The following is a 57,671-nucleotide window of genomic DNA, read 5'->3' on the forward strand; positions in this document are numbered from 1 at the left end:
CAGTTCCGGGTCCAGGTTCAAGCCCTTGCCCGGTTCTACGGTCGCTTCTTCCTTACGTTTGCGTGGCATAACGTGGCTCCTTGGCCATCAGTTTATGCCTCACACACAAAGGTTCGGATAGGCTCGGCAGCGGTCACTTTTCTTTGTCTTGCCAAAGAAAAGTAACCAAAAGAAAGGCGCCCGAAAACGCATGACCTCCCGGTGCCATGGCACTCAGAGTGGATCGCACAAAAGTGTCCGCGCCAGTCACGAACCCGGAGTGGTTCGAGCAATGGTTCTGACACCACTGGCTACCCCACGGACTGGTATACCGTCCGCTAGCTCCGTCCTCGCTTCGCTCGGCCGACAGGTCCATCCCAACCAATTCCGACATCGACCCCCAACGTGCTTTCGATAAACGGGAATTCGCCGTTCTGCTCGCGAGAAAAATGGGGGCGCAAATACATCGTCTCGCGAAGACACCGATGGTCAAACGATTCGGATACGCAAATGCGAAGAGCAGAAAAAGTGCCTGGCCGTCGACGCCCGATGGAGGAAGCACGAACGCAACCGCCCGCCCTGAAGTACCTTGCAGCCGAGCGCAGCGAGGATGGAGCTAGCGGACGGTATACCACTCTGTGGGGTAGCGAGTGGTGTCAGAACCATTGCTCGAACCACTCTGGGGTCCTGACTGGCGCGGACACTTTTGTGCGGACCACTCTGGGGCGCCATGGCACCGGTAAGTCATGCGTTTTCGGGCGCCTTTCTTTTGGTTACTTTTCTTTGGCAAGACAAAGAAAAGTGACCGCTGCCCCGCGGAGGGGCGACGCTAATAGACCGACACGATCACAGGAATTTCACGACCCCGGAAGCGCCCCCGAGACAGCGAGAAAAAGCCGCAAAATACCGACCCACAGCTACCAACCGACCTGCCCGGAAGGGCAAAACCCAAACCTTCCGATAGAACCCGTCGCAATTCCGCAAGACGCTTGCGTCACCCTTACCTAAACTTGATCCTGTTGAACCCTCTTACGAAACCGAAAGGAACGACCATGACGACCTCGACCGTGACCCGCCAGACATTCGACGAAGTGATGGTGCCGGTATTCTCTCCCGCGCCGTTCGTGCCGGACCGTGCAGAGGGCTCGCGTGTGTGGGACACGGCCGGCCGCGAATACATCGACTTCGCGTGCGGCATCGCGGTCACGTCACTCGGCCACGGCCACCCGGAACTGTTGAAGGTGCTGGACGAACAAGGCCGCAAGCTCTGGCACATCGGCAACGGCTACACGAACGAACCGGTCCTGCGCCTCGCGAAGCGCCTCGAATCGCTGACCTTCGCCGACCGCGCATTCTTCGCGAACTCGGGCGCGGAAGCGAACGAAGCCGCACTGAAGCTCGCGCGCCGCGTCGCCTTCGACCGCCACGGCGCCGATAAAGTCGAAATCGTGTCGTTCGTGCAGTCGTTCCACGGCCGCACGTTCTTCACCGTCAGCGTCGGCGGCCAGCCGAAATACTCGGAAGGCTTCGGCCCCGTGCCGGAAGGCATCAAGCACCTGCCGTTCAACGACATCGAAGCCGCGAAGGCCGCGATCGGCCCGAAAACCTGCGCGGTGATCGTCGAGCCGGTGCAGGGCGAAGGCGGCGTGATTCCCGCCGATCCGGCGTTCCTCAAGGCACTGCGCGAAGCGTGCGACGCGAACGACGCCCTGCTGATCTTCGACGAAGTGCAAACGGGCGTCGGCCGCACGGGCCAGTTCTACGCCTACATGGACACGGGCGTCACGCCCGACATCCTGACGACCGCGAAAGCGCTCGGCAACGGCTTCCCGATCGGCGCGATGCTGACGACGAACGAACTGGCCGCGCACTTCAAGGTTGGCGTGCACGGCACGACGTACGGCGGCAACCCGCTCGCATCGGCGATCGCCGACAAGGTCGTCGAACTGATCGGCGACCCGGCCCTGCTCGAAGGCGTGCGCGAACGCAGCGTGCGCCTGAAGGGCGCGCTCGAACGCATCAACGCGCGCTTCGGCATCTTCAAGGACATCCGCGGCAAGGGCCTCCTGGTCGGCGCCGAACTCACCGCCGCATTCGACGGCCGCGCGAAGGACTTCGTCACCGCCGCCGCCGAGCAAGGCCTGATCATGCTCATCGCCGGCCCGAACGTGCTGCGCTTCGTACCGTCGCTCGTGATCCCGTTCGACCTGCTCGACGAAGGCGTGAAGCGCTTCGAGAAGGCAGTCGAGCAGGTGGTCGCGGCCCAGGAAGCCACCGCGCGCTGATCGGCGCCCCCATCGCAGACAGGAACGACGATGCTATTTGTTCGCCCCGGCAAACTCACGGATCTCGATGCGCTCGCGCACATGGCGCGCACCGCGCAGCCGGTCCTGCACTCGCTGCCGCACGACCGCGCGGCGCTCGAAGCGCGTGTGGCGCTCTCGGAAGATTCGTTTCGCGCGGACGTCGACTTCGCCGGCGAGGAGTTCTACCTCTTCGTACTCGAGGATTCGTCGACCGGCAAGCTGCTCGGCACGGCGAGCATCGTGGCCGCGGCCGGCTACTCGGAACCGTTCTACGCGTTCCGCAACGACGCGCTGATCCACGCGTCGCGCGAGCTGCACGTGAACCGCAAGATCCATGCGCTCACGATGTCGCACGAGCTGACCGGCAAGAGCCGGCTCGCGGGCTTCTACGTCGATCCGTCGCTGCGCGGCGACGCGGCCGCGCACCTGATCTCGCGCGCCCGGATGATGTACATCGCCGCGAACCGCCGCCGCTTCACGCCCGAAGTATTCACGCTGCTGCTCGGCGTGAGCGACGGCAACGGCGCATCGCCGTTCTGGGAAGCGGTGGGCCGCAAGTTCTTCGGCCGCGATTTCACCGACGTCGACATCGCATCGGGCGGCCGCAGCCGCACGTTCATCGCCGAAGTGATGCCGGCCTATCCGCTCTACGTACCGCTGCTGCCGGAAGCCGCGCAGCGCGTGCTCGGCGAGCCGAACGAAACGGCGCTGCTCGCATACGACATCCATCTGGAGGAAGGCTTCGAGCCCGACCGCTTCGTCGACATCTTCGACGCGGGCCCGGTATTGACCGCGCAGGTCGATCGCACCGCGTGCGTGAAGCACGGCGCGGAGCGCGTCGTGCGCGAGGCCGCGCATCAGCAGGGCGACGTCGCGTACCTGGTGTCGACGGGCAGTGGCGAATCGTTCCGCTGCGTGCTGGCCGACCTGCCGGGCGAGACCGCCGACGCGCGGGGCGCCGAGGCGCCGCTGGCCGGCGACGTGCGCGCGGCGCTCGACGTGAAGGAAGGCGATGTCGTGCGCTGCGTGCCGCTGCATCGCCGCGACGATGAAGAATCGAAGGGAGACGCAGCATGATCGTCGTTCGTGTCGTACAAACGGGCGACGTCGACGCGCTCGTGTCGCTCGCGCAGGAAACCGGGCCGGGCCTGACCACGTTCAAGCCCGACCGCGACGCGCTCGCCGCGCGCATCGAACGCTCGCGCCGCACGCTGGAGGGCAAGGCGGCGCCGGGCGAAGCCGGCTACTTCTTCGTGATGGAAGATTCGAAGACGGGCGACATCGCGGGCGTGTGCGGGATCGAGACGCAGGTCGGCCTCGAGCAGCCGTTCTACAACTACCGCGTGAGCACGGTCGTGCACGCGAGCCAGGAGCTCGGCGTGTGGACGCGGATGTCCGCGCTGAACATCTCGCACGATCTGACGGGCTACGCGGAAGTGTGCTCGCTGTTCCTGAGCCCGCGCTACCGCACGGGCGGCGTCGGCGGCCTGCTGTCGCGCTCGCGCTTCATGTTCATCGCGCAGTTCCGCGACCGCTTTCCGGAGCGCATCTGCGCGGAACTGCGCGGCCACTTCGACGAGGACGGCACGTCGCCGTTCTGGCGTGCGGTCGGTTCGCACTTCTACCAGATCGATTTCAACGCGGCCGATTACCTCAGCTCGCACGGCCGCAAGTCGTTCCTCGCGGAACTGATGCCGCGCTACCCGGTGTACGTCGACCTGCTGCCGCAAGACGCGCAGGACGCGGTCGGCCTCACGCACCGCGACACGCTGCCGGCCCGCAAGATGCTCGAGGCCGAAGGGCTGCGTTACCAGAATCACGTCGATATCTTCGACGCGGGCCCGGTGCTCGAATGCCATGTGAACGACCTGCGCACGGTGCGCGAGAGCGTCGTCGTGCCGGTCGCGATCGGCGCGCCGGACGCAACCGACAACGTACCGAAGTCGCTCGTGTCGAACACGTCGCTCGACGATTTCCGCGTGGGCGTCGCGCCGGGCGTGGTCGCGAACGGCGCGTTCGTGCTATCGGCCGACGATGCCGCCGCGCTCGACGTGAAGGCCGGCGATCCGGTTCGCGTGCTGCCGCTCAAAGTCAAACAGGGATAAACGAATCATGACGGAACTCTTCATCGACGGCGCCTGGGTCGCAGGCTCGGGCCCCGTCTTCGCTTCGCGCAACCCGGGCACCGACGCGATCGCATGGCAGGGCGAAAGCGCGTCGGCGGCCGACGTCGACCGTGCGGTCGCGAGCGCGCGCCGCGCGTTCGCCGGCTGGTCGGCGCTCGACTTCGACGCGCGCTGCGACATCGTCAAGCGTTTCGCCGCGCTGCTCACCGAGCGCAAGGAAGCGATCGCGACCGCGATCGGCCGCGAAACCGGCAAGCCGCTGTGGGAAGCGCGCACCGAAGTCGCGTCGATGGCCGCGAAGGTCGCCATCTCGATCCAGGCCTACCAGGAACGCACCGGCGAGAAGCGCCAGGACATGGCCGACGGCGTCGCGGTGCTGCGTCATCGCCCGCACGGCGTCGTGGCCGTGTTCGGCCCGTACAACTTCCCCGGCCACTTGCCGAACGGTCATATCGTGCCGGCGCTGATCGCCGGCAACACGGTCGTGTTCAAGCCGTCCGAACTCGCACCGGGCGTCGCGCGCGCGACGGTCGAGGTGTGGCGCGAAGCCGGGCTGCCGGCCGGCGTGCTGAACCTCGTGCAGGGCGAGAAGGACACCGGCATCGCGCTCGCGAACCATCGGCAGATCGACGGGCTGTTCTTCACCGGCAGCTCGGATACCGGCACGCTGCTGCACAGGCAGTTCGGCGGCCGTCCGGAAATCGTGCTCGCGCTCGAGATGGGCGGCAACAACCCGCTCGTGATCGGCGAAGTCGAGGACATCGACGCGGCCGTGCATCACACGATCCAGTCGGCGTTCCTGTCGGCCGGCCAGCGCTGCACGTGCGCGCGCCGCATCTTCGTGCCGCAGGGCGCGTTCGGCGACCGCTTCCTCGCGCGCTTCGCCGACGTCACGTCGAAGATCACCGCCGACGTGTTCGATGCCGATCCGCAGCCGTTCATGGGCGCGGTGATCTCGGCACGCGCGGCCGCGAAGCTGGTCGACGCGCAGGCGCACCTGGTCGAGCGGGGCGCGAAGCCGATCATCGCGATGGCGCAGCGCGATCCGCGCCTCGGCTTCGTGAATGCGGCGATCGTCGACGTGACGGGCGTCGCGAACCTGCCCGACGAAGAGCACTTCGGCCCGCTCGCGCAGATCATCCGCTACGCGACGTTCGACGAAGCGATCGAGCGCGCGAACGACACGGCGTTCGGCCTGTCCGCCGGGCTGCTCGCCGACGACGCGAAGGCATGGGAGCACTTCCGCCGCACGATCCGCGCCGGCATCGTCAACTGGAACCGCCCGACCAACGGCGCATCGTCGGCCGCACCGTTCGGCGGCACGGGCCGCTCGGGCAACCATCGCCCGAGCGCGTACTACGCGGCCGACTATTGCGCGTACCCGATGGCGTCGGTGGAAAGCACGCAACTGACCTTGCCCGCGAGCCTGTCGCCGGGCCTGCATTTCTGATCGAGGGAGCGACGATGAACGCACAAGAAGCCAATTTCGACGGACTCGTCGGCCCAACCCACAACTACGCCGGGCTGTCGTTCGGCAACGTGGCGTCGCTGAACAACGAGAAGTCGGCCGCGAACCCGAAGGCGGCCGCGAAGCAGGGGCTGCGCAAGATGAAGCAGCTCTCGGATCTCGGCTTCGCGCAAGGCGTGCTGCCGCCGCAGGAGCGGCCGTCGCTGCGCCTGTTGCGCGAGCTCGGCTTCTCCGGCAAGGACGCGGACGTGATCGCGAAGGCCGCGAAGCAGGCGCCCGAGCTGCTCGCCGCGGCGAGCTCGGCGTCGGCGATGTGGACCGCGAACGCGGCCACCGTCAGCCCGTCGGCCGACACGAACGACGGCCGCGTGCACTTCACGCCGGCGAACCTGTGCAGCAAGCTGCATCGCGCGATCGAGCATGAGGCGACGCGCCGCACGCTGTCGACGCTGTTCGCGGACCCCGCGCACTTCGCGGTGCATGAAGCGCTGACGGGCACGCCGGCGCTCGGCGACGAAGGCGCGGCGAACCATACGCGCTTCTGCGCCGAGTACGGCAAGCCGGGCGTCGAATTCTTCGTGTACGGCCGCGCGGAATACCGTCGCGGGCCGGAGCCGAAGCGTTTCCCGGCGCGCCAGACGTTCGAGGCGAGCCGCGCGGTCGCGCATCGCCACGGGCTCGCGGAGGAAGCGACGGTCTATGCGCAGCAGGATCCGGACGTGATCGACGCGGGCGTGTTCCACAACGACGTGATCTCGGTCGGCAACCGCGACACGCTGTTCACGCACGAACGCGCGTTCGTCAACAAGCAGGCGATCTACGACACGCTGACCGCCGCGCTCGACGCGCGCGGCGCGCGCCTGAACGTGATCGAGGTGCCGGATGCGGCCGTGAGCGTGAACGATGCCGTCACGTCCTACCTGTTCAACAGCCAGTTGCTGTCGCGCGCGGACGGCTCGCAGGTGCTCGTCGTGCCGCAGGAATGCCGTGAGAACGCGCGGGTCGCCGCCTACCTCGACCATCTCGCGGCCGGCAACGGCCCGATCCGCGACGTGCTCGTGTTCGACCTGCGCGAAAGCATGAAGAACGGCGGCGGCCCCGCTTGCCTGCGCCTGCGCGTCGTGCTGAACGAAGCGGAGCGCGCGGCCGTCACGTCGAACGTGTGGATCAACGACACGCTGTTCGCGTCGCTCGACGCGTGGATCGACAAGCACTATCGCGATCGCCTCGCACCGGAAGACCTCGCCGATCCGGCGCTGCTCGACGAATCGCGCACGGCGCTCGACGAGCTCACGCAGATCCTGCGCGTCGGTTCGCTGTATGACTTCCAGCGCTGAGGCACGGATGCCGGCCGCCGCGCTGCTCGACGATTTTCTCGCGTTCACGCTGGCGGGCGGTGCGCCGGCTGAAACGCACGGCGCCTGCGCGGGCGCCGCGGTGCGCTGGCAATGGCTCGGCGACGGGCTGATCGCGTTCGAGCCTGCCGCCGCTGACGCCGCGGCGCGCGCGAGCGTGCTCGTGTCGGCCGGCGTGCACGGCGACGAGACCGCGCCGATCGAACTGCTGTCGATGCTCGTGCGCGATCTCGCGTCGGGCGCGCTGCCGCTCGCGTGCCGGCTGCTCGTCGTGCTCGGCAACGTGCCGGCGATGCGCGCGGGCGAACGCTATCTCGACGACGACCTGAACCGCCTGTTCGGCGGCCGTCACGCGCAGGTGCCCGCGAGCCGCGAAGCGCCGCGCGCCGCGCGGCTCGAAGCGGCGGCATCCGCCTTCTTCGCGGCGGCGCCGGCGGGCAGCGCGCGCTGGCACATCGACATGCATACGGCGATCCGTGCGTCGGCATTCGAGCAGTTCGCGCTGCTGCCGCACACGGGCACGCCGCCCACGCGCGCGATGGTCGAATGGCTCGGCGATGCGCGCATCGCGGCCGTGCTGCTGCACACCGCGAAGGGCAACACGTATTCGCATTTCACGGCCGAGCAGTGCGGTGCGCTCGCGTGCACGCTGGAGCTCGGCAAGGTGCGGCCGTTCGGCCAGAACGACCTCGCGCGTTTCGCGCCGGCCGATCGTGCGGTGCGCAAGCTCGTGTCGGGCGAGCGGCGTGAAGACGCGGCCGAGGGCGGCCGTCCGCCGCTGCCGCGCGTGTTCACCGTGATCGACCAGATCACGAAGCAGAGCGACGCGCTCGAGCTGTTCGTCGCGGCCGACGTCGCGAACTTCACCGCATTCGCACGCGGCACCGTGCTCGCACGGGACGGCGACTACCGCTACACGGTGACGCACGACGAGGAACGGATCGTGTTTCCGAACCCGACCGTGAAGCCCGGGCTGCGCGCGGGCCTGCTCGTGATCGACACGACGCGCGAGACGCTGGCCGCACTCGTCTGATCGATCGCGACCGTGCGGGCCGCGGCGGCGCTCGGCGTGCGCATCGTCCCGGGGCTCCTTCAATTTTTGCGATGACGCCCGCCCGCCGCGCAGACGGCGCGTGCGTCGCGCTTGCTTGTTTGCGACACCGTCTTGCAAGTTCGGCGGGTCGCGTGGCGGCCGCCGGGCACGCGGCGCAGCATCGCGCGCCGACGCCCGCTCCGCCATGCCGGGCCGCGCGGATTGGTACAATCGCGGCCTTGCGGCTGTTGCGCCGCATCACGGCGCGGCGTCGGCATTGCCGGTCTCATCCGACCCTGCAATGATGGATGCGCCCGTCGTTTCGGAACATTCGAGTATCGAGGAGAACACCTGATGAAGTTGGATTGGCGTAAAGTGGCCGCGCATGCGGTGGTGGCGGCATCGGCGGTGGCGGCAGGCACCGCGTTTGCCGCGGATCTGAAGGAGATCCGGTTCGGCGTCGAGGCCTCGTACGCCCCGTTCGAATACAAGACGCCCGACGGCAAGCTGACCGGCTTCGACATCGACATCGGCAACGCGGTGTGCGCGAAGCTGAAGACGAAGTGCGTGTGGGTCGAGAACGACTTCGACGGCCTGATCCCGGCGCTGCAGGCGCGCAAGTTCGACGCGATCAACTCGGACATGACGATCACCGACCAGCGCAAGCACGCGATCGCGTTCACCGATCCGATCTACACGATTCCGAACCAGCTGATCGCGAAGCAGGGCAGCGGCCTGCTGCCGACCCCGCAAGCGCTGAAGGGCAAGCGCGTCGGCGTGCTGCAGGGCACGATCCAGGAAGCGTACGCGAAGAAGAAGTGGGCGCCCGCCGGCGTTGAAGTCGTGCCGTACCAGACGCAGGATCTGGCCTATGCCGACCTGAAGTCGGGCCGTCTCGACGCGACCTTCCAGGATTCGGAAGCCGGCTCGAAGGGCTTCCTGACGAAGCCGCAAGGCCAGGGCTTCGGGTTCGCGGGCGGCACGGTCAGCGACGCCGAGATCCTCGGCTCGGGCGTCGGCTTCGGCCTGCGCAAGAACGACGCGGCGCTGAAGACCGCGCTCGATCAGGCGCTGAAGGAACTGAAGGCCGACGGTACGATCGACAACCTCGCGAAGAAGTACTTCAGCGTGCCCGTCACGCTCAAGTAAGCGTTTCGTACGCGCACGATGTAAAAAACCGGCCGCCGATGCGGCCGGTTTGCTTTTCGGCAGCGAAAACGGCAGCGGCGGGCCGGCCGTCAGCCCGGCTGCGCGGCGAAGAACCGCCCCAGCTCGCGTGCGAGCTCGTTGAGTACGGCCATCTCCTGCTGCGAGATCTTGCGCGCGGGCTGCGCGCCGGCCCAGTCGCCGTACAGCAGCGCGACGCTCGTCGCGCCGACGCGTACGGGCAGCAGCACGAATGCGCGCGTGTCGTCGAACGCGTCGAGATACCACGCGGGCAGGCGCTTCACCATCTTCGGCTCCCGCGCCTGCTCGATGAAGATGCCGACCGAGTTCGTGATCGCGAGATGGAACACGTCCGGCTCGAAGCGCTCGTCGAAGCGCAGCCGGTCGAGCGCCGTATCGACGCCGGGGCCGAAGCCCAGGCGCGCGGCGAACGTGCCGTCGTCGTGACGCACGAACATCACGGTGCGCGTGAACGCGAGGCCGGCCAGCAGGCTTTCCGACGCGAGCGCGAGCACCGGCGTCAGCACGTGCTCGGACGGCAGCGCACGCAGGTCGGCAAGACCGGCTTCGAGGCATGCTTCGGGTTCGGCCTGCGCGCGCGCGATCGCATCGGCGTTCGCGCGTAGCTCGACGATCTCGCGCATCACCGTGTCGCTCGCTTCCTCGCGCGCGAGCCGCTCGGCGATTTCGACGATCGCCTCGGATTCCATGTCGAGCTCGGCGCCGTAGTGCTGCGCGAGCGCCGCGATGCGCGCGTCGCGCTGCGCGCTGGCAGGCATGACGAGCGCGCCGGCGACGTCGGTCGAACAGCGGCTCACCGCGCGCAGCCAGCGGATGCGCGCTGCCGGGCCGTCGTCGGCGGCCGGGCCCGCGTGGCGGGCGTCGCCGTCTTCGTCGTCGAATGCGTCGGCGTGCGCCGCGTGGTCGCCGTCGGCCATCCCCGCGCGGATCACGTCGGGCAGCCGCCAGCGCGCGGCTGCCTCGAGACCGATCTCGTCGAAGCCGACGCCGAGCACGTCGGTGCAGGCGGCCGATTCGTCGCCGTTCAGTTCCGCCGCGCGGCGGCGGATGCGGTCCCACTCGCTGTCGAGATAGCAGACCACCAGAAGCTTGCCGACCTGGCGCATCAGCGTGCAGACGACGGCTTCCTCGCCCGCGCGCAGTTCGGCGCGCTCGGTGAGCTTGCGCGCGACGCAGCCGGACAGCAGCGCGCGGTTCAGCTCCAGCTTCGCGTCGATGCGCCGCGGCGTGCTCTGATGGAAATGGTCGACGAGCTTGAGCCCGACCACGAGATGGCCGACGGCATCCATGCCGAGCACCATCAGCGCGCGGGTCACGGTGGTGATGTTGCCGCCGAACGCCATGTACATCGCGGAGTTCGCGAGCCGCAGCACTTTCTGCGTGAGCGCGAAATCCGACAGCACGACGCGCACGAGCGCGGTGAAGTCGAGATCGTCGTTCTTCATCGCGGCCATCGTCGCGCGCAGCGATTCCGACAGCAGCGGGAAATCGCCCCGTTCGTTCATCCGCGCCCACAGCTTGTCGAGCAGCGCGGTGCGGGGCAGGTGTTCGGTGATTGACATACGGATCCGTCCGGTTCGCCGCGCGCGTCAGGCGGCGGCGTGCAGGTGCAGCTGCTGCGCCGCGAAGCGCCGCGCGAGCTCCTCGGACGGCAGCGCCTGGCAGACGAGCCAGCCCTGGATGTGATTGCAGCCCATCTCCGTCAGCAGCTCGCGCTGCGCCTCGGTCTCGACGCCCTCGGCGACGAGCTCGAGATCCAGTGTCTGCGCGAGGCCGACCACCGCCGACACGATCGCGCGGTCGTTGCGCGACGTCAGCAGGTTCTCGACGAAACTGCGGTCGATCTTCAGCTTCGCGAGCGGGAAGCGCTGCAGATAGGCAAGGCTCGAATAGCCGGTGCCGAAATCGTCGATCGCGAAGCGGATGCCGAGATCGGTCAGTTCCTCGAGCAGCATTTTCGCGTGCGCGGGATCGTGCATCAGCAGGCTTTCGGTGATTTCGAGCACGATACGGCGCGGGTCGATGCCGGTCAGCGCGATCGCCTCGCGCACGCTCTGCGTGAAGCGCGGGTCGCGGAACTGCTGCGGCGACACGTTGACCGCCACGTATTGCAGCGCGAGCCCCTGGCCGTCCCAGGCGACGAGCTGCATGCACGCGGCCTTGAGCACCCAGTTGCCGAGGTAGTTGATCAGGCCGATCGATTCGGCGAGCGGGATGAAGGTGGCCGGCGGCACGAGGCCGTGCACCGGATGGCGCCAGCGGATCAGCGCCTCGACGCCGACCACCGCGCCCGACTGGCTGTGGGTGATCGGCTGGAAATGGAGCGAAAACTCGCCGTTGCGCACGCCGTCGTACAGGTCGGCTTCGAGCTTGAGCCGTTCGGCGTCGGCCGGATCGTCGACGGGCGCGTGGAACGCGAGCGCGTTGCCGCCCGAGGCCTTCGCCTGCGCGAGCGCGTGGTCGGCGCGGCGCAGCAGCGGGCTGTGATGCTGCGCCCGATGCGGCGCGGCACGTTCGTCGGGGTAGAGCGCGATGCCGATGCTCGCGGACAGGTGCACGGTCTGCCCCTGGAATACGTACGGCTCGCGCACGGCGGCCTGCAGCCGGCGCGCGAGCGCGTCGGCGGCATGGCTCGCCTGCGTGCGGTCCGGTGCGCCCAGCACGACCGCGAACTTGTCGCTCGCGACGCGCGCGAGCTGCTCGTTCGGCGTGACGAGCGCCTTCAGCCGCTGCGCGGTTTCGCGCAGCAGCGTGTCGCCCGCGTCGTAGCCGAGCGCGCGGTTGATCCGCTGGTAGTCGTCGAGGTCGAGCAGCAGCAGCGCGGCGCAGGTGCCGTCCTCGTCGGCGGTCTGCTGCGCGCGCATCAGCGCCGGCACGAGCGCGGACAGGTTGTCGAGCCCCGTCATCGGGTCGTGGTGCATTTCGTACGTCAGGCGGGCCTCGAGCGCGCGCCACGACGACACGTCGAACGCCGCGATCGCGAAGCCGTCGACCCCGTGGTGGCGGCTCTTGAACGCGCGGACCTCGACGTCCAGCGGGTAGGTGAGCGACTTGACGATGCACATCGTCGCCTTCTCGACCTGGCCGGAGCGCGCGGCGCGAGCGAGCAGCCCTTCGAGCGCCGCGGTATCCTGTTCGGCGATCAGGTCGCGTAACGTGAGCGTATGCAGGTAGTCGCGGTGGTAGCCGATGAAGCGCAGGCTCGCGTCGGACACGTACAGAAAGCGCAGCTCGCGGTCGACGTGGGCGAGGAAATCCACCGTGCCGACCGTCTGTTCCAGCCAGTTGCGCACGGAGTCGTCGCGTCGCGGCGCGACGGCGCGCGCGGGCATCAGCGCGCCGCCCGACCGAGCGAAGCGGCGCAGCGTATGCAAGGCGCTGCGCCAGGAGCCCTTGCGTGACGTCTGTTTCCTGTTGGCTTCCATGTTTCTCGCTGACGTGAAGGGCTGGAACCGGTTGTCCGGAAGGAATAACGGCAGACTGTCAGAAATCTTTAACGGGCCGGCCCCAGGCGGCGCTGCCGCGGGGCCGGATCTTCTACGCGGATGTTCGACAGGCGAACGCCCGCGTGGCCTGTATTGAGGCCGACTTTATAAGAAATGAGGACGCAGATGAAGCGAAAACTGTTGCTGGGCGCCATGGCGGCGCTGGTGGCCGGCCATGCGCTGCTGGCGCAGGCGGAACTGAAGCCGGGCGCCGCGGCGCCCGATTTCACGACGCAGGCGTCGCTGGGCGGCAAGACGTACACGTACTCGCTGGCGGACGCGCGGAAGCAGGGCCCCGTCGTGCTGTATTTCTATCCGGCGGCGTTCACGAAGGGCTGCACGATCGAGGCGCATGCGTTCGCGGACGCGGTCGACCGTTACAAGGCTTACGGCGCGACGGTGATCGGCGTGTCGGCCGACAACATCGACACGCTGACGAAGTTCTCGGTGAGCGAGTGCCGCAGCAAGTTCCCGGTGGCGGCCGACCCGGACGCGAAGATCATCCGCGAATACGACGCGAAGCTGCCCGCGCTCGACCGCGCGAACCGCGTGTCGTACGTGATTTCGCCGGAAGGGAAGATTCTGTACGAATACACGAGCCTGTCGCCGGACAAGCACGTCGAGAACACGCTCGCGGCCGTGAAGGCGTGGGCCGATGCGCATCCGAAGCAGTAGGCGGCTGCCCGCGCGCGTGAAAACGGCCCGTCGTGCGGGCCGCGGGCACGGGAACGCCCGGCCTGCGCGCGGCCGCCCGTTGCCGTTACGCGCGCAGCGCCTGCTCGATCGGCACGCCGCCGCCGACGAAGCCGACGATCTTGCGCGAGATGCCGAGCTTGATCGCCTCGATCGCGGCCCATGCAACGTCCTGGCGCGACACGGGCGGCGCGGGATCGAGCCACGTGTCGGTCAGCGCGATCTTGCCGACGCCCGGATCGTCCGTGAGCGGGCCCGGGCGCAGGATCACGTAATCGACGCCGGACGCGATCACGCGGTCGTCGCCTTCGCGCTTCATCTGCGAATAGTGGCGCAGCGCGTCGGGCCCGTGCTCCGGCCGGTATGCGGACAACGAACTGACGACCACGAGCTTCTGCACGTTGAACGCGAGCGCGTAGTCGGCCGCGCGGGCGACCGCGTCGCGGTCGATCTGCTCCTCTTCGGCCGCGCCCTCCGATTCGGCGGAGCCGGCCGCGTAGATCACGTGCGTGATGCCCTGGAAGGCGTGCGAGAAATCGTTCGTCAGATCGGCCTCGACGACCCGTGCGCCCGCCAGCGCATAGCCGTGCCGGCGCACGAGCGCCGTGACCTCGAACTCCGGCTGCTTGAGCAGCAGATCCGCGCAGGCCTGGCCCGTTCGTCCGGTCGCGCCAATCAGCAGTACCTTCGTCGTCATGAAACCGCTCCTTGCTCGATGCGTCATCCGTGTAGATAGGGACGGACGACCGATAACTCAAGTGTAATGTCGAATCGGCCCGGCGGTGGGGGCGTAATAAGGGGCGTACCGGCGCGGGCGTACCGGCGCGGGCGACCGGCTGCGGGCGTACCGGCACGACGGATGCCGGCGTGCATTCATTCGCCCGGATGCGGGAATGACGCGCCGACCGGCTATCATGTGCGCGATGCATTTTTCGCCGCTACGTGTGAATAACGCGTCGGCCCACCGGTTGGAGTACACATGGCATTACCCTTGGACAACGTCAGCATGGCCGTGTTCTGCGACTTCGAGAACGTCGCGCTCGGCGTGCGCGACGCGAAGTACGAGAAATTCGACATCAAGCCCGTGCTGGAGCGCCTGCTGCTGAAAGGCAGCATCGTCGTGAAGAAGGCCTATTGCGACTGGGATCGCTACAAGGGCTTCAAGGCGTCGATGCACGAGGCGAGCTTCGAGCTGATCGAGATTCCGCACGTGCGCCAGTCGGGCAAGAATTCGGCCGACATCCGGCTCGTCGTGGACGCGCTCGACCTCTGCTACACGAAGTCGCACGTCGATACGTTCGTGATCATCAGCGGCGATTCGGATTTTTCCCCGCTCGTGTCGAAGCTGCGCGAAAACGCGAAGAAGGTGATCGGCGTCGGCGTGAAGAAATCGACGTCGGACCTGCTGGTCGCGAACTGCGACGAATTCATCTTCTACGACGATCTGGTGCGCGAGCAGCAGCGTGCGCTCGCGAAGCGCGAACAGCAGCAGCGTGCGGGCAACGGCGGCGCGAAGCGGCCCGACGAGCCGTCGCGCAAGCACGACATGGAGGCGCGCAAGGCCGAGGCGATCGCGCTGGCGGTCGAGACGTTCGACGCGCTCGCGTCGGAGCGCGACGACGTCGGCAAGATCTGGGCGTCGGTGCTCAAGAGCGCGATCAAGCGCCGCAAGCCGGATTTCAACGAGTCGTACTACGGGTTCCGTGCGTTCGGCAACCTGCTCGACGAGGCGCAGGCGCGCGGCCTGCTCGAAGTGGGGCGCGACGACAAGTCGGGCGCGTTCGTGTCGCGGGCCCGCCAGTCGGCCGCGGAGCACGCCGTGGCGGCCGAACACGCACCGGCCCAGCACGGCCGGCGCCCGGCGGAGCCGGTGCAGGCCGAGCGCGAGCCGCGCCATCACCGCGGACGCGGGCGGCACGGCGAGCCGGTTGGCGAGCCATTCGGCACGCCGTTCGGCACGCCGTTCGTGCAGGAGAACGAGCCGGTCGAGACGGCGGTCGAATTCACCGAAGCTGACGAAGCCGATGTGACCGTCGGCGAAGCCGCAGCCGCGCACGGCGAACCGGCGGGCGGGCACGATGAAGCGAAGACCGCACGCAAGCGTGCTCGCAAGACCCCCGCGAAGAAGGCCGGTACGAAGAAGGGCGGCGACGGCAAGAGCGCCGGCCGGCAGGCGGCGGTGCAGGAAGGCGACGCCCCGCGGGGCGACGCGAAGCACGGCGGCGGCAAGCATGCCGAAGCGATGCATCGCGACGCGGAACATGACGACGGGCGAGCCGCCGGCGCGGCGCCGGCACGCGGTGAAACCGGCGGCGATGCTGTCGGGGAGCCCGCGCACGATGCTCCCGTACACGCCGAACCGATCGCAGCGGTCGCTGACGCGCCGGCCCCGGCCAAGCCGAAGAAGCCGGCCCGCAAGGCGGCGCCGCGCGCGCGGCGGCCGCGCAAGACGGCCGAGGCTGCCGAGTAAGGGCCTGCCTGCTGAAGCGCCATCCGTCGCGCCGCCGCGAAGTGCGGGCCGGATGGGGCGCAGGCACAGGCCGCGCGTTCGCATGAAGCAGCGCGGTTGCGAGGCCCGCCGCCCCGTGGCCGGCGCGATGCCGGCCTTCTTCCACTAACCGTTCAGCGCATACGGTCGCGTCATCACTTCGAGAAAGTGGCCGTCCGGATCGTCGAAGTACACGCCGCGTCCGCCGTTGTGGCGGTAGATGTCGTCGGCTTGCCGCTTCGCCGGATCGGCCCAGTAAGGCAACCCGCGTTCGCGGATGCGCCCGAGCACACGATCGAAGCCGGCTTCGTCGATCAGGAACGCGTAATGCTGCGACCGAATCTCCCCCGCCTGTTCGTAAAAATCGAGCGACACGCCGTTGTCGAGCGCGACGACCAGCATCGCGCCGAACGGCGTCGGCGGCGGCAATTCCAGCAACTCGGTGAGGAAGCGGCTCGACGCATGCTTGTCGCGGCACCAGACGATCGTATGGTTGAGCTGGACGTTCATGGCGAGATTCCGGGACGGGAATGGGGTGGGCATGGATACACGATAGCCGATCGCGGCCGGCAAACAAGTCCGTCCACCAAGTCCTGCAATCAAACCCGGCAATCAAACCCGGCAATCAAACCCGGCAATCAAACCCGGCAATCAAACCCCGCAATCAAACCCCGCAATCAAACCCGGCAATCAAACACTGCAATCAAACACTGCAATCAAGCGCAAAAGACGGCCGCCCGAGGGCGGCCGCTTTCGTCACTCGCCGGCGACGGCCGGCCCACCGCTGTTGCCGCGGCGATTGCGCCGCTTCTCGGCCCACACGCGCAGCCGGTCCATGTACAGGTAGACGACCGGCGTCGTATAGAGCGTCAGCACCTGCGACATGATCAGGCCGCCGGCGATCGCGATCCCGAGCGGCGCGCGCAGCTCGGCGCCGTCGCCGCTGCCGAACGCGAGCGGCAGCGCGCCGAGCAGCGCCGCCATCGTCGTCATCATGATCGGGCGGAAGCGCAGCAGGCACGCCTCGTGGATCGCGTCGAACGACGACTTCCCGTTGTTGCGCGTCTGGTCGATCGCGAAGTCGACCATCATGATCGCGTTCTTCTTCACGATGCCGATCAGCAGGATCACGCCGATCAGCGCGATGATGCTGAACTCGGTCTTGAACAGCAGCAGCGCGAGCAGCGCGCCGACGCCGGCCGACGGCAGCGTCGACAGGATCGTGATCGGGTGGATGTAGCTCTCGTACAGGATCCCGAGCACGATGTAGACGGCCAGCAGCGCGGCGAGGATCAGGATCGGCTGATCGTTCATCGACTGCTGGAACGCCTGCGCGGTGCCCTGGAAGCTGCCGACGATCGTCGGCGGCACGCCGACCTCCGCCATCGTCTGATAGATGATCTGCGTCGCCTGCGACAGCGACACGCCCGGCGGCAGGTTGAACGAGATCGTCGTCGCGACGAACAGCCCCTGGTGGTTGACCGATAGCGGCGTCGTGCTCGGCCCGAACGTCGCGATCGCCGACAGCGGGATCATCGTCGATTTCGACGTCGACACCGACGCGCCCGACGACGCGCTCGATTTGCCGCTCGCCGCGATCGCGTTGAGCGCCTGGTTGCGCGCGGAGTCGGATGCGATCGCCGCGGCGCTCTGCGCGGCCGTGCCGGCGCTCGACGTGCCGGCCGAGGTCGCGACGAAGGTGCCCGCGGCCGCGTTGGTGGTCTGCGAGCCGTTCGCGCTGCCGCCCGACGTGCTGATCCACACCTGGTTCAGCATCTCCGGGCTCTGCCAGTATTTCGGCGCGACTTCCATCACGACGTGGTACTGGTTCAGCGGGTTGTAGATCGTCGAGACCTGCCGCTGGCCGAACGCGTCGTACAGCGTGTTGTCGATCTGCGCGGGCTTGATGCCGAACCGCGCGGCCGTCGCGCGATCGATCGTCACCATCGCCTCGAGGCCGCCTTGTTGCTGATCGGAGTTCACGTCGGTCAGCTCGGGGCGCTTCTGCAGCGCCTCGGTCAGGATCGGCCCCCACTTGTACAGGTCGGCGCTCGAATCGCCGAGCAGCGTGAACTGGTACTGCGCGTTGCTCTGCCGGCCGCCGACGCGGATGTCCTGCGCCGCCTGCAGGAACGTGCGCGCGCCCGCGACGTCCGCCAGCCGCGGGCGCAACTGCTGGATCACCTGGTCGGCCGACAGCTTGCGCTCGGTGCGGTCCTTGAGCGTGACGAACATGAAGCCCGAGTTGGTCTGCGTGCCGCCGGTGAAGCCCGCGACGCTCTTCACGTTCGGGTTGCCCTGCACGATCCGCATCATCTCGGAGAACTTCAGCTTCATCGCCTGGAACGACGTCGACTGGTCGGCCTGGATGCCGCCGATCATCAGCCCGGTGTCCTGCTGCGGGAAGAAGCCCTTCGGCACGACGACGTACAGGTAGACGTTCAGCCCGATCGTCGCGAACAGCGTCAGCAGGATCAACAGCGGCCGGCGCAGCGCCCACGACAGCGAGCGCTCGTAGCCGCGCTGCATGCGCGTGAAACCGCGTTCGAGGAAGCGCCCGAAGCGACCCTCGCGTTGCGGGTTGTGCCGGTCGGGCAGCAGGCGCGCGCACATCATCGGCGTGAGCGTGAGCGACACCGCGAGCGACACGGCGATCGCGAGCGACAGCGTCAGCGCGAACTCGCGGAACAGGCGCCCGACGATCCCGCCCATCAGCAGGATCGGCAGGAACACCGCGACGAGCGAGATGCTCATCGACAGCACCGTGAAGCCGACTTCGCGCGCGCCGTCGAACGCGGCCTGCATCCGCGACTTGCCGTTCTCGATGTGCCGCGAGATGTTCTCGAGCACGACGATCGCATCGTCGACGACGAAGCCGGTCGCGACGATCAGCGCCATCAGCGACAGGTTGTCGATCGAGAAGCCGAGCAGGTACATCGCGCCGAACGTGCCGACGATCGAGATCGGCACGGCGACGCTCGGGATCAGCGTCGCGCGCCAGTTGCGCAGGAACAGGAACACGACCATCACGACGAGGCTGATCGCGATCAGCAGCGTGTGCTCGGTGTCCCTCAGCGACGCGCGGATGGTGGTCGAGCGGTCGAGCACCGGCGTGACCGTGATGTCGGCGGGCAGCGACGCGGTGAGCTGCGGCAGCGCCGCGCGCACGCGGTCGATCGTCTCGATGATGTTCGCGCCGGGCGAGCGGTAGAGGATCACGAGCACCGCGCGCTTGCCGTTCGACAAACCGAGGTTGCGCAGGTCCTCGACCGAATCGACGACGTCGGACAGGTCGGACAGCCGCACGGCCGAGCCGTTGCGGTAGGCGACCACGAGATCGCGGTACTGCGACGCCTGGGACGCCTGGTCGTTCGTGTAGAGCTGGAAGCGCTGCGGGCCGAACTCGATCGCGCCCTTCGGCGCGTTGGCGTTCGCGGAGGCCAGCGCCGCGCGCACGTCCTCGAGGCCGATCCCGTAGTGGAACAGCGATTGCGGTTCGAGCTCGACGCGCACGGCCGGGTTCGCGGAGCCGCTCACGGACACCTGGCCGATCCCGTCGATCTGCGACAGCGACTGCTGCAGCACCGTCGACGCGGCGTCGTACACCTTCGCCGGCGACGCCGTCTCCGACGTCAGCGACACGACCATGATCGGCGAATCGGCCGGGTTGACCTTGCGGTAGGTCGGATTGCTCTTCAGCGCGGCCGGCAGGTCGGCGCGCGCCGCGTTGATCGCGGCCTGCACGTCGCGCGCGGCGCCGTCGATGTCGCGGTTCAGGCCGAACTGCAGGATGATCCGCGCATTGCCGACCGTGCTCGTCGACGTCATTTCGGAGACGTCCGCGATCGAGCCGAGGTGCCGCTCCAGCGGGCTCGTCACGCTGGTCGCGACCGTCTCCGGGCTCGCGCCCGGCAGCGACGCCTGCACCGAGATCGTCGGGAAGTCGACCTGCGGCAGCGGCGACACCGGCAGCTTGATGAACGCGAACAGGCCCGCGAGCGCGACGCCGAGCGCGAGCAGCGTCGTCGCGACGGGGCGGGTGATGAAGGGACGCGACAGGTTCATCGCTTACACGTCCGTGCGCGTGCCGGCGTCGGGGCCGTGCCGCTCGAACCAGCCGCGCATGCGGCGCGCGAGCGAGTCGAAGCCGAGGTAGATCACGGGCGTCGTGAACAGCGTCAGCACCTGCGACACGATCAGGCCGCCGGCGATCGCGATCCCGAGCGGCTGGCGCAGCTCGGAGCCCGCGCCGGAGCCGACGATCAGCGGCACCGCGCCGAGCAGCGCGGCGAGCGTCGTCATCAGGATCGGCCGGAAGCGCAGCAGGCACGCCTGGTAGATCGCCTCGCGCGGCGGCTTGCCTTCGACGCGTTCGGCCTCGAGCGCGAAGTCGATCATCATGATCGCGTTCTTCTTGACGATGCCGATCAGCAGCACGATGCCGATGATCCCGATGATGTCGAGGTCGTGCCCGGTGATCATCAGCGCGAGCAGCGCGCCGACGCCGGCCGACGGCAGCGTCGACAGGATCGTGATCGGGTGGATGTAGCTCTCGTACAGCACGCCGAGCACGATGTACATCGTGACGACCGCCGCGAGGATCAGGAACAGCTGGTTCGACAGCGACGCCTGGAACGCGAGCGCCGCGCCCTGGAAGCGCGTCTGGAACGAGCCGGGCAGGCCGATGTCCTTCTCGGCGGCCTCGATCGCCTTGACCGCTTCGCCGAGCGATGCGCCCGGCGCGAGGTTGAACGAGATCGTCGTCGACGGGAACTGCGACAGGTGCGCGACCAGCAGCGGCGATGGCCGCTCGTGAAACGACGCGATCGACGACAGCGGCACCTGGCCGCCGCCGGCCGACGGCAGGTAGATGTCGTTCAGCGATTGCGCGTAGTGCTGCTCTTTCGGCTCCGACTCGAGAATCACGCGGTACTGGTTCGACTGCGTGAAGATCGTCGACACGATGCGCTGGCCGAACGCGTCGTACAGCGCGTTGTCGACGGTCGCCGGCGTGATGCCGAAGCGCGCGGCGCTCGCGCGGTCGATCTCGATGTACACCGACTGGCCGTTGCTCTGCAGGTCGGTCGCGACGTCGGCGAGCGACGGCTCCTGCTGCAGCCGCGCGACGAGTTTCGGCACCCAGGTCGCGAATTCTTCCGAATTCGGGCTCGTCAGCATGAACTGGTATTGCGTCGGGCTGACCGTCGAGTCGATCGTCAGGTCCTGCACCGGCTGCATGAACAGCGAAATGCCGGTGACGTTCGCGACGCGCTGCTGCAGGCCGCGGATGATCTGCGCGGCCGTTTCGCCGCGTTCGTCGCGCGCCTTCAGGTTGATCAGCATCCGGCCGCTGTTCAGCGTGATGTTGCTGCCGTCGACGCCGATGAACGACGTGAGGCTGGCGACGTTCGGGTCCTTCAGGATCTCGGCCGCGAGCGCCTGCTGGCGTTCGGCCATCGCGCCGTACGAGATCGACTGCGGCGCCTGCGTGATCGCCTGGATCACGCCGGTGTCCTGCGCGGGGAAGAAGCCCTTCGGCACGAACACATAGAGCAGCGCGGTCAGCCCGAGCGTCAGCAGCGCGACGACGAGCGTCGAGCGCTGGCGGTTCAGCACCCATTCGAGCGCGACCGCGTAGCGCGCGATCACCCAGTCGATCGCGCGGTGCACGCGTGCCTCGAAGCGATGGCTCTCGGGCGGCGGCGAATGGCGCAGCAGCTTCGCGCACATCATCGGCACGAGCGTGAGCGACACGATCGCCGAGATCACGATCGTCACCGCGAGCGTGATCGCGAATTCGTGGAAGAGGCGCCCGACCACGTCGCCCATGAACAGCAGCGGGATCAGCACCGCGATCAGCGAGACCGTCAGCGAGATGATCGTGAAGCCGATCTGCCGCGAGCCCTTCAGCGCGGCCTCGAGCCCCGATTCGCCTTCCTCGACGTAGCGCGCGATGTTCTCGATCATCACGATCGCGTCGTCGACGACGAAGCCGGTCGCGATCGTGAGCGCCATCAGCGACAGGTTGTTCAGCGAGAAGCCGGCCATGTACATCACCGCGAGCGTGCCGATCAGCGACAGCGGCACCGACAGGCTCGGGATGATCGTCGCGTAGACGTTCGCGAGGAACAGGTACATCACCAGCACGACGAGCGCGACCGCGAGCAGCAGCTCGAACTGCACGTCGCGCACGGCCGCGCGGATCATCGTCGTGCGGTCGGTGACGATCTCGACGTCGAGCGCGGCCGGCAGCGTCTCCTGCAGCTTCGGCAACTGCGCCTTGATCGCGTCGACGGTCGCGATCACGTTCGCGCCCGGCTGGCGCTGCACGTTCAGGATGATCGCCGGGTCCGCATTCACCCATGCGCCGAGCTTGGTGTTTTCCGAGCCGGCGACGACCGTCGCGACGTCGGTCAGCATCACCGGGCGGCCGTTCTTGTACGCGACGACCGCGCTGTTGTACTGGTCGGCGCTCGTCAGCTGGTCGTTCGCGTTGATCGTGTACGCGCGCGTCGGGCCGTCGAAGTTGCCCTTCGGCGTGTTGACGTTCAGGTTCGAGATCGTCGTGCGCAGGTCGTCGAGATTCATCCCGTACTGCGCGAGCGCGGTCGGGTTCGCCTGGATCCGCACGGCCGGCCGGTTGCCGCCCGACAGGCTCACGAGGCCGACGCCGGCGATCTGCGAGATCTTCATCGCGAGGCGCGTGTCGGCGAGGTCCTGCACCTGCGTGAGCGGCAGCGTCTTCGACTTGACGGCGAGCGTGAGCACCGGCGCATCGGCCGGGTTCACCTTCGCGTAGATCGGCGGGGCGGGGAGGTCGGACGGCAGCAGGTTGCCGGCCGCGTTGATCGCGGCCTGCACTTCCTGTTCGGCGATGTCGAGCGGCAGGTCGAGCGAGAACTGCAGCGTGATCACCGACGCGCCGGCCGAGCTTTGCGACGACATCTGGTTCAGCGACGGCATCTGCCCGAACTGGCGTTCGAGCGGCGCGGTGACCGACGACGTCATCACTTCGGGGCTCGCGCCCGGGTAGAAGGTCTGGACCTGGATCGTCGGGTAGTCGACCTCGGGCAGCGCGGCGAGCGGCAGGAAGCGCAGCGCCACGAGGCCGGCCAGCATGATCGCCGCCATCAGGAGGGCGGTGCCGACCGGCCGGAGAATGAAGAGGCGGGATGGATTCATCGAGCGGCCCGCGCGTTACTGGGCCGCGGGGGCCGCTGCCTGCGACGCGCCGTGCTTGTGTCCGCCGCGATGGCCGGCTGCACCGGACGCAGCCGATGCGCCCGACGCCGCGCCGGCGCCGCGCGCGCTCGACGCGCCTTTCGGCTTGTCGGCCGGAATCGAGATCTTCGAGCCTTCGCGCAGGCGGTCCGAGCCGTCGGTCACCACGCGTTCGCCGAGCGCCACGCCGCTGACGATGCTCGTGCGTTCGCCGTCGACCGGGCCGACCGTGACCTTGCGCACCGTCACTGTGTTGTCGGGTTTCACGACGTAGACGAACTGGCCGATCGAGCCCGTGAGCACGGCGGAGGTCGGCACGATGATCGCGTTGCGCAGCACGTCGACGAGCAGCCGCGTGTTCACGAACTGATTCGGGAACAGCATGCCTTCCTTGTTGTCGAAATTCGCGCGCAGCTTGACCGTACCGGTGCTCGTGTCGATCTGGTTGTCGAGCGTCGCGAGCGAGCCCGTCTCGAGCGGCACCGTGTTGTTGCGGTTGTAGGCGGTGACCGACAGCTTCCGGCCCGCGTTCATCTGCTTGAGGATCTGCGGCAGGTTGTCTTCCGACGTCGTGAAGATCACGCTCATCGGCTGCAACTGCGTGATCACGACGATGCCGTTGGTGTCCCCCGGCGTCACGTAGTTGCCGGGGTCGACCTGGCGCAGGCCGACGCGGCCCGAGACCGGCGCCGTGATGCGCGCATACGTCAGGTTGAGTTTCGCGGAATCGATCGCGGCCTGGTCGGTCTTCACCGCGCCTTCGTACTGCTTGACGAGCGACGCCTGCGTATCGACGGTTTGCGACGCGATCGAATCCTGCGACAGCAGCGTCTGGTAGCGCTTCAGGTCGAGGCGGGCCGTCGCGAGCAGCGCCGCGTCGCGCGCATGCGTGCCTTCGGCGTTCTCGAGCGCGACCTGATACGGGCGCGGGTCGATCTGCGCGAGCACGTCGCCTTTCTTGACGATCTGGCCTTCCTGGAACGACACCGATTGCAGGTAGCCCGACAGTTGCGTCTTGACCGTCACGTTCGCGAGCGGCGTGACGGTGCCGAGCGCGGACAGCACGATCGGCATCTCGCCCTGCGTCGCGGTGGCGACCTGCACCGGCTGCGGAACGTTCGCCATCGCGGCGGGGCCGCCGCGGCCGCGATGGCCGCCCACGGCGCTGGCGCCCATGCCTTTCGCCGTGCTGCCTGCCGCCGGCGTGCGGTTCCACGGGTGCCACCACAGCAGGCCGCCGATGACGACGGCCGCGACGGTACCGATCAGCAACGTGCGGCGCGGGCGCCGGGCGGCGGCGGGCGCGGGGTCTTTCGAAGGGGGCGTGGGCTTTTGTTCGTTATCCATCGTGTTCTGTCAGGAAGACGGCGCGGCGGGCCGGAAATCGGACTGCTCGGCTGCGCGTGGGCATGCGGAAGACGCGACGGGGCGGCCCGGCTCGGTCCGGGGCCCCGCCGATCCGCACGGGAAAGAGCGGTGCGCACCGCGAGTGCGGCGCGACGATGGGCATGATCCTACGTGCCGTCCCCGTTACAGTCCAGCGGTCTATCTTTCAACGGGTTACGGTCGTTACAGAACGCGACACGGCGATGACGAAACGATTACACGCCGACGCGCCGGGCCGGCGCGCCGCCGATCTCGCGCGTGATTTTCGCGATGCATTCCTGCAGCGCGGGCACGACGTGTTCCCGCAGCCATTCGGGCGGACACTGGTGCGACGCGCCGCCGCAATTCACCGAATAGCGCTGACCCGACGGGCCGACGAAACCGGCCGCGACCGCGTTCAGCCCCTCGCGCCATTCGCCGATCGCGATCGCGTGGCCGTCGCGCATCGCTTCGTCGAGCGCGGGCGTCAGGCGGGCGGACACGTGTGGCCAGTCGTCGCCGGCGGTGGTGCGCAGCGACTCGAGCAGCAGGCGGCGCTCGTCGTCCTCGAGCGCGGCCAGATACGCGCGGCCCACGGCCGTGCGCGCGATGTCCATCCGCGAGCCGATCTCGAGGCGCGTGACGAGCACGGCCGAGCGCGGGCGGATCACGTCGATCGCGACCATGTCGAGCCGGTCGCGCACCGCGAGGTGCACGGACAGCGACGTGCGTTCGGCCAGCTCGATCATGAACGGCCGCGAACGCGCGCGGATGTCGAAGTTGCGCAGGAAGCCGTGGCTCAGTTCGAGCACCGACGCGGTGAGCACGAAGCGCTCGCTGTCGGGCAACTGAAACAGGAAGCCGGCGCTGACGAGCGTCGCGGTGATGCGCGAGACGGTCGGCTTCGGGATGCCGGTCAATTCGGTCAGCTCGCGGTTGCTGACGGGCGCGTCGGCAGCCGCGATGCGGCGCAGCACGGCGAGGCCGCGGGCGAGGGCGGTGATCTCGTCGGGCGACGATTCACGGTCCCGCGACGCGGGAGAGGTTACAGGTGTCGACACGAGGGATTCTCTCTAATTCCGAAACTCGATTTCAATTTTGTTGGTATTGTAGGACTATTGTCAAAGGATGCATGTTCCGCGGGAGAACCGGTCATTGGATGAGACTTTACGGGTTCACCCTTGGTTTATTAGGAAAACGCTCAAATGAGCGTTGCCGGAAAGTGCATGAGCCGGTGCAAATACCGCTTGACTTGTCGGGCGGAAACGGAAAGAATGTCTCACGTTTTCGAAACATCGTTTCAAGAGTTTAACCGGCAACGATGTTTCGCGCAGTCTCTCAGGTTCTAGCACGGCCCTCGGAATGGCTAGAACTTTTTTAGCGCCACGGTCTCCGTGGCGCTTTTTTTTGCCTGTCTTTCCGACCGTCCGCCCGGACGCGTCAGGCCCGTATTATCCTCCGATCACCGCAAACGCCTGTCCACGGTCGCATCGCGCCCGCCTGCACGCGCGATGCGCGCCGCGCTCGCTTCACGCAAAAAAAAGCGCGATGCCCGCAGTGGGCATCGCGCATGAAACGGCGTGGAGCGCCGACGAATGAACGGTGATCGAAGAAAGAACGCCCGGTCCGGGAGGCCGGGTCACGGACGCCCGGTTAGGGACGCCCGATTAGGGACGCCCGGTCAGGGCGCCCTGCAACGCGCAACGTCCCCGCGCGCGACGGTCAGCCCTTCGCGAGCTTGATGCTGGTCTGCTCGGCCGTCAGGTAACCGACGCTGGCGCCGAAGCGGTCCTTGTAGTTCGCGCGCACGAGCGGGTCGAGCGTCGGCTTGACCTTGTCGTGCAGCGGCGATTCCCAGTCGCCCGCGTGCTGGAAGTTGCTCATGATGTAGGTCCAGCCGTTGATCTCGTCGACCGCGTGCAGGCCCGTCGATTCGGCGCCGGCCGGGCACGACAGCACGCGCGCGAGCGATTTCGTGTCGACGTTGTAGGCCCACAGGAAGTTGTTCACGTGCATGCCCGAGTCTTCACCGATGAACAGCGTGCGCAGCTTTTCGGAGAACTTCAGGTTGTCCGGATTCGCGATCTTGTCCGGGTTCGCGAGGTTGCCGAGCGCGTCGGCCGCGGCGAGATCCTCGCCGACGAGCGCGGCCGGCGCGCCCATGTCGACCGGCACCCATTCGCTGTCGATCGCGCCGCCCGTCGTGTCGCGCTGGCCCGCCTTCAGGTTCAGCGCGTAGACGGCGCCCGCGGCGATCTTCTTGTCGAGCGCGACGTCGCGCGACACCGCGTTGCCCTTGACCATCGACGTCTCGATCCGCGACATCGCCGTGTAGACGATCTTGTCCTTAGCGTTCACGGTCGTGCCTTCGAGCTTCGTGAACGCCATGCTGCCGCCGAGCAGCGCCGCGTAGCGGTGCGTCTCGAGGAACGCGGCCGCCTTTTCCATCCCCGGCTTCACGCGCATCCAGTTGAACTTGCCGCCGAAGTGGATCTTCGTGTAGCTCGCATCGTTCGGGTCGACGGTCACCAGGTCCATGATGTCCGACGCCTTCAGCGTGTTCGCGAGCGCTTCGATCTCGCTGCTGGTCGCGTGGCCGATCCTGATCCACGTGAGCGTCGCGGTGCCGGCGCCGGCCGACGACGTCTGCGTCCACTTCGCGACGTACAGCGTGCCGGCCGACAGGTCGGCCGCCTTGTCGGCGACGAACATGAACAGGCCGCCGTTGGTCGCGTCGTCGCCCATCATCACGGTGCGCTGGTCCGGCATTACCTGGATCAGCTCGTGCGAGATGCGGCCGAGGCAGTAGTGCTTCTTCACGGTGCCCGTGCCGTCCGGATTCACGGTGATCTCGGGCAGGTGACCGTAGTGATAGGGGTTCGCCTTCGTCTCGTCGCCGAACGTGTTCTTGCTGAACGCCTTGAACTGCGCGTCGGTCGCGGCCTTCGTCGCGTCCGGCTCGTATTCCTCGCTCGACAGGTGCGTGCCCCACGGCGACAGGCTCGCGCCGCACGTGATCCACAGGCCGTGTGCGCTCGACGTGTCGACGTTGTGATACTTCACGAGCTTCAGCGCGCCGGTGGCCGGGTCCTGGTCGAGCGTGAGCACGGCGATCGGCGACGGCAGCTGGCCGTACTGCGACGCGCTCGCCTGGTCGCGCGTCGTGTATTCGAACTGCACGACCGCGAACACCGTGTTGCCCTTCACGCCGGGCACGTTCGCGTTCTTCAGCGTCAGCAGCGAGCTGCCGTCCGGGCAGTCGGAATAGAACTGGCGCTCCTTGCCGGCCACCGAGCGATCGATGATCGGCTGGTTGTTGATGTCGTAGTAGCCGCCCGCGAGCGTCGTGCCGCCCTTGCCGTCCGGCACCATGTCGCCCGTCACGAAGAACGGCTTGTACGCGAGCTTGAAGTTGCGCGACGAGCCGTCCGAGAACGACACCGACAGCGTCGAGCCGACCGTCGTCGTCGCCATCGCGGCCGCGTTGTCGAGCGTCGGCGCGGCCATCGCCGAGAAGGCCGCCGACGTATAGGCGGCGGCGACCGGCGTCGACGCGGGATCGTCGTCGCCGCCGCAACCCGTCAGCAGGGCCGGCAGCGCGAGGCCGGAAAGGGGAAGCATCGGCGCGCCGGCGAGGATCTTCAGGGCCTGACGACGGGAAGCATTGGGCAACGCGGGCATGTGGAGTCCAGTTTCGGTTGTTGGAAACATGGCCTTCGCGATGCAGGCGTACGGCAAGCAACGCGAAGGCAAATTGAAAACTGGACGGAAGTGTAGGGACGCTAGATGAAAGTTTTTTGAATCGAGAACGTAATGATGTGTCGGGCGTCCGTCAGGTGAACGGACGGACGCCGGTCGCAAGCGTTTGCGCTCAGTCGCGCTCGGGCGTGGCCGAGATGCGGTGGATCGACAGGTCGGCGCCGTCGAATTCCGCTTCGCGATCGAGACGCAGGCCGACGGTCGCCTTCAGCGCGCCGTAGACGAGCGTGCCGCCCGCGGTCGCGATCGCGATGCCGCCGAGCGTGCCGACGAGCTGCGACAGGAACGACACGCCGCCGAGCCCGCCGAGCGCGGGCAGCCCGAACACGCCGGCCGCGAGGCCGCCGAGCGCGCCGCACATCCCGTGCAGCGGCCAGACGCCGAGCACGTCGTCGATGCGCCAGCGGTTCTGCACGCAGGTGAACATCGCGACGAACAGTGCACCGGCCGCGGCGCCCGTGACCAGCGCGCCGATCGGGTGCATCACGTCGGAGCCCGCGCAGACCGCGACGAGGCCCGCGAGCGGCCCGTTGTACGTGAAGCCCGGGTCGTTGCGGCCGGCCATCCACGCCGCGAGCGTGCCGCCGACCATCGCCATCAGCGAGTTCACCGCGACGAGGCCGCTGATCTTGTCGAGCGTCTGCGCGCTCATCACGTTGAAGCCGAACCAGCCGACCGCGAGCACCCATGCGCCGAGCGCGAGGAACGGGATGTTCGACGGCGGGTGCGCGGCGATCCGCCCGTCCTTCGCATAGCGGCCGTGGCGCGCGCCGAGCAGCAGCACGGCCGGCAGCGCGACCCAGCCGCCGAACGCATGCACGACGACCGAGCCCGCGAAGTCGTGGAACGGCGCACCGAACGCGTGCGCGAGCCAGGCCTGCACGCCGAAGCGCTCGTTCCACGCGATCCCTTCGAAGAACGGATAGATGAAGCCGACGATGATCAGCGTCGCGACGAGCTGCGGATTGAACTTCGCGCGCTCCGCGATGCCGCCGGACACGATCGCCGGGATCGCCGCGGCGAACGTCAGCAGGAAGAAGAAGCGCACGAGCGCGTAGCCGTTGTGCTGCGACAGCGAGCCGATGTCGTCGAAGAATTCGACGCCGTACGCGATCGTGTAGCCGACGAGGAAATACGCGAGCGTCGACACCGAGAAGTCGACCAGGATCTTCACGAGCGCGTTGACCTGGTTCTTCTTGCGGACCGTGCCGAGTTCGAGAAAGGCGAAGCCCGCGTGCATCGCGAGCACCATGACGGCGCCGATCAACAGGAACAGTGTGTCGACGCCGGATTTCAGACCATCCATGCCGTGGCTTCCTTGCGCAAAAAACGGGCGAGGAATGCAAGTATCGAGCCAAGCTGGTGAATGGCTGCGTGAAATTGGTGCCCGGGCACCGTGCGATGCGGCATGCCGGTGAATCGTGCACGGGATCGGGGCGTGGCCGCCGGTCGCCGATCGCTTCGCCGGATGCGCGTTTATGGTGCGATCGTGACGAAATTGGTGCGTATGCCGAATGAAGCGGTGCGCGGCGTGCGCCGCTCACGCACCGATCTGGCGCGTCAGTGCCGCGCGAACAGCGCGGGCGGCCGGCGCAGCCGCAGCGCGCACGCCGACCAGTAGAGGGCGACGGCCGACAGCCCGATCGCGGCGACCGCGAGCGCCGCGAAGCCCGCGAGCGACTGGCCGTCGCCATCGGCGCCGAGAATGCCTCGCGCGACGATCAGCGCGGCCGTCCAGAAACCGATCACGGCCTGGGTGAGCAGGCGCGCGGACGCGATGCGGCGCGGACGCCCCGATTCGGCGAGACGGCGCGCCGACGGCGCGCGCAGGCAGAGGAACAGAGTGGCGGCGAGCAGCGCGGCCAGGACGATGAACCAATCGATGAGGAAAGCCATGACGAAGAAAAAGGGGGCGCGTACGAAGTGAATCGAGGCGTGCCCACTTTAGAGGCGTGGCGCGTTCGATTGAATCAGACGAATCCGAAATTGAAAGGCATTTTTAACAACGGGTCGTCATTGGGCCTGTTCCACAGGCGGTATCATCGACACCGGTCCAACCACGAGGTCGCGCCACGTGCGGCCGGAGATTGCTGATGAACATGAAGACATCGCGGGCGCGTCGCGTGCCCGGGTCCGTGCTGGCGGCCGTGGCCGCCGGTGCGCTGCTGTTGCTCGCCGGCTGCGAGAAGTCCGGTACGTCGACCGCGCAACCCGATACGGCCGCGAGCGCGGCCGCCGATGCCGCCAACAACGCGGCCAAGGCGCTCGACCAGGTGGCGAGCACCGTCAATCAACAGATCAACGCGGCGAAGGCCGGCATCGCGTCCGCGGCGTCGGCCGTGCCGCCGTTGTCCGCGAGCGGCCTCGCGTCGGCTGCGCAGGCGCAGATCGACGCGGCGGCGTCCGCGGTCGTCGCGCATGCGGCTTCCGAAGCGGGCGCGAAGATCGCCGAAGCCGGCAAGAAACTCCAGCAGTGGAGCCAGCAGAGCGCCGCCGGGGCGAAACCCGCGAGCGGCGAATGACGCGGGCTTGCACGATCCGCGAAATGTAATTATTATGGTTACACATGTCGCCGGTTGCGGGTCGGGCCGGCGTCGCCGAGTGAGTCAGGAATGAATACCAGCAGCCGGTTCGCGTTTGCCGTTCACGTGCTCGCCTTGCTGTCGATGCAGGAAGGCGTGCCGTTGTCGTCCGACGTCATCGCGGGCAGCGTGAATACGAATCCGGCGCTGATTCGCCGGCTGCTGTCGATGCTGGCGGCAGCAGGGCTGACCACGTCGCAACTCGGCGCGGGCGGCGGCGCGCTGCTGGCGCGCGAGCCCGGCGAGATCACGCTGCTCGACGTGTATCGCGCGGTCGACGATGCGCAACTGTTCGCGCTGCACCGCGAGGCACCGAATCCTGCGTGTCTCGTCGGGCGGCACATCCAGGGCGCGCTGACCGGCTATATCGGCGACGCGCAGCGCGCGATGGAAGCGTCGCTCGCCACGCGCACGCTGGTCGATGTGACGACCGACATGCTGGATCGGGAGCAGCGCACGCAGCGGGCGGCGCACGCCGGCGGGTGACCGCGGGCAGGCAGGGCAGGAAGCCGGACGGCGCGTACGCGCGGCGGTCGGCGCAACGGGGGCTTCGCCCCGTTTTTTTCGGTCTTATATGTAATTAACTATGTTACATATTTTCTTTTCTGGAGAATCGACATGACGCAACGTTCGTTGAATATCGCGCTGTTCGGCGCCACCGGCATGATCGGCTCGCGCATCGCGGCGGAAGCCGTGCGGCGCGGCCACCGCGTCACCGCGCTGTCGCGCCATCCGGGCGCATCCGGCGACGGCATCACCGCGAAGGCGGCTGACCTGTTCGACCCGGCCAGCATCGCGGCCGCGCTGCCGGGGCATGACGTCGTCGCAAGCGCGTACGGCCCGAAGCAGGAAGATGCGGCGCAGGTCGTCGCGGTCGCGAAGGCGCTGGTCGCCGGCACGCGTCAGGCCGGTTTGAAGCGGCTCGTCGTGGTGGGCGGCGCCGGTTCGCTCGAAGTCGCGCCGGGCAAGCAGCTCGTCGACACCGAAGGTTTCCCCGAAGCGTACAAGGCGGTCGCGCTCGCGCATCGCGACGCGCTCGACTACCTGAAGGCGGTCGCGGATCTCGACTGGACCTTCTTCGCGCCGGCCGCGCTGATCGCGCCGGGCGAGCGCACGGGCACGTTCCGCACGGGCGCCGGCAAGCTGATCGTCGACGCGCAAGGCAACAGCAAGATCTCGGCGGAAGACTACGCGGTCGCGTTCGTCGATGCACTCGAGCAGGACAGCTTCGTGCGCGAGATCGCGACGGTCGCGTATTGAGCGGCGCGACGGCCGGCGGCGACGTGTGAGCGCCGGCCCGCGCGCGGCAGGCAAGCCGCGACGCGCGGCAATGTCAGGCGACGCCACGCTTCGCGGGTGGCGTCGCCTGTGTCGTTTGGCGCGGTGAGTGCGTGACGGGTCGGTATTTACACCGGTCGACGCGCCCGGACACTTTTCATATTGTTCCCCGTTGGGCAGGATGAATAGAATAAATTTCTATCGACGAGGGAATGGAGAAATGGACGCCATCGATCGCAAGCTGCTGGAGCTGCTGCAGACGGATGCCACGCTGCCGATCGCGGAGCTGGCCCAGCGCGTGAACCTGTCGCAGACGCCGTGCTGGAAGCGCGTGCAGCGGCTGAAGGAAACCGGCGCGATTCGCGCGCAGGTCGCGCTGTGCGATGCGCGCAAGCTCGGCGTCGGCACGACCGTGTTCGTCGCGATCCGCACGAACCAGCATACCGAGGAATGGGCGCAGCGCTTCACGCAGGCGGTGCGCGACATGCCGGAAGTGGTCGAGGTCTACCGGATGAGCGGCGAGACCGATTACCTGCTGCGCGTCGTGGTGGCCGGCATCGACGACTACGACCGCGTCTACAAGCAACTGATTCGCACGGTGCCGCTGTTCGACGTTAGCTCGTCGTTCGCGATGGAGCAGATCAAGTATTCGACCGCGCTGCCCGTGCGCGATCTGGCCGAGCCCGCCTGACGGGCGCGCCACCGCGCCGGCGGCGCGGCTTCAGCGGCCGCGCGCCAGTGCGCGCGCGCGTTCGTCGGCCAGCGCGTCGCGGCGCACGAAATCCGCGACGAACGGGCTGGCCGGATGATGGTGCAGCGCATACGGCGTATCCCATTGCGCAAGCTGGCCGTCCTTCATCACGCCGATCCGGTCGGCGATCGCGAACGCTTCCGCCTGGTTGTGCGTGACGAGGATCGCGGTATGACCCGTGTGCTTCAGGATGTCGCGCAGCTCGAACGCGAGCCGCTCGCGCGTATCGACGTCGAGATTCGAGAACGGCTCGTCGAGCAGCAGCAGTTCCGGCGACGGCGCGAGCGCGCGCGCGAGGGCGACGCGCTGTTGCTGGCCGCCCGACAGTTCGTGCGGATAGGCGTCGCCGGAATCGGCGAGGCCGACGAGGTCGAGCATCTCCGCGACGCGCAGGCGCCGTTCGGCCTTCGGCATGCGCCGCAGGCCGAACGCGACGTTGTCGGCCGCGCTCAGGTGCGGGAACAGCGCGTAATCCTGGAACATCATGCCGATGCGCCGCCGCTCGGGCGGCACGTCGAGCGACGGCGCCGCGACGGGCGTGCCGTCCAGCACGATGCGTCCCATGCGCACGGGCTCGAAGCCGGCGATCGCGCGCAGCACGGTGGTCTTGCCGCAGCCGGACGCGCCGAGCAGGCAGCCGATGTCGCCGCGCGGCAGCGCGAGGCTGAGGCCGTCGACCACTGTGCGGCGGCCGTGCGGTGTGTCGTAGGCGACGCAGAGGTCGTCGAGTTCGAGCAGGTTCACGGTGTCAGGCTCCGATCTTGTGGCGGGTGCGGGCGAGCAGGATCACGGGCACGAGCCCGGCCAGCACGATCGCGAGCGCGGCGACCGCGCCTTCTTCATAGGTGCCGCGCGCGGCTTCCGCATACAGCCAGGTCGCGAGCGTGTCGAAGTTCAGCGGGCGCAGCAGCAGCGTGGCCGGCAATTCCTTCATCGCGTCGACGAACACCAGCAGCGCGCTCGTCGTGAGCGCGGGCCGCAGCAGCGGCAGGTGGACGCGGCGCAGCGTGCCGCCCGCCGTCTCGCCGAGCGAGCGCGCGGCCTGTTCGAGGGACGGCGGAATGCGCGCGAGGCCGGCCTCGATGCCGCCGGCCGGGATCGCGAGGAAACGCACGGTATAGGCGATCACGAGCGCGGTCGCCGAGCCCATCAGCAGCAGCGCGTCGCGGCCGAGCGCCGCGCCGAACAGGCGGTCGGCCGCCGCGAACGGCATCAGCAGGCCGATCGCGAGCACGGTGCCCGGCACCGCGTAGCCGAGGCTCGCGATCCGCGCGCACAGGCGGGCAGGGCCTGCCCGGGCGCTGTCGCGCTGCGCGCGGGCGGCCCACGCGACGACGAGCCCGCACGCGAGCGTCGCGGCGGTGGCGGCGCTCGCGATCGTCAGCGTGTTCGCGAGCCCCGTCATCAATTGCGCGGATACGCCGCCGACGAGGTGCAGCCGCTTGGCCGTTTCGACCGCGAGGTACGCGGCCGGCGCGCCGAAGCCGAGCACGACCGGCAGCCAGCCGAGCACCGCGGCGGCGAGCGCGGCCGAGCCGGTCAGGCGGCGCGGCGCGATCGGCCGCATGCGCCGGCCGTGCGCGTAGCGCTGGCGGCGGCGTCCGTAGCGTTCCAGCGCGATCATGCCGACGACGATCGCGAGCATCGCCAGCGCGATCTGCGCGGCGCCGGCGAGATCGGAGCGCGTGATCCACGTCGTATAGACGGACACGGTCAGCGTCTGCACGCCGAGAAATTCCGACGCGCCGATATCGTTCAGCGTTTCGAGCAGCGCGAGGCTCACGCCGACCGCGATCGCCGGCCGTGCAAGCGGCACGACGACGCGCCAGAACGTCGCGACGCGGCCGGCGCCGAGCGTGCGCGCGGCTTCGAGCAGGCTCGCGGACTGCGTGACGAACATCGCGCGCGTGCTCAGATAGACGTACGGATACAGCACGAAGCCGAGCACGAAGATCGCGCCGGGCAGCGAGCGCAGGTCGGGCAGGCGGAACTGGCGCGGGCTGTCGAAGCCGAGCAGCCAGCGGATCGCGCCTTGCACGGGGCCGATCGGATGCAGCAGGTCGAGATACGCGAACGCGACGATGTAGGTGGGGACCGCGAGCGGCAGCAGCAGCGCCCAGGTCAGGATCCGGCGGCCGGGGAAATCGTACGCGGTGACGAGCCACGCGCAGCCGGTGCCGACGATCGACACGATCGTGCCGACGCCGGCGAGCAGCAGCAGCGTGTTGACGAGCGCCTGCGGCAGTACGAATTCGGCGAGATGCCGCCAGTGCGCGAGATCGGCGTCGAACGCGGCGGCCACGAGCACCGCGAGCGGCGCCGCGACCGCCGCGGCGATCGCCAGCGCCGCGATCAGCCACAGGCTGCCCGCGCGCGGCCACAGGCGCGCACGCGGACCGCGCGGCTCGCGCAACGCGCGGGCAGGCGATGCGTCAGTTGTCAAAGCCGACCTTGTCGACGAGCTGGCTCGCCTGCTTGCGATGCTTCGCGATATCCGCGAGCGGCAGCGGGTCGACCTTCAGCGTGCCGAAGCTCGCGATCACCGGGTCGAGCTTCACGTTCGCGCGCACCGGGTATTCGTAGTTCGCCTGCGCATACAGCGCCTGCGCTTCCGGCGACACCAGGTATTCCAGCAGCTTCACCGCATTGGCCTTGTGCGGCGCATGCTTCGCGACCGTCGCGCCGCTGATGTTCACGTGCGTGCCGCCGCTCTTCGTATTCGCGAACGTCGGACGCACGACCTTGATCGCGTCGCCCCACTTGCGCGCATCGCTGCCGGGTTCCGCATTCTTCATGTGGCCGACGTAGTAGGCGTTCGCGAGGCCGACGTCGCAGATGCCGCCGAGGATGTCGCGTGCGACGTCGCGGTCGCCGCCCGTCGCCTTGCGCGCGAGGTTGGCCTTCACGCCGCGCAGCCACTTTTCGGTCGCGGCTTCGCCGTCATGCGCGATCATTGCCGCGACGAGCGCCGTGTTGTACGGATGCTGGCCCGACCGGATGCAGACCTTGCCCTTCCATTTCGGATCGGCGAGCTCCTCGTAGCGGAACGCATCGACCTTCAGGTCCTTTTCGACGTACAGCACGCGGTCGCGCAGCGACAGTGCGTACCAGTCGCCGTTCGCGCCGCGCAGGTTCGCGGGAATCGCATCGTCGAGCGCCTTCGAGCGCACCGGCTGCGTGACGCCGCCATCGACGAGGTCGAGCAGGTTGCCGACGTCGACCGTCATCAGCACGTCGGCCGGCGATTGCGCGCCTTCCGCCTTCACGCGCTCGAGCAGGCCATCCTTCACGAACACCGTGTTGACCTTGACGCCGCTCTGCTTCGTGAACGCGTCGATGAGCGGCTGGATCAGCTTCGGCTCGCGGGTGGTGTACAGGCTCACTTCCTCGGCTGCCTGGGCAAGCGGCGCGAAGGTGGCCGCGGCCAGGACGAGGGCGCCGGCGAGCGGCAGCAGGCGGGTGCGCGGATTCGACATGGAGACTCCGGTGGGGCAGGTGGACGAGGGAGCGTTCCGGGGCGCGCCTGCCGCCCGAGCGACCCGGAACATTACAAAGTGAAAGATTCTGGATTCTAAATCGAAATGGGAATGATTAACAAACGAAAGCTTGTGGAAAACAGGCGGGAAGCCGGGGACGGAGGCCGGCGAACGGGGCGGCCCGGCGCGGGCGCAAGCGCGTAGAATGCCCGCTTCGAGGAATTTGACGGAGCAGCACCAACCATGAACGATCAGCGCAAGAAGAACCCTGTCCGCAATGTGAGCATCCTGATCGTCGTGGCCGTGCTGCTCGTGATCGGGACGATCCTGTACAACGCGATTTCGCAGAAGCACGCGTACGACGAGGCCCATCCGGCCGAGGCCGCGAGCGCGGCGTCGCACTGACGTGCCGGTGCGCGGCCCGCTCGGGGCGCGCGCGGCAGGCGAACGGCGTCGATTCGCGGCTTCCGGCGTGACGGGCGCCGTGCGGAACCGGGGCAGCAGGCGCGCCGGAAGCGGCGCGCCGTATCGACAGGTCGGCCGTGCGTCAACGTGACGCGGGCGCGAATTTCGGGCGGATCCGCGCGTAGAACACGGACATCCGCGCTCAGGCGGGCAGGCGGATCACGCTCGCGTCCTTGCGGATCAGCAGCGACGACGCGAGCATCTGCTTGCACTGGTGCGCGAGCACCTTCAGGTCGTGCGTGAGCTCGGCGCCGACCGCAGCGGATTTTTCCGCGGACACGACCATCGCATCGAGATCGCGCGTGATCTGCTTCGACGCTTCGAGCTGGTCGGCCGGCGGCGGCTCGCCGGCTTCGGCCTTCTCGAGATTGTCGAGCACGGCGGCCAGGCCGCGCTGCAGCGCGTCGTCGTGCACGAGCCCGCCGTCGGCCGCGCACGCGCTGCGGATCAGCGGCGCCGCAGCCGTGATCTGCGCGCCGAGCACGTGCGTCTGCACGAGCAGGTCGTTCAGTTCGGGCACGAAGCGCTGGTGCGCCTTCGGCTCGATCATCATCCGCTGGAACGCCTGCCCGAGGTTCGCGAACGCGATGTGCACGTCCTTGCGGGCGAGGCGGTAGCGGTAGTCGTCGTCGAGGCTGGCCGCCGGAGATTCGATCGCCGCGGCGACGCCCGCGACGACGGCGGCACCGTCGGCGGCTGGCACCGTCGGCGGCGACATGCCGCGCCCGGCGCGCCACACGGCCTCGAAATACTTGCGGGTGGAGCTCAGCATGTCGGTGACGAGCTTGCCCATCAGCCGGTATTCCCAGTACGGGAACAGCCGGCTCGCGGCGATCGCGATCATGCAGCCCACCACCGTGTCGATCGCGCGCTCGCCGATGATCCGCATGCTGCCCGGCGCGAGCAGGTGGAACATCAGCAGCACGTACGACGACGTGAACACGACACTCGCCGCATAGTTGAACAGCAGCAGGCTGTAGCTCATCACCATCGACCCGAACATGATCGCGATCAGCAGGTGCGTGTCCTTCACCGTGTAGATCAGCGCGACGCTCGCCGCGCAGCCGATCAGCGTACCGACGATACGCGCCGCGTTGCGCTGCTTGGTCAGAGAGTATCCGGGCTTCAGGATGATGATGGTCGTCATCACGATCCAGTATGCATTGGTGAGCGGCAGCAGGCGCCCGATCCAGAAGCCGACCGCCACGGCGATCGTCACGCGCAGCGCGTGGCGAAAGCTCGGCGAGCGCATGTTCAGGTTCGAGAAGATTAGCAGCGGCGACAGGCGGCGGCGCTGCAGGAAGCGCGTGAGCGCCTTGTCGATCTTCAGTTCGGTTTGCTGCGGATCGGCGCGGCCCGACAGGTTGCGGCGCATCCGGTCGATCAGGCGCGTCGCGCTCCAGATGCGCCGGAACGTCGCGACCACGGCCGCATAGGCTTCCGCGTGGGTGGCCGCGAAGTTCTTCTTGCGCATCAGCTCGATCTCGTACTCGATCGCGCGCAGCTCGGCCTTCACGCTGATGTGCGAATGCGGCGCGCGGTTTTCGAGCACCGCGAGGCCGACCTCCTCGAGATCGGCCGCGGCCTTGCGGATCAGGTCGCGGTAGAAGATGATCAGGTCCGTTCCGCCGAACGTGTTGCGCACGAGCGGGTAGTCGGTGTGCGCGCCGACGAACAGCTCGTGCAGATCGACGCTGTTGATGAACAGGTTGTACATCGTCGTGCGGCCGGGATCGAGCTTGCCGCGCCGCAGCTTCGGCAGGTTGCGCAGCACGATGTCGCGCGCGGTTTCCTGCGTTTCGACCGCGGTGATCTGCCGGGCGACGAGATTGCGGTAGCACTCGTCGAGATCGGCGTCGAGATCGTAGAACTGCGCGCGCGCGAGCAGATAGTCGGCGCAGGCGAACAGGCTTTCGGCCAGCGCCTGCTGCTCGATCCGGCGCGCCTGCCACTGCGACACGAGCGTGGCCCAGTACGTGTACCAGAGGCCGCCCGCGAGAATCCAGCCGGCGTTGACGAACGCCTGCAGCGGCGTGAACTTCTCCTCGAGCGTCATCACCATCATGAACAGCGTCGCGAAGCTGATCTGCGGCCAGCGGTTGCCGTAGACGACGATCAGCGACAGCACGAACGTGAGCGGCACGATCGTGAGCCACAGCGCGAAGATGTTCGGTGTCGCGAGGCCGGTGGCGAGCGCCGCCAGGAAACCGATCACGCTGCACGCGAGCATTTCGTTGTGCTTGTACTTGAGCGGGCCCGGCATGTCGACGACGCACGCGCCGAGCGCGCCCGTCGAGATCGTGAAGCCGAGCTCGCGGTTGTGAAACACGATCAGGCATAACACGGCCGGCAGCGACACGCCGACCGCGATGCGCAGGCCGCCGAAAAAGTACTGGCTGTAGAAAAACTTTCTGATTTCGACCGAATAGCGCATCGATGGGCTGAATGGCAGACGAAGACGCCCGGGGGCGGCGTATTGACTGGCGACGAGTCTATCGTATTTCGCGGTTCGCAAAAGCTGGCTTTCCGGCCGAGGTTCGCGGCGGCGGCCCATTTGCTATCCTTGGTGATCCTGTTCGCCCGGCCCCGCCGGTCCGAGGTTCCGACGCCCGCTTCATGCTCCATCTTTTCTATTCGAACCGTCACGAAACGCTGGCCGACGCGCTGCTCGAGGATCTGGCCGCGTTCCCGGCCCGTAACGGCCCGTGGGCGCCGCAACAGGTCATCGTGCCGAGCGCGGCGCTGCGCCGCCGCCTCGAGCTCGACATCGCCGCGCGCAACGGCGTGTGCGCGAACGTCGAGTTCACGTATCTCGCGCAGTGGCTGTGGGCGCAGATCGGCCGCGTGCTGGCGGTGCCCGCGCGTTCGCCGTTCGCGCCCGACCGGCTCGTGTGGCGCTGCTACCGGCTGTTCGCGCAGGCGGCAGGCGACGCGCCGTGGCTCGCGTCGCCGCGGCTGGCCGCGTATCTGTCGGCCTCCGACGATGCGATGCGCTACGAGCTGGCCCATCGCGTCGCGGCCGTGCTCGATCACTACCTGACCTACCGCCCCGAATGGCTGGCCGCGTGGCAGGCCGGCGAATCGGTGCTCGCGGGCGACGCCGCGCCGCGCGGGATCAGCGACGCCGCGCGCGACGACGAGCGCTGGCAGGCCGCGCTGTGGCGCGCGCTGCTCGCCGAGCTGAGCGACAGCGGCACGCCGCCGGCGCACCGTTTCCTCGTCGAGGCGCGCCATCTCGATGCCGATACGGTCGCGCGCGCCGACTGGCCCGAATCGGTCAGCGTGTTCGCGCTGCCGACGATGCCGCCGCTGCACGTCGCGCTGCTGCGCGAACTGTCGCGCTGGATCGACGTGCGCGTTTACGCGCTGAACCCGTGCCGCGAATTCTGGTTCGACATCGTGACCGCCGCGCACGCCGAGGCGCTCGATGCGGCCGGGCGGCGCGACTACCAGGAAGTCGGCCATCCGCTGCTCGCCGAATGGGGCAGGCAGACGCAGGCGCAACTGCACATGCTGCACGAGCTGACTGAAAGCGCGGCGTCGGGCGATGCGTCGCGTTTCGTCGAGAATCCCGCACCGACGTGGCTCGCGCGCGTGCAGAACGCGATCCTCGAACTGCAGCCGGAGGCCGACATCGGCGGCACGCCGCTCGAGCGCGGGATCGAGGTGCATGTGTGCCACAGCCTCGCGCGCCAGCTCGAGGTGCTGCACGACCGGCTGCTCGCGTGGTTCGACGCCGATGCGAGCCTGCAGCCGTCCGACGTGCTCGTCGCGGTCGCCGATCTTGCCGCGGCCGGGCCGTTGATCGACGCGGTGTTCGGCACCGCAGGCGCCGGCGGCGCGCGGGTGCCGTACCGGATCACCGGCCTGCCGCCGTCGCAGGCGAACCCGGTCGCGCGCGTGCTGCTCGACTGGCTCGCGTTGCCCGAGCGGCAGGTCGGCGCGCCGGAGCTGGTCGAATGGCTGCGCGTGGATGCGGTGGCCGCGCGCTACGACATCGACGCGGCCGCGCTCGAAACGGTGCAGACCTGGCTCGCGGCCGCCGGCGCACGGCGCGGGCTGTCGCCGCGCGCGAGCGACGACGCGGCCGTGCCCGCGCCGCGCCATACGTTCTCCGATGCGCTCGCGCGGCTCTTTCTCGGCTATGCGATGCCCGAAGGCGCGGCGCCGATCGGTGCGTGGCTGCCGATCGAGGCGGCCACGGGCAGCGAGGCCGAACTGCTCGGCCGGCTCGCACGCTTCACCGACGATCTCGACGGCTTCGCGCGGCGGCTCGCGCAGTCGCACACGCCGCGCGGCTGGAGCGAGCTGTTCGCCGACACGCTCGCGCGCTTCTTCGATTCGGGCGCCGCGTATGCCGACGCGCTGGCCGGCGTGCGCGACGCGCTCGACGCGATGCTGGCCGCGATGACGGAAGGCGCGCCCGACGAGGCGCTGCCGGCGGCCGTCGTCCGCGCGGGGCTCACCGCGGCACTCGACGATCCGGCCCGCGGCGGGGTGCCGTGGGGCGGCGTCACGTTCTCGTCGCTCACGAGCTTGCGCGGGCTGCCGTATCGCATCGTTTGCCTGCTCGGGATGGACGACGGCGTGCTGCCGAGCCTCGCGCGCGCGGACGAATTCGACCTGATGGCCGTGCTGCCGAAGCTGGGCGACCGGCAGCGCCGCGACGACGAGCGCAATCTGTTTCTCGACCTGCTGCTGGCTGCCCGCGACCGGTTGCTGATCGCCTATACGGGCCGCAGCATCCGCGACAATGCGCCGTTGCCGCCCGCGGCGCTCGTCGACGAGTTACTCGATCATCTGGCGATCGTCACGGCGGGGCCCGGCGCCGCACCGGATGCGGTCGATGCCGCGCGGCGCGCGTTCATCGTCGAGCATCCGCTGCAGCCGTTCGCGGCCGCGTATTTCCAGCCCGGTAGCGAACTCGTTTCGTACGACGCCGAGCGGGCGACGCTTGCGTCGCTGCTGGCCGCCGAAGCGTCGCGCGGCGGGCCGCGCGAGCAGCCGTTCTTCGCGCAGCCGCTGCCGGCCGAGCCGGTCGAGCCCGTCGCGTTCAGCGAATTCGAACGTTTCTGGCGGCATCCGGCGCGCGCGTTGCTGCGCGGCCGGCTCGGCATCGTGCTGGCGGACGCGCAGGCCGAACTGCTCGACACCGAGCCGTTCGCGCTGGACTTTGCCGGCAGCGACGCGCTTGCCGAGCGCGTGCTGCCGCTCCTGATCGAAGCGGGCGAGGGCGGCGTGCACGATCACGCGCTGCGCATCGCGGACGCGAGCCCCGAACTGCCCGGCGGCGCGACGGGCGCGGTGTGGCGCGACCAGGCGCTCGGCTCGATGGCGCAGCTTGCGTCGAACGTGCGCGGTGCGCTGGCCGGCGGCATCGAGCGGCGGCCGTTCTCGCTCGCCGTCGTGCCGAAATGGCCCGACACCGAGCAGGCGCTGTTCGGCGCCGACGACGCGATGCTGGCGGCCGACGCGGTGAGCGCGCCGCTCGAGTTGCACGGCACGCTGAACCGGTTGACACCGGCCGGCCAGGTCATCTACCGCTATGCGCGGCCGAGCGCGCGCGACTACCTGTCCGCATGGCTCGCGCATCTCGTCTACTGCGCGATCGAGCCCGGCGGCCCGCGCCGCACGCTGTGGTTCGGCAGCGGCGGCGCGTTCGAGCTGACGCCCGTCGCGGCGCCGCTCGAACGGCTCGCGCCGCTTGCCGCGCTGTTCCGCGCGGGGCGGCGCATGCCGCTGCGGTTTTTCCCGCGCAGCGCATGGGCGCGCGTGTCCGACGGCGAGGCCAAGGCCGCGAGCGTGTGGATCAACGAGCGGGTCGTGAGCGAAGCCGACGATCCGGCCATCGCGATCGCGTGGCGCGGCGCGCATCCGTCGCTCGACGAGCCGTTCGGCACGCTCGCGCGGCTCGTGTTCGAGCCGCTCGTCGAGCATCTGAAGGAGGTCGCATGAGCGCCGGGGCGCAGCAGCAGGCGTTCGAACTGGACGTATTCGCGTGCCCGCTCGACGGCGTCAACCAGATCGAGGCGTCGGCCGGCACCGGCAAGACCTGGAATATCTGCGCGCTGTACGTGCGCCTGCTGCTCGAAAAGGATCTCGGCGCGGACGAGATCCTCGTCGTGACGTTCACGAAAGCGGCGACGGCCGAGTTGCACGAGCGGATTCGCGGCCGGCTCGCGCAGCTCGCGCATGCGCTCGACACGGGCGACGACGGCGGCGATCCGTTCATCGCGCGCCTGCTGGAGACCACGCTCGGCGACGACGGCGCGCTCGATCCCGAGACGGCCGTGAAGCGGATCCGGCGTGCGCTGCGCGCGTTCGACCAGGCGGCGATCCATACGATCCACGCGTTCTGCCAGCGCGCGCTGCAGGAAGCGCCGTTCGCGGCGGCGATGCCGTTCGCGTTCGACATGGAGGCCGACGATGCGTCGCTGCGCTTCGAACTCGCGGCGGATTTCTGGCGCACGCGTGTCGAACCGGCGGCCGCGCGCTGGCCGGGCTTCGCGACGTGGCTCGTCGAATCGGGCGCCGGCCCGGCCGCGCTCGATGCGCAGCTCGCACGCCGGCTGAAGAAGCCGCTTGCCGCGCTGCGCTGGGATGGCGTGACCGAGCCGGACGAATCGGCCGAAGCGGCCGCGGCCCAATGCTTCGCGGAGGCCGCGCGGATGTGGGCGGCCGAGCGCGACGCGATCGATGCGCTGCTGCGCGCCGCGCAGCCCGCGCTCAATCAGCGCTCGCACAAGCCCGACGCGCTCGCCGATGCGCTCGCCGCGTGGGCGGCGCATTTCGCGCAGGGCGATGCGACGGCCGCGCTGCCGAAAGCCGCGCTGAAGCTCACGCAAACCGCACTGACCAAGGCGACGAAAAAAGGCGGTGCGACGCCCGCCCACGCGTTCTTCGACCTGGCCGACGCGCTCGAGGCCGCCGTGGCCGCGGCCGAGGCCACGCAGCGCGCGCGCTGGCTCGCGCTGATCGCCGAATGGCTCGACATGGCGCCGCGCGAGCTGGCCGAGCGCAAGCGCACGCGGCGCGTCGTGTCGTTCGACGATCTGCTCGCGAACCTGTATCACGCGCTGCACGCGCATCCGTGGCTCGCCGAGGCGCTGCGCGCACGCTATCCGGCTGCGCTGATCGACGAGTTTCAGGATACCGATCCGCTGCAGTTCGCGATCTTCGACCGGATCTTCGCGCCGGGCGGCCCGCTGTTCCTCGTCGGCGATCCGAAGCAGGCGATCTACAGTTTCCGCGCGGCCGATCTGCATACCTATCTCGCCGCGCGCGCACGGGCGAGCGCGTGCTACACGCTCGCGGTCAACCAGCGCTCGACGCCCGCGATCGTCGACGCGTGCAACCGCTTGTTCATGTCGAATCCGCGCGCGTTCGTGCTCGACGGGCTCGACTATTACGCGGTGCGCGCCGGCACGCGCGTGCGTGCGCCGTTCGTCGACGAAACCGATCCGGGCCCTGCCGGCGATTTCCGGGTGTGGGCGCTGCCGGGCGGCGAACGCACGCTGCTCAAGCGCGATGCGCAGGCGCAGGCCGCCCAGGCGTGCGCGGCCGAGATCGCGCGGCTGATGCGCGGCGCGCGTGAAGGGCGCGTGCGGTTGGGAGACACGCCGTTGTCGCCGGGCGACATCGCGGTGCTCGTGCAGACGCACCGCCAAGGCAGCCTCGTGAAGCGCGTGCTCGCGACGTGGGGCATCGGCAGCGTCGAGCTGGCGCAGGCGTCGGTGTTCTCGACCGGCGACGCCGAGCAGCTCGAACGCGTGCTGGCGGCGATCGATGCGCCGGGCGACCTGCGGCGCCTGCGCGCGGCGCTCGCGTCCGACTGGTTCGGGCTCGATGCCGGCGCGCTGTGGCGCATGGAGCAGGGCGACGGCGGTGCGCCACCCGGCGCGCCGGCGGCCGACGGTGCCGACGCGATGAGCTGGGTCGAGCGCTTCTCGCGGTATCGGCTGCTGTGGCGCGAACGCGGTTTCGCGGTGATGTGGCGCACGTTCACGCGCGAGCTGCGGATCGCCGAGCGGCTGATGGCCGGTGCGGACGGCGAGCGCCGCGTGACCGACATCAACCATCTGGCCGAGTTGACACAGGCCCGTGCATCCGCGCAGCCGGGCATCGCGCCGACGCTGCGCTGGCTCGCCGCGCAACGGCTCGACGGCGGCGGCGAGGAAGCGCAACTGCGGCTCGAATCCGATCGCAATCTCGTGCAGATCGTCACGGTGCACAAGTCGAAGGGGCTCGAATACGCGATCGTGTTCTGTCCGTTCCTGAACGACGGCGGGCTGCGCGAGCCGCCGTCGTCCGCGTTGCCCGATGCGCGCGAGTATCACGACGAGGCGGGCGATGCGGTGCTGCATTACGGATGCGACGACGAAGCGGCCGCGCACGCGGCGCGCCAGGCGCTGCGCGAGCAGGCCGCGGAACGCGCGCGGCTCGTCTACGTGGCGCTCACGCGCGCGGTCTATCGCTGCTATGTCGTCGCCGGGCCCTACCTGTCGTCGCGCTCGACGCGCGAAGCGCGGCGCAGCGTGCTCAACTGGCTCGTCGCGGGGGCCGGTCATGCGTTCGATGCGTGGCTCGACGAGCCGCCCGACGAAGCCGCGCTCGACGCGGCGTGGCACGCGCTCGCGGGCGGCCCCGTGAGCGTCGCGCCGCTGCCGGTGCCTGCGCGCCGCGAGCGTCTCGAAGCCGGGCACGACGCGTCGCAGACGCTCGCGGCGCGCCATGCGACACGCGTGCTGCGCGATGCGTGGCGGATGGCGAGCTTCAGCTCGCTGACCGCGTCGATGGCGCGGGAGGAGGCGGGCGTCGCGGCCGTGCCCGACGACGAACTGCGGCCCGATCACGATGCGCTTGCGGCGGTGACGCCCGACGGCGAACCGATACTGGCCGATACGGCCGCGGCCGGCCCGCCGGACGACGACATCCTCATGTTCCCGCGCGGCGCTGCGGCCGGCGAATGCCTGCACCGCCTGTTCGAGCTCAGCCGGTTCACCGAGCCCGAGTCGTGGCACACCGCCGCGCTCGGCGCGCTGCACGACCGGCCGGTCGAGGCCGAGCCGGAACTTGCGGCGCGCCTGCCGGCGATGATGGCGCGGCTCGTCGACGACGTCGTGCACACCGAGCTCGTGCCGGGCATGCGGCTTGCCGATCTCGATCCGGCGAAGCGGCTCGACGAAATGGGCTTCCTGTTTCCGGCGCCGTCGCTCGACCTGATGGCGCTACGCCGGCTGCTGGTCGCGCACGGCTATCCGGACGTTGCACTGGAGGCGGGCACGCTCGCCGGTTTCATCAAGGGTTTCATCGACATGATCGTCGAACACGACGGCCGTTTCTGGATCGTCGACTGGAAGTCGAATTACCTCGGCACGACGCCGGATGCCTACGGCCCGCGCGCGCTCGACGTCGCGATGGCCGATCACGCGTATCACCTGCAGGCGCTGCTCTATACGGTCGCGCTGCACCGTTACCTGCGTGGCCGCCTGCCCGATTACGACTACGACACGCACATCGCCGGCTACCTGTACCTGTTCGTGCGCGGCGTGCGGCCCGGCTGGCGCAGCGGCGGCGAGCCGGCCGGCGTGCATGCGCGGCGGCCCGCGCGCGCGCTCGTCGACGCACTCGACCGGATGATGGAAGGGAGCCGCGCATGACCGCGTCCGACGACATGCTCGAATTCACCGGCGGCCTCGTCGCGCGGCTGCCCGAGCCGGCCGATTTCGGCATCGCGCTCGCGGAAGGCTTCGCGCGCCGCATCGGCGACCTCGCGCGGCGTGCCGGTGCGCCGCCCGCATCGGCACGCTGGGCGGCGCGCGCCGCGTTCGCGACGAGCCGCGCGACCGCCGGCGGCCACGTGTGCGTCGCGCTTGGCGCGCTCGCGCAGCGCTACGAAGCGCCGCTCGACGAGGTCCGCGCGGCGCTGGCGGGAAGCGGCGTGGTCGCGTTCGGCACGCTCGCGCGCGGCGACGAGCGGCCGCTGATCGTCGACCGGCTCGATCACCTGTACCTGTCGCGCTATTTCGATTACGAACGGCGGCTCGCCGATGCGCTCGTCGCGCAGGCCGGCGTCGCCGCGCCGGACGAACGCCTGTCGCCCGACCGGTTGCGCGACAGTCTCGCCCGTTACTTCGGGCCGGCCACTGGCGAAGTCGACTGGCAGCGCGTCGCGGCGATCGTCGCGCTGACGGGCCGCGTGACGATCGTCAGCGGCGGGCCGGGCACGGGCAAGACGACGACCGTCGTCGGCGTGCTCGCCTGTCTGCTCGACGCGCACCCGGGGCTGCGCATCGCGCTGGCCGCACCGACCGGCAAGGCCGCACAGCGGATGCAGGAGGCGCTGCACGCGCGCGCCGGCGATCTGCCGCCGGAACTCGCCGCGCGCCTGCCCGACACGTCGTACACACTGCATCGGCTGCTGGGCGGCGGTGGAGCAGGCGGTTTCCGGCATCATCGCGACAATCCGTTGCCGTACGATCTGATCGTTGTCGACGAGGCGTCGATGATCGACGTCGCGCTCGCCGCGCATCTGCTCGACGCGCTCGCGCCGGGCGCGCGGCTCGTATTGCTGGGCGACAAGGATCAACTGGCCGCGGTCGAGGCCGGCGCGGTATTCGCGGAGCTGAGCGCGCGGCCGGCGTTCACGGCCGCGGCGCGCACGCGCATCGCGCAGGCGCTGGGCATCGACGAGGCGGCGTTCGTCGCGGCGTTGCCGGTGCCGGACGAAGCCGCACCGGCTGCGGTTCCGGCCGCGCATCCGGTTTCCGTTTCCGCACGGGCTTCGGCGTCGCCATCGGCGCCCGTACCCGTTTCACGCAAGCCGGCGGCTCGGCCGAAAGTCGATACGCGACAGGCGTCGCTCTTCGACGACGAACCGCAGGACGACGAAGCGTCGTCGCCCGGCATCGCGCCGCCACCGAGCGCGGAGTCGGCACCGGCCGATGCCGGCGCACCAGGGGGCACTGCGCCCGCCTGGATCGAGGCCGACGAACTCGCCTGGCTCGACACCGTCGAGCTGCCGCCGTTCGACACGGCCGATGCGGCGCTCGCATCGGTGACGGCCGCCGCATCGCCATTGACCGGCGAAGTCGCCGCCGCGTCCGCCGGCACGTCCGCTCCGGCACCGCTCGCGGATTGCGTCGTGTGGCTCGAACGCAATTACCGGTTCGGTCTCGATTCGCCGATCGGGCGGCTGTCGCTCGCGATCCGCCGCGGCGACGTGCAGGCGGCGCTCGATGCGCTGCCTGCCGACGACTCGGCCGCCGCGTCGTTTCATGACGATGCGGGCGACACGCTGGCGTCGTCGACGGTCGAGCGGCTCGCGCGGCGCTTCGGCGCCTATCTCGACGCATTGCGCGACGCGTTGGCCGCGCCGGTGCCCGATCCGCTGCCGCTGTTCGACGCGCTCAACCGGTTCCGGATTCTGTGCGCGACCCGCGGCGGCTCGCGCGGCGCGGAACACGTCAATGCGCTGGTGGCCGCGCACGTGCGGCATGCGGCGCGCGTGCCGCTCGCGGTCGGCGCGCACTGGTTCACCGGGCGGCCGATCATGGTCACGCGCAACGACTATGCGCTGGGGCTGTTCAACGGCGACATCGGCATTGCGCTGCCCGACGCGCAAGGCGTGCTGCGCGTGTGGTTCCGGCGCGCGGACGGCACCGTGCGCGCGGTGTCGCCGGCCGCGCTGCCGCCGCACGAGACGGCGTTCGCGCTGACGGTGCACAAATCGCAGGGCTCGGAATTCGACGGGGCGGCGCTCGTGCTGCCCGCGTCGTTCGGCCGCGTGCTTACGCGCGAGCTCGTTTATACGGCCGTCACGCGCGCCCGCACGCGCGTGCAGGTGATCGGGCCGCGGCGCGTGCTGGCGCAGGCAGTCGCGACGCGCACGCAGCGCGATTCGGGGCTCGCGGCCCGCATCGACGAGGCGCTCGCCCAGCGCCGCATGGAGGTTTCGCGATGATGATCCGCTACACGCTCGATCCGGCCGAGGTCGAATGGACCGCCGTGCGCGCGCAGGGCGCGGGCGGGCAGAACGTGAACAAGGTGTCGAGCGCGATTCATCTGCGCTTCGACATCCGCGCGTCGTCGCTGCCGCCGGTGCTCAAGGAGCGGCTTCTCGCGCTGTCCGACCAGCGCATCACGCGCGACGGCATCGTCGTGATCAAGTCGCAGGAATATCGGACTCAGGAGAAGAACCGCGAGGCGGCGCTCGCGCGGCTCGATACGCTGATCGGCAGCGTCGCGTACACGCCGCGTGCGCGGGTCGCGACGCGGCCGACGCGTGCGTCGAAAGAACGGCGGCTCGAACACAAGTCGCGCCGCAGCGTGGTGAAGTCGGGGCGAGGGAAGGTGGTCGACTGACGAACGACGGGCCGGTGCTCGTCGCGGGCGAAGGTCCGCCGCGCGCGGCCCGCTACCGCATCACGGTTCCGGCGCTGTCGAGCACGAAATCGACGCAGAACACGACGAGCCGGCTCTGCGCGCGGATCGCGACGGCGGCCGTATAGCAGTCGCGGCCTTCCGTCAGCGAAAAGTGCGGGCCCATCAGCGCGACGCGCCCGGGGGCGGCGATCGCGCGCTGGAAATACGGGCGTCGCGACCAGTTGCTGTGGGTTTCCGGGAACAGCGGGGCGAGGCGGGTCGCGCTTGCCTGACTATCGTCGAGCGGGGCGCCGATCGACGGCAGGAACTGTTCGCCCGTCTCGTCCGTGACGAACACGCGACGTGCGGCAGGCACCGCGAATACGCGTTGCGCGGCGTCCTGCAGGTTGCCGCTCGCCGAAAACGCGGCCGCGCCGCTGAGCACGAGGCGTTCGATCGCGTCGAAGCCCGGCTGCCCGGCGGCCACCGGCGTGTGCCGGCGGGCGATGAAGCGCCGCCACGCGGCGTCGAGCATCGCGGGTGCCGCCGCGCTCGCGTGCGCGATCGATGCATCGGGCTGACCGAACCGGAAACCCTGCACGAAATCGATGTCGGCTTCCATCAGCGCCTGCAACGCGTCGTCGCTTTCCACGCCTTCGGCCAGCACCATCGCGCCGGCCTGGTGCAGCATCGACACGAGGTGATGCATGATGCGGCGATCCTCGGCCGAGCTGGTCGAACGCTCGACGAGCGAGCGGTCGAGCTTCACGATGTCGGGTCGCGCCCGCCACACGCGGTCGAAGTTCGAGAAGCCGGTGCCGAAATCGTCGATCGCGATCAGGAAATCGCGATGCTGGATCATGTCGATCGTGCGGGCGAGCGCGGCTTCGTCGCGCGCCGGCTGCTCGACCACTTCCAGCACGATGCGGTTCGGCGGCAGCGCGAAATGCCGGCATAGCGCCTCGACGAACTCGCGCTGCACGAGGCCCGTATCGAGTACGCGCGGCGTCACGTTCAGGAACAGCCAGCCGTCGCCAATGCCCTGCGCGACGAAGTTGGCCGTGTGCAGGCAGCGCGCGAGCCGGTCGAGCAGCAGCGCGTCGGCGTCGCCGCGCGTCTTGTCGAACAGGGCGGTGGGCGACGCCAGCGCGCCGTTCCCGTCGACGACGCGCAGCAGCGCCTCGTAGCCGACGACGCGCTTGTGCGTGATCGACAGCACGGGCTGGAACACGCTGCGCAAGGTCGTGGTGCGATAGGTGGCGAGCCAGCCGTGGGGTGTCGGCGTGAGGCGTTCGAGCAGGGCGTCGAGCGACAGGTCTCGGGTGGGCTTCATGTCAATGCCCGGGCGCGGGCGGCGGGGCGTCGACACTCCGCCACGCCGATGCAGCCGCATGCGCAGGCGGACGCGAAAGAACGTGGGGCATCGAGACTGCCTTCTGCGGATAAGTGTCCCGAGTGTAACGGGATTGCCGCGGCGCGCGTATCAGGGTAACTCCAGACGCAAACGCTACACCGCGATTCCGGCACGCGGGCGGCGGCGCGGCCGCCCGCGCCGCCTGCGTGCGTACGGTGCATGATCGTCGCGAAACGAAGCGCGCCGCGGCGGCGGGCGAGCATCCCGCGACAGGGCGTGACCGTGCGTCGTTGCCGCCCGATACGGGGAATCCCGGCGGCCGGCCGCCGCTGTCAGACGAATGAGACGAATGCCCGCGCGCCGCGCCGCGGTGCGATCGGCGGCATGTCGGCCAACCCGCGGCGCGCCGTCATCGCCATTGCCGCGCGGCGGGCTGCGGCCAGCGGGCGGCCGGCGACGGTCCGTGCACGCCCGGCGTGCCGATGGTCAGGCCGCTTCGCCGCCGCGGGGCCGGCCGCCGGGAATCCGCTTGATCACGCCGGTCGCGAGCGCGGTGCCGACGAGCACGATCGCGCAGCCTTCGATCATCACGGCCGACACGTGTTCGCCGAGGAACAGCGCGCCCCACAGCAGGCCGAACACGGGGATCACGAACGTCACGGTAATCGCGCGGGCGGGCCCGATGTGCGCGATCAGGTGGAAGAAGATGAAATACGCGATGCCCGTGCACGCGACGCCGAGCGCGAGCACCGCGCCCCATGCGTGCACGCCGATCGGCGCGGCCGGCCACGTCGCGATCGCGAAAGGCAGCAGCAGCACGGTCGAGCCGATCATGCTGCCCGCTGCGTTGACGAGCGGATCGACGCCGCCGAGGTTGCGTTTCGTATAGTTGGCCGCGATGCCGTACAGCAGCGTCGCGCCGAGTGCTGCCGCCGCGGCGAGCGCGGTCGCGCCGGCGCCCGTGTCGCCGTGCGCGGTCGCGATCTGGTTCCACACGAGCGTGAGTACGCCGGCGAACCCGATGACGAGGCCGAGCGCGCGCGGCAGCGACAGCTTGTCCTTCAGCCACAGATAAGCGACGAGCGCGCCCCACAGCGGCGTCGTCGCGTTGATCACCGACGTCACGCCGGCCGACAGCGTCAACTCGGCGAACGCGAACAGGCAGAACGGGATGCCGGAATTCAGCGCGCCGACGACGAACAGCGGCCATGCATGACGGCGCAACCGGGTGCCGAGATCGGCCGGTTTGAAGCGCGTCAGCGCGAAGCCCGCGAGAAACAGCGCGCCGATGCCCACGCGCAGCGCCATCAGCGGCGCGACGCCGAAATCGACCACGCCGATCCGGATGAACAGGAAGGACGCGCCCCACAGGGCGGCGAGCACGGTCAGCAGGAAAGCGTTTTTGGGCGACATCGATCGGCGAGGGCGGGGACGGGATGCGAGGATCTTACACTGCGTTACCACACCGTCGTTTCACGATCGGATGAAACGACAAGAAACGGGAACGTCGCCGGTCGTGCCCGGCGGCGGGCGGCCACGCGCGGCGCGGCCGATCAGCGATGACGCCAGCCGCCGCGTCCGCCGAAGCCGAAATTGAGCGACAGTGCCGGGCCCCAATAGCCGCCCCACGCCGGCCCATACGCAGGCGCCGGATAGTAATAGGCGGGGGCCGGATCGACGTACACGGGCGCGGGCTGTACCGGCGCCGGCGCCGCCGTGTAATAGCCTCCGGGATAGTAGGCGTACGGGTAATAGCAGCCGGCAAGCGTCGCGCAGGCAAGCGCCGAGGCGACGAAGGTTCTGTTCATGATGTGTCTCCGGCGGAGCCGGCTATCGGCAGATACCTGAAGCTTAGGCCGGGTACCGATGACACGGTATGAGAAACGGTAACCGATCATTTCCGGGCGCAGCGGCCGCGCTCTTGCGGCACGACAGACGAAAACGGCGCTTCCGCACTGCGGAAACGCCGTTGAACCGCCGGGCCTGCGGCTGGGCGACGACGCCCACGGCCGATGTCGGCTGGCTTACTTGCCGACCTGGTTACCGATGATGCCGCCGGCCGCCGCGCCGCCCAGCGTCGACAGCGCGTTGCCGCCGATCGCCGCGCCGGCGACGCCGCCGACACCCGCACCGATTGCCGTATCGCGCTGGCGCCGCGACATCGAATCGCAGGCCGACAGGCTGGCCACTGTCGCGACCAGGAGCGCGCATACCCCAAAACGCCGAATCGAATTCATGATCGTTGTCCTTGTGGTAGTGAACGGAAGGCGCACGACCGGCTGGCGACCGTGCATGTCCCCAATCTACGCGCCGTCCCGCGCTGCTGCTGTAAGGACTTGTTAAGGCTCGCGCGGTTTCGTAATCAATTGTTTCGCTTCGCCCGGCAGGCACACGGCATGCGCAAAAAAGCCCGCTCGAAAGCGGGCGTCGTGCATCGCGCCGCGAGCCGGTGCGGCTCGCGGCGTGTGCTTACTGGCGATGGTAGATCTCGGCGCCGGTCTTCACGAACTCGACCGCCTTGACCTCCATCCCCTTCTTCAGCGCTTCGGTTTCCGACACGCCCTGCTGCGCCGCGAACTCGCGCACGTCCTGCGTGATCTTCATCGAGCAGAAGTGCGGGCCGCACATCGAGCAGAAGTGCGCGACCTTCGCCGAATCCTTCGGCAGCGTCTCGTCGTGGAATTCGCGCGCCTTGTCCGGGTCGAGACCGATGTTGAACTGGTCTTCCCAGCGGAACTCGAAGCGCGCCTTCGACAGCGCGTTGTCGCGCACCTGCGCGCCCGGATGACCCTTGGCGAGGTCGGCCGCGTGCGCGGCGAGCTTGTACGTGATGATGCCTTCCTTCACGTCGTCCTTGTTCGGCAGGCCGAGGTGTTCCTTCGGCGTCACGTAGCACAGCATCGCGGTGCCGAACCAGCCGATCATCGCGGCGCCGATGCCCGACGTGATGTGGTCGTAGCCCGGCGCGATGTCGGTGGTCAGCGGCCCGAGCGTGTAGAACGGCGCTTCCTTGCACCAGTCGAGCTGGAGATCCATGTTCTCCTTGATCAACTGCATCGGCACGTGGCCGGGGCCTTCGATCATCACCTGCACGTCGTGCTTCCACGCGATCTGCGTGAGCTCGCCGAGCGTCTTCAGTTCGCCGAGCTGCGCTTCGTCGTTGGCGTCGTAGATCGAGCCGGGGCGCAGGCCGTCGCCGAGCGAGAAGCTCACGTCGTACGCCTTCATGATCTCGCAGATCTCTTCGAAGTGTTCGTACAGGAAGCTTTCCTTGTGATGCGCGAGGCACCACTTCGCCATGATCGAGCCGCCGCGCGACACGATGCCCGTCATCCGGTTCGCGGTGAGCGGCACGTACTGCAGGCGCACGCCCGCGTGGATCGTGAAGTAGTCGACGCCTTGCTCGGCCTGTTCGATCAGCGTGTCGCGGAAGATTTCCCAGGTCAGGTCCTCGGCCTTGCCGTTGACCTTTTCGAGCGCCTGGTAGATCGGCACCGTGCCGATCGGCACCGGGCTGTTGCGGATGATCCACTCGCGCGTTTCATGGATGTGCTTGCCGGTCGACAGGTCCATCACCGTGTCGCCGCCCCAGCGGATCGCCCACGTCATCTTGTCGACTTCCTCGCCGATCGACGACGTGACGGCCGAGTTGCCGATGTTCGCGTTGATCTTCACGAGGAAGTTGCGGCCGATGATCATCGGCTCGGATTCCGGGTGGTTGATGTTGGCGGGGATGATCGCGCGGCCGCGCGCGACTTCGTCGCGCACGAACTCGGGCGTGATCTCGGCGAGCGCGTTCGCGCCGAAGGCCGCGGCGCCGAACGCCTGGCCCGGGTGCTGGCGGCCCATCATCGCGGCGAGCTTCGCGCCGTTCGGGCCGCTCGACTTCAGGCTCTCGATGTATTCGGCGCGGCGCTGGTTCTCGCGGATCGCGATGTATTCCATTTCCGGCGTGATGATGCCCTGACGCGCGTAGTGCATCTGCGTGACGTTCTTGCCGGGCTGCGCGCGGCGCGGGTTGCGGTGCAGGCCCGGGAAACGCAGGTCGGCGGTGGCCGGGTCGGCCGCGCGCTCGAGGCCGTACCGGCTCGACAGGCCGGGGAGCACTTCGGTGTCGCCGCGCGCTTCGATCCAGCGCTGACGCAGTGCGGGCAGGCCCGCGCGGATGTCGATCTTCGCGTCCGGATCGGTGTAGGGGCCCGACGTGTCGTACACGTAGATCGGCGGGTTTTTCTCGCCGCCGAAGCCGGTCGGCGTGTCGGCCTGCGTGATCTCGCGCATCGGCACGCGGATGTCGGGTTGCGAGCCGGTGACATACACCTTGCGCGAATTGGGCAGCGGGGCGACGGCGGCGGCGTCGACGTGGGCGTCGGCAGACAGAAACTTCGGATTGGCGTTCATGCAATCTCCTGTGCGGGCGCCGGACAGGCGCTTCGGCGCTTGCCCGGAGCCCTTGACGAATGTGGGGCTCGAGCTAAGCAGGAGACAAGGCTTGGTGAGGCGGCGGGTCTCGTCAGAGGGATGGCGGCGAAATCCGTACGCTTCCCTGCGCTGGCATTATCCAGATCAGGTTCAAAGGGTATTTCTCACCCGCAATGCCGGTTGTTTGACCGAACGCATTGCAGGACCCCCGCGTTAGCAGCGCACACGATACACCGGCTTGGCGGTGGTTTCAACCGGGTGCGGCGCGGATACCGCCGGGCGATGGCCGCATCGCTGTCGGCGAACCGGGCAGGGTGCGCCGCAGCAATCGCGGGTGCCGAGCGGCGTTCCCGCCGGGCCGGATAGCGCCCGGGGGTGCGGCATTCGCGTCTTCATTTTCGGCGTCTAGAATTTTTTTTGACGTCGCTGTCATTTCCGGCGATGTGCTCCGTCTATTCGGCTCCTTAACCCATGTATCGGAGAGATGTCATGAAAAACGTATTCCTCGCCACCTGTATCGCCGCACTTGCCACGATCGCAACGGGGGCCCATGCGCAGAACGACGCCATGTCGAAGGACGGCATGTCGAAGGACGGCATGTCGATGTCGAAGGACGCGATGGGCCACGACGCGATGGCCAAGGACGGTGCGATGAAGAAGGACGGCATGAAGAAGCATGCGATGAAGAAGGACGCGATGGGCCACGATTCGATGAAGAAGGACGACGCGATGAAGAAGGACGCCATGAGCCCGTCGAACTAACGAATGCGTGCGGGGCGCGACCAGCCGGTCACCGGCGCGCGTCGCGTCCCGCCACATCATCCCGGGAGTATTCATCATGCAAACGGTCCCTGTCACGGATCGCGCGAGCGCGCCGCCGCCCGCGCCGACGATCCATCCGCGGTGGGTGCGCGTGAGCCACTGGCTCAACGCGCTCGCGGCGATCCTGATGGCGTTGTCCGGCTGGCGCATCTACGACGCGTCGCCGATCTATCCGTCGTTCACGTTCGCGCACGGCATCACGCTCGGCGGCTGGCTCGGCGGTGCGCTGCAATGGCATTTCGCGGCGATGTGGCTGCTGGTCGGCAACGGCCTGTTCTACCTCGCGATGGCGATCGCGACGGGACGCTTCGCACGCAAGCTGCTGCCCGTGACGCCGGCGTCGGTGTGGCGCGACGTGCGCGCCGCGCTCGGCGGGCGGCTGTCGCACGGCGACCTGAGCGTCTACAACGCGGTGCAACGTGCCGCGTATCTGACCGCGATCGTCGATCTCGTCGTCTTGGTGCTGTCGGGGCTCACGATCTGGAAATCGGTGCAATTCCCGCTGTTGCGCGAGTTGTTCGGCGGTTACGACAATGCGCGCATCGTGCATTTCTGGGCGATGTCGCTGCTGGTCGCGTTCGTCGTCGTCCATGTCGCGATGGCGTTGCTCGTGCCGCGCTCGCTGCTCGCGATGCTGCGCGGCCGCTGACCCGCTTCGCGGGCGAAGGAAATCATCATGTCGGAATCCGAAAAAAACCGCGGCGAGCCGCGCTGGACGCTGGACCGGAAGTCGCTCGAGCTCGACGTGCGCCGCGAACTCGAGATGCCGTCGCGACGGCTCTTCAACCGGCGCGTGCTGACGCTCGGCGGCCTCGCGATGCTGACCGGCTGCACGCTGCAGGACGACGCGTCGGTCAACACGTTCCTCGAGAAAGTGTCGCGTATGAACGATCGCGTGCAGGCGTGGCTGTTCAACCCGAACCAGCTCGCGCCGACCTACACCGAGGCCGACATCACGCGCCCGTTTCCGTTCAACGCGTACTACGGGATCGACGAAGTGCGGCACGTCGACGAATCGACCTACCGCCTCGTGCTGTCCGGTCGTGTAACGGGCAAACGCGTGTGGACGCTCGAGGAGCTTCGCGCGCTGCCGCATGCGGAACAGATCACGCGCCATATCTGCGTGGAAGGGTGGAGTGCGATCGGCCGCTGGGGCGGCACGCCGTTCGGGGCATTCCTCGCGCGCGCCGGCGCGGACACACACGCGAAATACGTGGGCTTCAAGTGCGCGGACGACTACTACGAAAGCATCGACATGCCGACCGCGCTGCATCCACAGACACTGCTCGCGTTCGAATACGACGGCCGCCAGTTGCCGCCGGAGTACGGTTTCCCGATGAAGCTTCGGATGCCGACCAAGCTCGGCTACAAGAACCCGAAGCACATCATGGAAATCTTCGTGACCGATACGTTCCCGGGCGGCTACTGGGTCGATCAGGGCTACAACTGGTTCGGCGGATCGTGATGTGGGCCGCATCGCGCGATGGACTGGCGACTTATCTCGAAAAAGATCGGTAAAGGTCGAATTTCATGGCGTTAATGAGGGTCGCAATTTAGTACTTGTACGATTGTTTGCCGAATACGTCGAATTTTATAATTTTCTCGTCGCGCCGGTCTCCTCGCGGGAGATCGGCGTCAATTGACGTATGTATCTGGCAGCAGCGGAATTTAACCTATTCGCTATTCGAATCG

At 68.6% G+C, this 57,671-nt stretch carries 41 protein-coding genes and 1 riboswitch; of the genes, 21 read left to right on the top strand and 20 right to left on the bottom strand.

What is annotated here, in order from left to right; all coding sequences use genetic code 11:
* Positions 1–1,031 precede the first annotated feature (1,031 nt).
* From LGM42_RS29105 to LGM42_RS29135, 7 genes are all read left to right on the top strand, one after another.
* Complete coding sequence (locus LGM42_RS29105) at positions 1,032–2,264, top strand: aspartate aminotransferase family protein (RefSeq protein WP_059573962.1); 1,233 nt, start codon at positions 1,032–1,034, stop codon at positions 2,262–2,264.
* Positions 2,265–2,294: 30 nt separating this feature from the next.
* Positions 2,295–3,362 carry an arginine/ornithine succinyltransferase subunit alpha gene (gene aruF, locus LGM42_RS29110; RefSeq protein ID WP_059573961.1) on the top strand — a complete coding sequence of 356 codons (1,068 nt, stop codon included), beginning with the start codon at positions 2,295–2,297 and terminating at the stop codon, positions 3,360–3,362.
* Positions 3,359–4,390, top strand: a complete 1,032-nt coding sequence (astA, locus tag LGM42_RS29115) for an arginine N-succinyltransferase (protein WP_059573960.1) — start codon at positions 3,359–3,361, stop codon at positions 4,388–4,390. Before aruF ends, astA begins: the two co-directional genes overlap by 4 nt.
* Before the next feature lie 7 nt (positions 4,391–4,397).
* The gene (gene astD / locus LGM42_RS29120) at positions 4,398–5,861 is read left to right on the top strand and encodes a succinylglutamate-semialdehyde dehydrogenase (RefSeq protein ID WP_226234074.1); all 1,464 of its coding nucleotides are present in this window, start codon (positions 4,398–4,400) and stop codon (positions 5,859–5,861) included.
* A 14-nt stretch (positions 5,862–5,875) separates the two neighbouring features.
* Positions 5,876–7,216: an N-succinylarginine dihydrolase gene (astB, locus tag LGM42_RS29125; protein ID WP_060313332.1), complete on the top strand. Its 1,341-nt coding sequence runs from the start codon at positions 5,876–5,878 to the stop codon at positions 7,214–7,216.
* Between the two features lie 7 nt (positions 7,217–7,223).
* Entirely contained in the window at positions 7,224–8,267 is a 1,044-nt protein-coding gene (gene astE, locus LGM42_RS29130) for a succinylglutamate desuccinylase (protein WP_226234100.1), read from the top strand.
* A gap of 354 nt (positions 8,268–8,621) precedes the next feature.
* Positions 8,622–9,416, top strand: coding sequence for an ABC transporter substrate-binding protein (locus tag LGM42_RS29135; RefSeq protein ID WP_226234075.1), 795 nt, complete (start codon positions 8,622–8,624; stop codon positions 9,414–9,416).
* An 89-nt stretch (positions 9,417–9,505) separates the two neighbouring features.
* On the opposite strand, the gene LGM42_RS29140 is transcribed toward LGM42_RS29135, so the two are convergent.
* Both LGM42_RS29140 and cdpA read right to left on the bottom strand, forming a co-directional pair.
* Entirely contained in the window at positions 9,506–11,017 is a 1,512-nt protein-coding gene (locus LGM42_RS29140; RefSeq protein ID WP_060313341.1) for an HDOD domain-containing protein, read from the bottom strand.
* Positions 11,018–11,044: 27 nt separating this feature from the next.
* Entirely contained in the window at positions 11,045–12,787 is a 1,743-nt protein-coding gene (gene cdpA, locus LGM42_RS29145; protein WP_226234101.1) for a cyclic di-GMP phosphodiesterase CdpA, read from the bottom strand.
* A 279-nt stretch (positions 12,788–13,066) separates the two neighbouring features.
* Here cdpA and LGM42_RS29150 point away from each other — a divergent pair, with 279 nt between their 5' ends.
* The gene (locus LGM42_RS29150) at positions 13,067–13,615 is read left to right on the top strand and encodes a peroxiredoxin (protein ID WP_060313349.1); all 549 of its coding nucleotides are present in this window, start codon (positions 13,067–13,069) and stop codon (positions 13,613–13,615) included.
* 85 nt (positions 13,616–13,700) lie between these two features.
* Here the strand turns inward: LGM42_RS29150 and LGM42_RS29155 are convergent, their stop codons facing one another.
* The gene (locus LGM42_RS29155) at positions 13,701–14,330 is read right to left on the bottom strand and encodes an SDR family oxidoreductase (protein WP_099316228.1); all 630 of its coding nucleotides are present in this window, start codon (positions 14,328–14,330) and stop codon (positions 13,701–13,703) included.
* Between the two features lie 282 nt (positions 14,331–14,612).
* On the opposite strand from LGM42_RS29155, the gene LGM42_RS29160 reads away from it, so the two are divergent.
* Entirely contained in the window at positions 14,613–16,103 is a 1,491-nt protein-coding gene (locus tag LGM42_RS29160; RefSeq protein ID WP_226234076.1) for an NYN domain-containing protein, read from the top strand.
* Positions 16,104–16,247: 144 nt separating this feature from the next.
* Here the strand turns inward: LGM42_RS29160 and LGM42_RS29165 are convergent, their stop codons facing one another.
* The 8 genes from LGM42_RS29165 to LGM42_RS29200 form a co-directional block, all read right to left on the bottom strand.
* The gene (locus LGM42_RS29165; RefSeq protein WP_226234077.1) at positions 16,248–16,631 is read right to left on the bottom strand and encodes a VOC family protein; all 384 of its coding nucleotides are present in this window, start codon (positions 16,629–16,631) and stop codon (positions 16,248–16,250) included.
* A gap of 246 nt (positions 16,632–16,877) precedes the next feature.
* The gene (locus LGM42_RS29170; protein WP_059644051.1) at positions 16,878–20,186 is read right to left on the bottom strand and encodes an efflux RND transporter permease subunit; all 3,309 of its coding nucleotides are present in this window, start codon (positions 20,184–20,186) and stop codon (positions 16,878–16,880) included.
* Positions 20,187–20,189: 3 nt separating this feature from the next.
* Positions 20,190–23,303, bottom strand: a complete 3,114-nt coding sequence (locus LGM42_RS29175; RefSeq protein WP_060313371.1) for an MdtB/MuxB family multidrug efflux RND transporter permease subunit — start codon at positions 23,301–23,303, stop codon at positions 20,190–20,192.
* 15 nt (positions 23,304–23,318) lie between these two features.
* The gene (locus tag LGM42_RS29180; RefSeq protein WP_226234078.1) at positions 23,319–24,689 is read right to left on the bottom strand and encodes an MdtA/MuxA family multidrug efflux RND transporter periplasmic adaptor subunit; all 1,371 of its coding nucleotides are present in this window, start codon (positions 24,687–24,689) and stop codon (positions 23,319–23,321) included.
* Positions 24,690–24,943: 254 nt separating this feature from the next.
* Positions 24,944–25,768, bottom strand: a complete 825-nt coding sequence (locus LGM42_RS29185) for an IclR family transcriptional regulator (protein ID WP_059573946.1) — start codon at positions 25,766–25,768, stop codon at positions 24,944–24,946.
* A 661-nt stretch (positions 25,769–26,429) separates the two neighbouring features.
* Positions 26,430–28,388, bottom strand: a complete 1,959-nt coding sequence (locus LGM42_RS29190) for a PhoX family protein (protein ID WP_060313376.1) — start codon at positions 28,386–28,388, stop codon at positions 26,430–26,432.
* A gap of 190 nt (positions 28,389–28,578) precedes the next feature.
* Positions 28,579–29,772 carry an ammonium transporter gene (locus LGM42_RS29195; RefSeq protein ID WP_059573944.1) on the bottom strand — a complete coding sequence of 398 codons (1,194 nt, stop codon included), beginning with the start codon at positions 29,770–29,772 and terminating at the stop codon, positions 28,579–28,581.
* Between the two features lie 254 nt (positions 29,773–30,026).
* Positions 30,027–30,362 (bottom strand): hypothetical protein, encoded by a 336-nt coding sequence (locus tag LGM42_RS29200; RefSeq protein WP_060313383.1) that lies wholly within the window; start codon positions 30,360–30,362, stop codon positions 30,027–30,029.
* A gap of 197 nt (positions 30,363–30,559) precedes the next feature.
* Between LGM42_RS29200 and LGM42_RS29205 the strand changes: the two genes are divergently transcribed.
* From LGM42_RS29205 to LGM42_RS29220, 4 genes are all read left to right on the top strand, one after another.
* Positions 30,560–30,988, top strand: a complete 429-nt coding sequence (locus LGM42_RS29205; protein ID WP_059573942.1) for a hypothetical protein — start codon at positions 30,560–30,562, stop codon at positions 30,986–30,988.
* A gap of 90 nt (positions 30,989–31,078) precedes the next feature.
* Positions 31,079–31,534, top strand: coding sequence for an Rrf2 family transcriptional regulator (locus LGM42_RS29210; protein ID WP_059644068.1), 456 nt, complete (start codon positions 31,079–31,081; stop codon positions 31,532–31,534).
* A 132-nt stretch (positions 31,535–31,666) separates the two neighbouring features.
* Positions 31,667–32,308, top strand: coding sequence for an NAD(P)-dependent oxidoreductase (locus tag LGM42_RS29215; RefSeq protein WP_226234079.1), 642 nt, complete (start codon positions 31,667–31,669; stop codon positions 32,306–32,308).
* A 238-nt stretch (positions 32,309–32,546) separates the two neighbouring features.
* The gene (locus LGM42_RS29220; protein ID WP_059573939.1) at positions 32,547–33,017 is read left to right on the top strand and encodes an Lrp/AsnC family transcriptional regulator; all 471 of its coding nucleotides are present in this window, start codon (positions 32,547–32,549) and stop codon (positions 33,015–33,017) included.
* Positions 33,018–33,047: 30 nt separating this feature from the next.
* Here the strand turns inward: LGM42_RS29220 and LGM42_RS29225 are convergent, their stop codons facing one another.
* The 3 genes from LGM42_RS29225 to LGM42_RS29235 are packed head-to-tail and all read right to left on the bottom strand — an operon-like array spanning position 33,048 to position 36,553.
* Positions 33,048–33,821 carry an ABC transporter ATP-binding protein gene (locus tag LGM42_RS29225; RefSeq protein WP_059644073.1) on the bottom strand — a complete coding sequence of 258 codons (774 nt, stop codon included), beginning with the start codon at positions 33,819–33,821 and terminating at the stop codon, positions 33,048–33,050.
* Between the two features lie 4 nt (positions 33,822–33,825).
* Positions 33,826–35,520, bottom strand: a complete 1,695-nt coding sequence (locus tag LGM42_RS29230; protein WP_413227434.1) for an ABC transporter permease — start codon at positions 35,518–35,520, stop codon at positions 33,826–33,828.
* Entirely contained in the window at positions 35,510–36,553 is a 1,044-nt protein-coding gene (locus tag LGM42_RS29235; RefSeq protein WP_226234080.1) for a Fe(3+) ABC transporter substrate-binding protein, read from the bottom strand. Before LGM42_RS29235 ends, LGM42_RS29230 begins: the two co-directional genes overlap by 11 nt.
* Positions 36,554–36,796: 243 nt before the next feature.
* On the opposite strand from LGM42_RS29235, the gene LGM42_RS29240 reads away from it, so the two are divergent.
* Positions 36,797–36,958 carry a hypothetical protein gene (locus LGM42_RS29240; RefSeq protein ID WP_006476417.1) on the top strand — a complete coding sequence of 54 codons (162 nt, stop codon included), beginning with the start codon at positions 36,797–36,799 and terminating at the stop codon, positions 36,956–36,958.
* A gap of 202 nt (positions 36,959–37,160) precedes the next feature.
* Here the strand turns inward: LGM42_RS29240 and LGM42_RS29245 are convergent, their stop codons facing one another.
* Positions 37,161–39,452 carry an FUSC family protein gene (locus LGM42_RS29245; RefSeq protein WP_226234081.1) on the bottom strand — a complete coding sequence of 764 codons (2,292 nt, stop codon included), beginning with the start codon at positions 39,450–39,452 and terminating at the stop codon, positions 37,161–37,163.
* 182 nt (positions 39,453–39,634) lie between these two features.
* Between LGM42_RS29245 and recC the strand changes: the two genes are divergently transcribed.
* The 4 genes from recC to arfB are packed head-to-tail and all read left to right on the top strand — an operon-like array spanning position 39,635 to position 49,381.
* A complete protein-coding gene (gene recC / locus LGM42_RS29250) occupies positions 39,635–42,973 on the top strand; it encodes an exodeoxyribonuclease V subunit gamma (RefSeq protein WP_226234082.1) in 3,339 nt (1,112 codons plus the stop codon).
* Complete coding sequence (gene recB, locus LGM42_RS29255) at positions 42,970–46,677, top strand: exodeoxyribonuclease V subunit beta (protein ID WP_226234083.1); 3,708 nt, start codon at positions 42,970–42,972, stop codon at positions 46,675–46,677. Before recC ends, recB begins: the two co-directional genes overlap by 4 nt.
* Entirely contained in the window at positions 46,674–48,980 is a 2,307-nt protein-coding gene (locus tag LGM42_RS29260) for an AAA family ATPase (protein ID WP_226234084.1), read from the top strand. The genes recB and LGM42_RS29260 overlap by 4 nt, the downstream gene beginning before the upstream one ends.
* Entirely contained in the window at positions 48,977–49,381 is a 405-nt protein-coding gene (arfB, locus tag LGM42_RS29265) for an alternative ribosome rescue aminoacyl-tRNA hydrolase ArfB (protein WP_059573930.1), read from the top strand. Before LGM42_RS29260 ends, arfB begins: the two co-directional genes overlap by 4 nt.
* A gap of 52 nt (positions 49,382–49,433) precedes the next feature.
* Here the strand turns inward: arfB and LGM42_RS29270 are convergent, their stop codons facing one another.
* The 5 genes from LGM42_RS29270 to thiC form a co-directional block, all read right to left on the bottom strand.
* A complete protein-coding gene (locus tag LGM42_RS29270) occupies positions 49,434–50,714 on the bottom strand; it encodes an EAL domain-containing protein (RefSeq protein ID WP_226234085.1) in 1,281 nt (426 codons plus the stop codon).
* A gap of 507 nt (positions 50,715–51,221) precedes the next feature.
* Positions 51,222–52,148, bottom strand: a complete 927-nt coding sequence (locus LGM42_RS29275) for a DMT family transporter (RefSeq protein ID WP_226234086.1) — start codon at positions 52,146–52,148, stop codon at positions 51,222–51,224.
* A 140-nt stretch (positions 52,149–52,288) separates the two neighbouring features.
* Positions 52,289–52,543: a hypothetical protein gene (locus LGM42_RS29280; RefSeq protein WP_059573927.1), complete on the bottom strand. Its 255-nt coding sequence runs from the start codon at positions 52,541–52,543 to the stop codon at positions 52,289–52,291.
* A 216-nt stretch (positions 52,544–52,759) separates the two neighbouring features.
* A complete protein-coding gene (locus LGM42_RS29285) occupies positions 52,760–52,972 on the bottom strand; it encodes a glycine zipper 2TM domain-containing protein (protein WP_011545020.1) in 213 nt (70 codons plus the stop codon).
* Positions 52,973–53,204: 232 nt separating this feature from the next.
* Entirely contained in the window at positions 53,205–55,136 is a 1,932-nt protein-coding gene (thiC, locus tag LGM42_RS29290; protein ID WP_059573925.1) for a phosphomethylpyrimidine synthase ThiC, read from the bottom strand.
* A 124-nt stretch (positions 55,137–55,260) separates the two neighbouring features.
* Positions 55,261–55,377, bottom strand: a riboswitch (TPP riboswitch).
* A gap of 269 nt (positions 55,378–55,646) precedes the next feature.
* Here thiC and LGM42_RS29295 point away from each other — a divergent pair.
* The 3 genes from LGM42_RS29295 to LGM42_RS29305 all read left to right on the top strand — a co-directional run bounded on the left by LGM42_RS29295 (position 55,647) and on the right by LGM42_RS29305 (position 57,444).
* A complete protein-coding gene (locus LGM42_RS29295; protein WP_226234087.1) occupies positions 55,647–55,919 on the top strand; it encodes a pentapeptide MXKDX repeat protein in 273 nt (90 codons plus the stop codon).
* Between the two features lie 76 nt (positions 55,920–55,995).
* A complete protein-coding gene (locus tag LGM42_RS29300; protein WP_226234088.1) occupies positions 55,996–56,628 on the top strand; it encodes a cytochrome b/b6 domain-containing protein in 633 nt (210 codons plus the stop codon).
* A 27-nt stretch (positions 56,629–56,655) separates the two neighbouring features.
* Positions 56,656–57,444, top strand: a complete 789-nt coding sequence (locus tag LGM42_RS29305; protein ID WP_060313416.1) for a molybdopterin-dependent oxidoreductase — start codon at positions 56,656–56,658, stop codon at positions 57,442–57,444.
* Positions 57,445–57,671 lie beyond the last annotated feature (227 nt).

Origin of the sequence: Burkholderia sp. AU39826, assembly GCF_020419965.1 — a bacterium.
In the GTDB taxonomy this organism is placed as follows: Bacteria; Pseudomonadota; Gammaproteobacteria; order Burkholderiales; family Burkholderiaceae; genus Burkholderia; species Burkholderia semiarida.

What these genes read in the sequence shown, in the direction of transcription:
- LGM42_RS29105 (WP_059573962.1), top strand. Translation starts at nt 1,032, where the DNA reads ATGACGACCTCGACCGTGACCCGCCAGACATTCGACGAAGTGATGGTG.
- aruF (WP_059573961.1), top strand. Translation starts at nt 2,295, where the DNA reads ATGCTATTTGTTCGCCCCGGCAAACTCACGGATCTCGATGCGCTCGCG.
- astA (WP_059573960.1), top strand. Translation starts at nt 3,359, where the DNA reads ATGATCGTCGTTCGTGTCGTACAAACGGGCGACGTCGACGCGCTCGTG.
- astD (WP_226234074.1), top strand. Translation starts at nt 4,398, where the DNA reads ATGACGGAACTCTTCATCGACGGCGCCTGGGTCGCAGGCTCGGGCCCC.
- astB (WP_060313332.1), top strand. Translation starts at nt 5,876, where the DNA reads ATGAACGCACAAGAAGCCAATTTCGACGGACTCGTCGGCCCAACCCAC.
- astE (WP_226234100.1), top strand. Translation starts at nt 7,224, where the DNA reads ATGCCGGCCGCCGCGCTGCTCGACGATTTTCTCGCGTTCACGCTGGCG.
- LGM42_RS29135 (WP_226234075.1), top strand. Translation starts at nt 8,622, where the DNA reads ATGAAGTTGGATTGGCGTAAAGTGGCCGCGCATGCGGTGGTGGCGGCA.
- LGM42_RS29140 (WP_060313341.1), bottom strand. Translation starts at nt 11,017, where the DNA reads ATGTCAATCACCGAACACCTGCCCCGCACCGCGCTGCTCGACAAGCTG.
- cdpA (WP_226234101.1), bottom strand. Translation starts at nt 12,787, where the DNA reads ATGCCCGCGCGCGCCGTCGCGCCGCGACGCGACGACTCCGTGCGCAAC.
- LGM42_RS29150 (WP_060313349.1), top strand. Translation starts at nt 13,067, where the DNA reads ATGAAGCGAAAACTGTTGCTGGGCGCCATGGCGGCGCTGGTGGCCGGC.
- LGM42_RS29155 (WP_099316228.1), bottom strand. Translation starts at nt 14,330, where the DNA reads ATGACGACGAAGGTACTGCTGATTGGCGCGACCGGACGAACGGGCCAG.
- LGM42_RS29160 (WP_226234076.1), top strand. Translation starts at nt 14,613, where the DNA reads ATGGCATTACCCTTGGACAACGTCAGCATGGCCGTGTTCTGCGACTTC.
- LGM42_RS29165 (WP_226234077.1), bottom strand. Translation starts at nt 16,631, where the DNA reads ATGAACGTCCAGCTCAACCATACGATCGTCTGGTGCCGCGACAAGCAT.
- LGM42_RS29170 (WP_059644051.1), bottom strand. Translation starts at nt 20,186, where the DNA reads ATGAACCTGTCGCGTCCCTTCATCACCCGCCCCGTCGCGACGACGCTG.
- LGM42_RS29175 (WP_060313371.1), bottom strand. Translation starts at nt 23,303, where the DNA reads ATGAATCCATCCCGCCTCTTCATTCTCCGGCCGGTCGGCACCGCCCTC.
- LGM42_RS29180 (WP_226234078.1), bottom strand. Translation starts at nt 24,689, where the DNA reads ATGGATAACGAACAAAAGCCCACGCCCCCTTCGAAAGACCCCGCGCCC.
- LGM42_RS29190 (WP_060313376.1), bottom strand. Translation starts at nt 28,388, where the DNA reads ATGCCCGCGTTGCCCAATGCTTCCCGTCGTCAGGCCCTGAAGATCCTC.
- LGM42_RS29195 (WP_059573944.1), bottom strand. Translation starts at nt 29,772, where the DNA reads ATGGATGGTCTGAAATCCGGCGTCGACACACTGTTCCTGTTGATCGGC.
- LGM42_RS29200 (WP_060313383.1), bottom strand. Translation starts at nt 30,362, where the DNA reads ATGGCTTTCCTCATCGATTGGTTCATCGTCCTGGCCGCGCTGCTCGCC.
- LGM42_RS29205 (WP_059573942.1), top strand. Translation starts at nt 30,560, where the DNA reads ATGAACATGAAGACATCGCGGGCGCGTCGCGTGCCCGGGTCCGTGCTG.
- LGM42_RS29210 (WP_059644068.1), top strand. Translation starts at nt 31,079, where the DNA reads ATGAATACCAGCAGCCGGTTCGCGTTTGCCGTTCACGTGCTCGCCTTG.
- LGM42_RS29215 (WP_226234079.1), top strand. Translation starts at nt 31,667, where the DNA reads ATGACGCAACGTTCGTTGAATATCGCGCTGTTCGGCGCCACCGGCATG.
- LGM42_RS29220 (WP_059573939.1), top strand. Translation starts at nt 32,547, where the DNA reads ATGGACGCCATCGATCGCAAGCTGCTGGAGCTGCTGCAGACGGATGCC.
- LGM42_RS29235 (WP_226234080.1), bottom strand. Translation starts at nt 36,553, where the DNA reads ATGTCGAATCCGCGCACCCGCCTGCTGCCGCTCGCCGGCGCCCTCGTC.
- LGM42_RS29240 (WP_006476417.1), top strand. Translation starts at nt 36,797, where the DNA reads ATGAACGATCAGCGCAAGAAGAACCCTGTCCGCAATGTGAGCATCCTG.
- LGM42_RS29245 (WP_226234081.1), bottom strand. Translation starts at nt 39,452, where the DNA reads ATGCGCTATTCGGTCGAAATCAGAAAGTTTTTCTACAGCCAGTACTTT.
- recC (WP_226234082.1), top strand. Translation starts at nt 39,635, where the DNA reads ATGCTCCATCTTTTCTATTCGAACCGTCACGAAACGCTGGCCGACGCG.
- recB (WP_226234083.1), top strand. Translation starts at nt 42,970, where the DNA reads ATGAGCGCCGGGGCGCAGCAGCAGGCGTTCGAACTGGACGTATTCGCG.
- LGM42_RS29260 (WP_226234084.1), top strand. Translation starts at nt 46,674, where the DNA reads ATGACCGCGTCCGACGACATGCTCGAATTCACCGGCGGCCTCGTCGCG.
- arfB (WP_059573930.1), top strand. Translation starts at nt 48,977, where the DNA reads ATGATGATCCGCTACACGCTCGATCCGGCCGAGGTCGAATGGACCGCC.
- LGM42_RS29270 (WP_226234085.1), bottom strand. Translation starts at nt 50,714, where the DNA reads ATGAAGCCCACCCGAGACCTGTCGCTCGACGCCCTGCTCGAACGCCTC.
- LGM42_RS29275 (WP_226234086.1), bottom strand. Translation starts at nt 52,148, where the DNA reads ATGTCGCCCAAAAACGCTTTCCTGCTGACCGTGCTCGCCGCCCTGTGG.
- LGM42_RS29280 (WP_059573927.1), bottom strand. Translation starts at nt 52,543, where the DNA reads ATGAACAGAACCTTCGTCGCCTCGGCGCTTGCCTGCGCGACGCTTGCC.
- LGM42_RS29285 (WP_011545020.1), bottom strand. Translation starts at nt 52,972, where the DNA reads ATGAATTCGATTCGGCGTTTTGGGGTATGCGCGCTCCTGGTCGCGACA.
- thiC (WP_059573925.1), bottom strand. Translation starts at nt 55,136, where the DNA reads ATGAACGCCAATCCGAAGTTTCTGTCTGCCGACGCCCACGTCGACGCC.
- LGM42_RS29295 (WP_226234087.1), top strand. Translation starts at nt 55,647, where the DNA reads ATGAAAAACGTATTCCTCGCCACCTGTATCGCCGCACTTGCCACGATC.
- LGM42_RS29300 (WP_226234088.1), top strand. Translation starts at nt 55,996, where the DNA reads ATGCAAACGGTCCCTGTCACGGATCGCGCGAGCGCGCCGCCGCCCGCG.
- LGM42_RS29305 (WP_060313416.1), top strand. Translation starts at nt 56,656, where the DNA reads ATGTCGGAATCCGAAAAAAACCGCGGCGAGCCGCGCTGGACGCTGGAC.